A 55,049-nucleotide genomic window follows, 5' to 3' on the forward strand; every position below is an offset into this window, starting at 1 on the left:
CACGTCGGCGTCCGAGCGGAACGCCGCCACGTTCACGTCGCCCAGTTCCCGGACGCGGCCGACGTCGTCCTCGTCGACGAGCACCCAGTCCGCGCCGGCCTCGATGGCCGTCGTGACCCGTCGCTTGCGCGCCTCCCAGTCACCGACGTCCCCGTCGGCTTTGACCCAGACCGTGCGTGTCATTGTCGAAACCTCACGGCGCGCCGGCTTGAAAACTGCGAAAGGGTCGTGCGTTGCGGGCGTCGGCCCGGCAGACGACAAAGCACTTATCGGTGAGATAGTATCGTCTGACATACACTCCCGCATGACGCAACCAAGCCAGCGCCTCTCGGACGCGGGGTCCCGGTACGCCGCGGCGCGCGAGTCCCTCCGCGAACGCGCCCGGCCCCACCTCGGGATCGACCCGCGGGCGCTCGGCGCGTTCCGGATCGCGGTGGCGTTGGTGCTCCTCGCGGACCTGCTGATCTACCGGCTTCCGGCGGTGCGGACGTTCTACACGGACGACGGCGTCCTCCCGCGATCGACGCTCGCCGAGGTCTACCCGCTGTTGGAGCGCGCGTCCCTCTACGCGATGTCCGGATCGGCGCGAGTACAGACGGGGCTGCTCGCGGTCGCCGCCGTCGCCGCCGTCTGCCTGTTAGTCGGCTATCGCACGCGGGCGGCCGCGGGCCTCTCGGCCCTCCTGTTCGCGTCGCTGTACGCGCGGAACCCGTACGTGCTCAACGGCGGGAACACGGTGCTGGTCGCGTTCCTGTTCTTGAGCCTCTTCCTCCCGCTCGACGCCCGCTGGTCGCTCGGTGCCGGCCGCCGGAGCGGCGGCGAAGACGAGGAACGGCGAACCGACGCCGACGGAGGCGCGAGCGCCGGGGGAGGAGACGCCGGTGACCCGCGGATCTGTTCGCTCGGCACGGCCGTCACCCTCCTGACGCTCGTGTCGATATACGCGGCGAACGCGGTCTCGAAGTACCGGAGCGACTCGTGGATGTCGGGGACCGCCGTCCCGCGGATCTTCCAGTTGGGCGAGTTCACCGTCGGGCTGGGGCCGCTCGTCTCGGAGTACACCGCGGCCCTCACCGCGACCAACTGGCTCTGGATCGCGCTCCTCTCCGTCTCCCCCCTGCTGGTCGTCGCGACCGAGCGGCACAGGACCGCGCTCGCCCTTGCGTTCATCTCCGCGCACCTCGGCATGGCCGCGACGATGCGGCTCGCGGTGTTCCCGTTCGTCATGAGTTCGATCCTGCTCCTGTTCCTCCCGCCCGGCGCGTGGGACCGCGTCGAGGCCGTCGCGTCGAGGCTCTCCGAGGCCACCGGGCTCGCGGAGACCGATCGGCCGCACCGGAGCGACGGCGGGACCGACGCACGGACCCCGTCTCCGACCCCGTCACGGACCCGCCGCGGGATCAGGGCGGGAGCCGCCGCGCTGCTCGTCGGCTTCTTCCTCGCGCTCGTGTGGTGGCAGGCCGCGGGGGTCGGGCTCGTCGACCTCCCCGCACAGGAGTCGACCGGACAGCTGTCGGAGGTGAGCTGGTCGTTCTTCGCGCCGAACCCCCCGGACGCCTCGGGCTGGTACGTCGTCGCGGGCACGCTCGAATCCGGCGACACGATCGACCTGCGCGACGGCGGCGCGGTCTCGTACGACCGGCCGCCGGACGCGGCGGAGACGTATCCGTCCACTCTCTGGCATCAGTTCGGCTTCAGAATGAAGAACGCCGCCGAGTCGCAGTATCGACCGGTGGCGTCGTACGCCTGCGAACGGTCGGACCGCGACTTGGAGTCCGTGACCGTCTTCCACGTCGAGCAGCCCGTCGACGCGACCGGCCCGGTCGGGGAACCGGACGCGGAGGAGCGAGTGCGCGTCGCCTGCTGACGCGGATCCCGAGCGCGATTGACCCGTTACGCCTCGACGAATCCGCCCGCCCGGAGCGCCTCCTCGACGGCCGCGTCGTCGTGGACGACCGCGGAGACGGCGCGCGCGATTCCCTCGGGGTCGTCGTGCTGGAAGATCGACCGCCCCATCGACACGCCCGCCGCGTCGCCGTCCATGGCGCCGCGAACCATCTCGACGGTCTCGCGGTCGGTCCCCTTCGAGCCGCCGGCGATGACGACCGGGAGCCGGGTCGACTCAGTCACGCGTTCGAAGGAGTCGCCGTCGCCGGAGTACCCAGTCTTCACCACGTCGGCGCCGAGCTCCTCGGCGAGCCGGACCGCGTGGCCGAGTGCCTCGGGGTCGGACTCGTCGACCCCCGGGCCGCGCGCGTACGCCATCGCGAGGACCGGGAGCCCGAGGCGCTCGGCGTCGGCCGTCAGCTCCGCCAGCTCCTCGATCTGGTCCGGCTCGTGGTCGGAGCCGACGTTGATGTGGAAGGAGACGGCGTCGGCGCCGGCGCGGACCGCGTCCTCGGCGGTGCCGGTGACGCGCTTGTCGCTCTCGTCGGGGCCGATCGTCGTCGACCCGTTGAGGTGGACGATGTAGCCGGCGTCGTTCTTGTTCTCGTGGACGCGGGGCGCGATCCCGCGCTGGGTGAGCACCGCGTCCGCGCCGCCGCTCGTGACGCCGTCGATCGTCGACTCGATGTCGACGAGCCCCTCGACGGCGCCCATCGTGATCCCGTGGTCCATCGGGACGATGAGGTATCGGTCGTTCGTGGAGATGCGGTCGAGTCGTGCCGAGAGTCCTGCTGTCATTGTGAGGTGGGTCGTTGTGTGAGAGTGTGGCAATCGGAGGTAAGTCGGTTTCGTTCGGGGACGTATTGGTTCGTTTCGGAGCGAGCGGCTCAGGCCGACTCGACCGGTTCGGTCCGCGAGCGGTAGCCGCGCTCCGCTCCGTCCTTCAGTTCGCGGGAGAGCGCTTCGAGGCGGTCGGCCACCTCCTCGGTCGACAGGTCGTTCTCGACCCCGTCGGCGACGACGTCGACGAGCGCCGACCCGACGATGATCCCGTCGGCACCGCCCGCGACGATGCGCTCGGCGTGCTCGCCCGACGAGATGCCGAACCCGACCGCCTTCGGCACGTCGTACTCGCGGAGCCGATCGAGGCTCTCCGTGGTCTGGTCGGAGACGTCGTCGCGGGCGCCGGTCGTCCCCAGCCGCGCCTGGACGTACACGTAGCCGGAGACGTTCTCCATCATGCGGTCCAGTCGGTCGCCGCGCGTGGTCGGCGCGACGATGAAGACGAGGTCGAGCCCGAACTCGTCGCAGGCCTCGCGCAGCGGGTCGGCCTCCTCCGCCGGCAGGTCGGGGACGACGAGCCCCTGGATGCCCGCGGCCGCCGCCCGCTCGACGAACGGGCGCGGGCCGGTCTCGTCGCCGTACTGATAGATCAGGTTGTAATACGTCATACACACTAAGGCGGCGTCGACGTCCACCTCCTCGGCGAACGCGAAGAACCGCTCGGGCGTCATCCCCGCGTCGAGCGAGCGGACGAGGGCCTCCTGAATCGTCGACCCCTCGGCGATGGGCTCGGAGAAGGGGAGGCCGAGCTCGATCACGTCGGCGCCGCCGCGGTCGAGCGCCTCGACGTACGCCATCGACGACTCGTAGTCGGGGTCGCCGACGACAAGGTACGGGACGTAGGCGGGGCCGTCCGCGAACGCGGCCGCGATGGCCTCGGAGTTGCCCGTTACCGGCTCCGCGCTCCGGTCCGCCATTCAGATCCCCCCCGTGAACATCGACATGTCGGGCGCGTTCGGGAGGTCGCGCTGATCGGTCTCCTCGATGGCGGCGTCGAGGTCCTTGTCGCCGCGCCCGGAGACGTTCACGACCACGCGCTCGCCGAGCTCCTCGTGGTGCTCTTCGAGGTAACCGAACGCGTGCGCGGTCTCCAGCGCGGGGATGATCCCCTCGGTGTTCGAGAGCCGGTGGAACCCCTCTAAGGCGTCGTCGTCGTCGACCGCGACCGGCTCCACGCGCCCCTCGTCGACGAGGTACGCGAGTTCCGGGCCGACGCCTGCGTAGTCGAGCCCGGAGGAGACGGAGTGGCTCTCCATGATCTGCCCGTCGGAGTCCTGGAGGAGCTTCGTCCGGGCGCCGTGGAGCACCCCCTCCTCGCCGGCGTACAGCGACGCAGAGTTCGGGGCGACGCCCGCCTCCTCGTCGACTTCGAGCGTGGACCCGCCGGCCTCGACCGCGCGCAGCGCGACCGACTCGTCGTCGACGAAGTCGGCGAACGCGCCCATCGTGTTCGACCCGCCGCCGGCGCAGGCGACCACGTCGGTCGGGAGCCCGCCGGTCTTCTCGATCGCCTGCTCGCGGGCCTCCTCGCTTATGACCGCCTGGAAGTCGCGGACCATCACCGGGAACGGGTGCGGGCCGACGATCGAGCCGATCACGTAGTGGGTGTCCTCGACCGTCTCAGCCCAGTCGCGCATCGTCTCGGAGATGGCCTCCTTGAGCGTGCCGCGGCCCGTCGTCACCGGCTTCACCTCCGAGCCGTTGAGCTTCATCCGGAACACGTTGGGGCGCTGGCGGTTGATGTCGCGCTCGCCCATGTAGATCGTACAGGGCATGTCGAGGTGCGCCGCCGCCATCGCGGTCGCGGTGCCGTGCTGGCCGGCCCCGGTCTCCGCGATGATGCGCTCTTTGCCCATGTACTTCGCGAGGAGGACCTGCCCGAGGGCGTTGTTCAGCTTGTGCGCGCCGCCGTGGAGGAGGTCCTCGCGCTTGAGGTACACCTCCGTGTTGTAGCGCTCCGAGAGCCGATCGGCGCGTTGGAGCGGGGTCGGTCGCCCGCCGAAGTCCGCGAGGCGCTCGCGGAACTCGTCCATGAACCCGTCCTCGTTGTCGAGGACGTAGCGCTCGTAGGCGTCGGTCAGCTCCTCGATCGCGGGCATCAGCGCCTCGGGGACGTACTGGCCGCCGTAGCGGCCGAACTTCCCGTCGTCACGGCCGCGCTCGCGGCCCGGCCGTCGCGAAAGCTCTCCAACCTCGCTCGTCGATGATTCGGTCTCGCTCATGTGGGTGTCTCCGTGGTGTCAGTCGTGTCGTCGAGTCTCGGGTCCGCGTCTTCGTCCTCGTCCGCCTCCGCCCGCACCAGTTCGCGCGTGTTCGCCGCCACGTCGCCGTCCATGATCGCGCTGCCGACGAGCAGGGCGTCGGCGCCCGCCGCGCGCATCCGGCGGACGTCCGCGGGCGAGCCGATCCCGCTTTCCGCGATCAGCGTGACGTCGTCCGGGACGTGGGGCGCCACGGACTCGAAGGTTCCGAGGTCGACGACGAGTTCCGCGAGGTCGCGGTTGTTCACGCCGATCGTCGTCGCGCCCGCGTCGAGCGCGCGCTCTAACTCTTCCCGGTCGTGGACCTCGACGAGGACCTGAAAGCCGCGGTCGCGGGCGGCCGCGAGCAGGTCCGGGAGATCGTCGCCGACGAACCGCGCGATCAGGAGGACGACGTCGCTCTCGACGGCGTCCAACTGCGCCTCCTCGACGACGAAGTCCTTCCGGAGGACCGGCACGTCGACGGCGTCGCGCACGCGTTCGAGCGTGTCGACGCTCCCGCCGAAGTGCTCCGGCTCGGTGAGCACGCTCAGCGCGGCCGCCCCGCCGGCGACCATCCCCTCCGCGAGCGCGACGGGGTCGTCCTCACGGCTCCCCTCTGTCGTCGGGCTCGTCGGCTTCACCTCGGCGATCACCGGGACGCGCCCGTCGGCCTCGGCCCGCTCGAACGCCGCCGAGAGGTCGCGGGGCGAGACCGAGACGGCCTCTCCGGCCCCCGCGGCCGCGTCAGCGCGGTCCCGTGCGGCGGACAGGATCGACCTGACCGCCGGCGCCAGCTCGTCTGGATCGTCCATTACTATACACTAATGTACGTATCTGTTCATAAGGCTTGCGGGGGACCGGACCGATCCGCTCGGCTCCCGGCCGGCGGCGCGAACCGGTCTCGCGGGAGGCATTTTAAGTAAGCGACCCTCCCAATGAAGGGTATGAGTGTATCGGGCACGTCCGGCGTTTTCGCCCGCGAGTTCGACGTCATCGACCGGACAGTCCAGATAGGTTTCGCCGGCGGTCGCGTCATCTCGGTGTCGTTCCCCGCCGAACCGCCGGGGGATGCCGACGGCGACCACGACCTGTTGGACCGGATCGACGCGTACCTCGGCGGCGAGCGCGACGAGTTCGCCGAGGTGGCGCTCGGCCTCACCGTGCCGACCGACCAGCGGGAGGTGTTGGAGTCGCTCCGGAGCGTGCCGTACGGCGAGGAGGTCTCCGTGAGCCGGCTCGCGCGGCTCGGCGGGTTCGATCCCGACGACCCGGACGACTTAGAGACCGTGACCGGCGCGCTCGACGATAACCCGATCCCCATCTTCCTGCCGGACCACCGTGTGAGCGGCGGGCCGTACGCGACGCCGGGCGACGTCCGGAGCGCGTTCCGGCGCGTGGAAGGGTTATAAATCGGGTCGGTCCCGAACCGAACGTGGCGCTCAGATATCGAAGTCGGGCGTGTCGAACGCCCCCTCGTCGGCGGTGACGTCGTACCCCTCGATCCCGGTGAGCGCCAGGTCCAGCGTCGCCTCCTGGTCCCACCGGCCCGTGTTGATGACGAGGTCGTAGATAGAGCGGTCGGACAGATCGATGCCGTAGTAGGACTTGTACCGCTGTTCCTCGATGACCTCGCGGACCTGCATCTCCGAGGTCATCTCCTCGCGGGCGGCCGTGCGGTCCGCGCGGACCTCGTCGGGGGCATCGAGCCAGATCCGGATGTCGGCGCGGTTACCGGCGATCCAGCCCGCGAGCCGCGACTCCAGCACGAACGCCTTGTTCGCGGCGCCCCACTTCTCGGCGATCCGGCGGAGCCGGCGGTCGAGCGCGCGGTCGATCTCCTCGGACTCGCCGGTCTCCGCGATCAGCTGCGAGAGGCTCATGTCGCGCTCGGCGGCGATCTCGCGGAACAGCTCACCCCCGGAGACGTAGCCGCAGTCGAGCGCCTCGGCGACGCCCTCGACGAGCGTCGTGGCCCCGCAGCCCGGCGGGCCGGAGACGGTGACGAACAGGTTCCGGTCGATCCGTCTGTCGGGCTCCGGCGAGGTGCCGCTCATGCGTGTCTCGCCACGGAGGGCCGCCGGATAAACGGGTCGGTCGCGGGAAGTTCCGCGGGACCGACGGACAAGGGGTCGGTCGCGGGAAGTTCCGCGGGACCGACGGACAAGGGGTCGGTTGCGCGAAGGTCCGCGGAACCGACGCAACGGATTTCCCTCCCCGAGCCCTCGTGAACGTCGTGAGCGAGACCACGGACCGGAGCGACGAGGCGGCCGCGCGGGCCCTCCTCCGAGACGCGGTCGAATGCGGCGCGATCCCGGACCCCGAGTTCGACCCGGAGACCGTGCCGATCGCGGACGCTGACGTCCTCGCGCGGCTCTCGCCGCCGGTCCGGCGCTGGTGGGTCGAGCGCTTCGGCGAGTACGTCGGCGAGAACGGCGGCTTCTTCACGCCCCCGCAGCGCGAGGCGATCCCCCACGTCAACGACGGCGAGAACTGTCTCGTGGCCGCGCCGACGGGCAGCGGCAAGACGCTCGCCTCCTTCCTCGCGGTCCTCGACGACCTCTTCGCCCGCGACCGCGCCGGCAACTTGGAGAACTCCGTCTACTGCCTCTACGTGTCGCCGCTGAAGTCGCTCGCGAACGACATCGAGCGCAACCTGGAGGCGCCCTTGGCCGGGATCGGCGACGCGGTCGCCGCGGCGGAGGGAGGCGACGGCGACTCGACGAGCGACGCCGACGCGGCCGGCGAGTCCGACAACGACGAAGACCCCTACGACCCCGGCGTCAGGCAGGCGATCCGCCACGGCGACACCTCGAAGGCGGACCGGCAGGCGATGCTCTCGGAGACGCCGCACGTGCTCAACACCACGCCGGAGACGCTGGCGATCCTGCTCAACTCGCCGAAGTTCAAGGAGAAGCTCCGCACCGTCGAGTACGTGATCGTCGACGAGATCCACTCGCTGGCCGCGAACAAGCGCGGCACGCACCTCTCCGTGTCGCTGGAGCGGCTGACCGAGCTGGCGCGGAACGGTGAGCGGGACGGAGAGACCGAGATCACCCGCATCGGCTGCTCGGCCACCGTCGAACCGCTCGACGGGATCGCCTCGTTCCTCGTCGGGCGCGAGCGCGTCGACGGCGAGGTCGGCGACGTCGACGGGTTCGAGACGCGCCCCTGCGAGGTGGTCGACGCCCGGTTCGCCCGCGAGTTCGACCTCGAACTCCGGACGCCCGCCGCCGACCTGATCCACACGCCGCGGTCGGCGGTGACCGATCGGTTCTACGAGTCGCTCCGCGAGCTGATCGAGTCCCACGAGAACACGCTGGTGTTCACGAACTCCCGGTCGGGCGCGGAGCGCACGCTTCAGGAGCTCCGCCAGCGGTTCGACTACGACGAGTCGGACTCCGGCTGTCACCACGGGAGCCTCGGCGAGGCCCAGCGCACGCGCGTCGAGGAGGGGCTGAAGTCGGGCGAGCTCGACGTGGTCACCACCTCGACGAGCCTGGAGCTCGGCATCGACATGCCGCACCTCGACCTCGTGGTTCAGGTCGGTTCGCCGAAGTCGGTCGCCGCCTTGCTCCAGCGCGTCGGGCGCGCGGGCCACAGCCCGGGCGAGACCGTCGAAGGGCGGGTGTTTGCGCTCGACCGCGACGAGCTGATCGAGTGCGCGACGCTGCTCGCGCGCGCCGAGGACGGGTTCGTCGACCGCGTGTTCCCGCCCGAGGGCGCCTACGACGTCGCCGCCCAGCACGTCTACGGGATGGCGATAAACCGGGTCCGGCCCGACCGCGAGGTCCGGGAGGTGCTGCGTCGGGCGCACCCGTACCGCGGCTTCGACGACGCGGCCTACGAGCGGCTGTTCCGGTACCTCACCGGCGACTACGACGGCCTCGAAGAGAAGAACGTCTACCCGAAGGTGTGGCGCGACGCCAACGACCCGCCGGACGGCGAGCACCACTACCCCGACTACCCGGTCGGCGAGACGCTCGTCGGGAAGCGCGGGCGGCTCGCGCGGGTCATCTACATGACGAACGTGGGGACGATCCCCGACTCGTTCACCTGCGACGTGTTCACGCGCGACGACGAGTGGGTCGGCACGCTCGACGAGTCGTACCTCGACACGCTGGAGTCGGGCGACGTGTTCGCCTTAGGCGGCGAGCGGTTCGCGTTCCGCTACCGACGCGGCTCGAAGGTGTACGTCGACCGCACGAGCGAGCGCCCGACCGTCCCCTCGTGGTTCGCCGAGCGCCTCCCGCTGTCCGCGGACCTCGCCCGCGAGGTGTTGGCGTTCCAAGCTGAACTCCTCGACCGGCTGGCCGGCGACGACCCGAGCGCCGGCCCGGCAGCGGTCCGCGCGTGGCTCCGCGAGTTCCCCCTCGACGGGAACGCGGTCCGCGCGCTCGCGCGGATGTACGACGAGCAGGTCCGGTACGCGGGCCCGGAGAGCGTATCGACGCCCGACCGCATCGTCGTCGAGGAGGAACTCGACCGCAACGAGTACAAGCGCCGCTTCTACGTCCACTCCGTCTACGGCCGCCGGTTCAACGACGGCCTCTCCCGGCTTGTCGCGGCTGCGGTCGCGAACCGGACAGACGCCAACGTCGCGGTCGCGGTCGCGGACCGCGGGTTCTCGCTCGCGCTCCCCTTGAACCGCAAGGTCGACGTGGCACAGATCCTCGCCGACCTCGACTCGGAGACCGTCCGCGAGGACCTCCGAGACGCCGTCCAGGGGACGGATCTCCTCCAGCGCTACTTCCGGATCAACGCCGGGCGGGCGCTCCTCATCCTGAAGCGGTACAAGGGGTACGAGAAGTCGGCCGCCGAACAGCAGGTGTCCGCCGAGATGCTGCTGTCGTTCGCGGCCGACCTGGAGGAGTTCGCGGTGTTAGAGGAGACGTATCGAGAGCTGCTGGAAGACCGGCTGGACGTCGACGGGATCCGCGAGGCGGTCGGACGGATCGCGAGCGGCGACCTCTCCGTGAAACACCGCGTCGTCGACTCGCCGAGCCCGCTCGCGTTCGGGCTGGCGACGCTCGTCGACTCCGACACCGTCATCGCCGACGACGAGTCGGCCGTCCTTCGGGAGTTCCACGCCCGCGTGATGGAGGAGATCGGCGAGGCGCCGCGGAGCGCCGGGAGCGACGAGGCCGCTGACCGCGACGCCGGAGACCACGATGCCGAACCGGCCGCGGACCGCTGACCGCGACGTCGGAGACCGCGACGCCGAACCGGCCGCGGACCGCTGACCGGACTGAGACGGCGTATCACGGCCGAATCGGCTCGGTCGGGAGCGGATCGGGGAGCCCGTCCAAGATCAGCGTCGTGTAGTGGAGAAAGACTACCAGCGCCGCGATCGACAGCAACAGGAAGAACAGCAGGACCAACCGCTCGTCGCTGCGGACGACCACGGCGGTGTCCGCGAGGAACTCCGTCCGCGGGCGACGCCCGGTCATTGTCCACAGTTGCGCACGCGTTCGCTTAAAAGTAGCCGGCAGAGCGGCGGGCCGGTGGAGCGACCGAGTCGGTGAAGGGAGCCGAGTTAGCGTGGTCGTCCGACTCGGTCGCGGCCGCTCAGTCGTCCGAGGGCGACACGGCGGATCGGCCGAGCGGCTCGCCGTCGACGGGCTCGTCGGGGTTCGCGTCGATAGCGGCGTCGCTGAGCCCGAACTGGGCGTCGACGTCGGCGTCCTCGCGCACGTGGACGGTGCCGCGGTGGACCGCGATGGCATCCGCGAGGTGAAGTCGCACGGCGTTGAGCAGCACCTCGGCTTCGAGGGGTTGCCCGCGGCGCTTGATCTCGTCGACGTCGGCGCCCGGCGGCACGTCGAAGGCGCGCTGAGCGATGACCGGGCCCTGGTCGAGGTCGGTCGTGACGTAGTGGGCGGTGACGCCCGCGATGCGGACGCCCGCGTCCTTCGCCTGCCGGTACGCCTCCGCGCCGGGGAACGCCGGCAGCAGCGAGGGGTGGACGTTGATGATCCGGCCCTCGTACCGGAAGACGACCTCCGGCGAGAGGATGCGCATGTAGCGGGCCAACGCGATGAGGTCAACGTCGTACTCCGCGAGCAGGTCGAGGAGGCGGCCCTCGTCGGTGTTGCCGTTGCCGTCGCCCACGTCGTAGAACGGCTTGTCGTACCGCTCCGCGAGCGAGCGGAGGTCGCCGCGGTTGCCGATGACGACGGGGATCTCCGCCTCCGCGCCCTCGTCGGCCAGCTCGCCGTTGGCCTCGGCCTCCAGCAGGGCCTCGGGCGCGTGCGTCTCCTTCGTGACGAGCAGCGCGACGCGGCGGGCGTCGCGGTCGCTCGGGAAGCGGACCTGGATGTCGACGTCGAGCTCGCGACCAAGTTCAGCGAGCGCGCGGCGGAGCTCGCCCCGGGACGTCTCCATCTCCGACGCGTCGACGCGGGTCGTCATCCGGAAGACGCCTTCGCGGACCGCCTGATCGAGGTCCTCGATGTTGATTCCCCGCTCGAACAGCAGGGAGGTGACCCGCGCGATGAGTCCGGTCTTGTCTCCTCCGACGACCGTGATCTCGGTCAGTTCGCGGGTCATGCGACGATCACCTCCGCGGGTTCGAACGGCTGCATACACCCCCCTCAACAGGCGGAGGGGTTTGCCCCTTTCGTTCCGTGCGGTCCCTGCCTCCCGCACGAACGACCAAAATATATCCACGTATGTGTGTATAAACGTCGTTCCAAAACGGTTTTTACACACGACTCCGCACCAACGGGTATGACCGCGTACACGGCGACGGTGACGGTCCGGCTGAAGCGGGGCGTCCTCGACCCGGAGGCCGAGACGACCCAGCAGGCGCTCGAACGGCTCGGGTTCGAGCTGTCCGACCTCCGCTCGGCGGACCGGTTCGAGGTCGACCTCGACGCCGCCGACGCCGACGAGGCCGCCGATCGCGCCGACGAGATGGCCGAGCGGCTGCTCGCGAACCCCACAATCCACGACTACGACGTCGCGGTCGCGGAGCGATGACGGTCGTCGATTCGGCCGTTGCGGCCGCCCGCACGAGGTGGGCGGCGTGACGGTCGCCGTCGTTCAGTTCGGCGGCTCGAACTGCGACCGCGACGCCGTCCGCGCGCTGGACCACCTCGACGTCGACGCTGAGCGCGTCTGGCACGAGGACGGCCTCCCGGCCGACCCCGACGGGATCGTCCTCCCTGGCGGGTTCTCCTACGGCGACTACCTCCGCGCCGGCGCGATGGCGGCTCGCGCGCCGATTATGGAAGACGTCCGCGCGGCGGCCGACGACGGCGTTCCCGTGGTCGGGATCTGTAACGGCGCGCAGATTGGATCGGAGTCCGGGCTGACGCCGGGCGCGTTCACCACGAACGCCTCCGCGCGCTTCCAGTGCGAGCCGGTCCACCTGCGCGTCGAGCGCGCGGACACGCCGTGGACCGCCGCCTACGACGAGGGCGACGTGATCGAGGTCCCCATCGCCCACGGCGAGGGGCGCTTCGAGATAAGCGAGGACGCCCACGCCGACCTCGTCGCGGACGACCGCGTGCTCTTCCGCTACTGCGACGCCGACGGCAACGTCACCGACGCGGCCAACCCGAACGGCTCCACCGACAACGTCGCGGGCGTCCTCGGTGAGCGCGAGACGGTCGCGGTGCTGATGCCCCACCCCGAGCGCGCCACGCTCCCGGACCTCGGCCGCAGCACCGACGGCGCGGGAATCCTCGAAGCGTTCGCCTGACCCGCCCCTCGCTCACCCGGCCCGCGCGGCTTCTCCGGTCGACTCCGTCTCCGCCCGTGACCCCGCATCGGTTCCGCCGGTGCCCTCGCGCTCCAGTTCGCGCTCCAGCGCCCGCTCGAACTCCGCCTCCGTGAGCTCGCCCTCGGCGTACCGTCGCTTGAGGCGCTCGACCGGCGCCTCGTCGGGTTCGCTCGGGTCCGAGCCGTCGTCGGACTCGCTCGCGAGGAGCTTGGCGCCGAGGACGCCCGCGACGAGCAGCGCCGCGACGGCGAACAGCGCGACGAGGGGAAAGACGAACATCGCGCCGCCCGTCCCACCCCCCATCATCCCGCCTGCCATTCCCGACCCGGCCATGCCGCCCATCAGCGGGGTGACGGCGACGCTGTCGAAGGCTATCATGTGTGGTAGTTACATTTCTGTATTTAAATACGCCGCGGCCGTTCGCAGGCCGTGAGACGCCGCTCCGCCGTCGTCGAACGCGTCGGTCGTCCGCAGACCGGCGCCGGCGAACGGCGGGAGCGAGCGTCGCTTCTCCCCGCACGACTTTTGCGCCCGGCCGCCGAACCGGCGGGCGTGAAGGCACGCCACATCGACCACGTCAACCTCCGGATCCCCGCGGACGGCGCCGACGACGCCCGCGAGTTCTACGGCGAGCGGCTCGGCTTCGGCATCGAGGACGCGCTGTACGCGGCCGACGAGAAGCCGTTCTTCGACGTGCGGCTCTCGGCGACCGCCGTGATCCACCTCTGGCCGACCGACGAGTTCGAGCGGCCGACGAAGACGAACTACGACCACGTCGCGGTCGTCGTCGAGGAGTCGGTCGACGAGATCGAGGCCGAACTGGCGGAGGCCGGCGTCGAGGTCGAGAAGACGCTCGACTCGCCGCTCGGCGCGACCGGCGAGGCGGGCGCGGTGTACGTCCGCGACCCGTTCGGGTATCGGGTGGAGCTGAAGGCGCGGGTGTGACGGTGTGACCGCGGGACGGGTCACTCAGCGCCGCCCCGAACCAGTTCGCACTACCGAGCAACCCTCGCCCCGACGCGGTCGTTTAAGAGCCCCGAGCGACAGGGTCGAGTATGAGCGAACAGCAGCCAAGATCCGACGACGACGAGCGGCGTCGTCGCCGGGAGGACACGGACCGATTCGCCGGCGGGAAAGACGAGGAGCTGCGGAGCCGCGACGTGACGGAGGGACCGGACAAGGCGCCGCACCGCGCGATGTTCCGCGCGATGGGGTTCGACGACGAGGACCTCTCCTCGCCCATCATCGGCGTGCCGAACCCGGCGGCCGACATCACGCCGTGTAACGTCCACCTCGACGACGTGGCGGACGCCGCGCTCGACGGCATCGACGCCGCCGGCGGGATGCCCATCGAGTTCGGGACGATCACCATCTCCGACGCCATCTCGATGGGGACGGAGGGGATGAAGGCGAGCCTCATCTCGCGGGAGGTGATCGCCGACTCCGTCGAGCTCGTCTCCTTCGGCGAGCGGATGGACGCGCTGGTGACCGTCGCCGGCTGCGACAAGAACCTCCCCGGGATGATGATGGCCGCGATCCGGACGGACCTCCCGAGCGTCTTCCTCTACGGCGGCTCGATCATGCCCGGGCAACACGACGGGCGCGACGTGACTATCGTCCAGGTGTTCGAGGGCGTCGGGACGTACGCGCAGGGCGACATGGAGGCCGACGAGCTCGACGACTTGGAGCGCAACGCCTGCCCCGGCGCGGGGTCGTGCGGCGGGATGTTCACGGCGAACACGATGGCGTCGCTCTCGGAGGCGCTCGGGTTAGCGCCGCTCGGATCCGCCTCGCCGCCCGCCGAGGACGAGGCGCGCTACGCGGTCGCGGAGCGCGCGGGCGAGCTCGCGATGGACTGCATCGAGAACGACCGCCGCCCCTCCGACATCCTCTCGCGGGAGTCGTTCGAGAACGCGATCGCGGTCCAGACCGCGATGGGCGGCTCGACGAACGCGGTGCTCCACCTGCTCGCGCTCGCGGGCGAGGCCGACGTCGACCTCTCGATCGAGGACTTCGACGAGATCTCGCGGCGGACGCCGAAGATCGCGGACCTCCAGCCCGGCGGGAGCCGCGTGATGAACGACCTCCACGAGGTCGGCGGCGTGCCGGTCGTGCTCCGGCGCCTGCTGGAGGCCGACCTGCTCCACGGCGACGCGATGACCGTGACCGGCCGGACGCTCGCCGAGGAGATCGCGGAGCTGGAAGAACAGGGCGACCTGCCGGCCGACGACGAGATTGAGGCGGACTTCCTCTACTCCGTCGACGAGCCGAAGGAGGAGGAGGGCGCCATCAAGATCCTCGACGGGAACCTCGCGCCGGACGGCTCGGTGCTGAAGGTGACCGGCGACGACGAGTTCTACCACGAGGGCCCCGCCCGCGTGTTCGAGAACGAGGAGGACGCGATGGAGTACGTCCAGTCGGGCGGCATCGAGTCCGGCGACGTGATCGTCATCCGCAACGAGGGGCCCCGCGGCGGGCCCGGGATGCGCGAGATGCTCGGCGTCACCGCCGCGGTCGTCGGCGCGGGCCACGAGGACGACGTGGCGCTGCTCACCGACGGCCGCTTCTCGGGCGCCACCCGCGGCCCGATGATCGGCCACGTCGCGCCCGAGGCCGCCGTCGGCGGGCCGATCGGCCTCATCGAGGACGGCGACCACGTCACGGTCGACATCCCCGAGCGCGACCTGACGGTAGACCTCTCCGACGAGGAGCTCGACGAGCGCCGCGAGGCGTGGGACGCGCCCGAACCGCCGTACGAGGGCGGCATCCTCGCGAAGTACGGCCGCGACTTCGCCTCCGCCGCCGACGGCGCGGTGACGAACCCGCGGCTCACGCGAGACTTATAAACGAGACGAGCGGCCGTTTTTCGGATTTAAAATGTGCCGTGGCGCGCGCCTCCGAGCGCCCGACAGGGCGCGAGGAGCGCGTGCGAGGGATGCCGCGAGCGACCGAAGGGAGCGAGCGGCGAGGCTGGGGAGGCGTGAGGTGCGGTCGCTGTGCGGGGCGGGACTCAAAGGGGCAGTCGCGAGGACGGCGCAGGCGACGTAAGCACCGGAAGGAGCGAGTGAAACGAGCGACTGAGGAGCGCAGCGAGCGTGCGCCGTCCTCGCGACTGGGGCTTTGGAGGTATTCACCGTCGATCTGCGATCAGACATTTATAACTGAGCAGCTGGGGCTTTGGAGGTGTTCTCCGTAGCGTAGTCGATCAGTTATCGCGGAGACCGTCGGTAGATTCCGAATTCTATATCGAGAATTACTTGATCTACGCCTCACTCACCCCACCGTCGGTCTGTGCGGTCCGGACCGACTCGGCGCGCCAGACGTTGCTCCGGCGGCCCGCGCGCGACAGCTCCATCTTCACGACCGAGCCCACCGGCAGGTCCGCGACGCGCTCGCGGGCGTCCTCGTCGGCGTACTCGACGACGTGGTACGTCTCGTTGCGCGGATGGGCACGTACTGTGGTACATTCGTGATCGTTCTGTGCGGAAATGACGGTGTACGCGTTCGATTGTGACATCTTATCCCGTTATTGCTGGACACCCTACTTCAAATCTCCGTATATTCACTACGGTCGTGACCGAAGTCGTAATACCAATATAAGGTCTTGAAGTTCTGAAACGATCATGTGGTTCGGCGTGTTCGATCGACGGGCACGGACGCTCACTCCCCACAGAGGCTCTGAAACTCCGCCGTCGGATCACCATACCTATTTCCGGCGACGGCGAAGGTAGCTCATGGACCGAGGCGAGGGGCCGGAAGGCGAGCCGACCGTCGACGGCGTGACGAGCGCGGACGGCGTCACGGACGTAGACGCCGGCGGCGTGGCGCTGTTCGTCGACGGCCCGAACGTGTTGCGCGAGGAGTTCGACGTTGACCTTGACGACGTGCGACTGGCGGCCGAGGCGGAGGGGCCGCTCGTCATCACCCGCCTCTACCTCGACGAGCACGCGACGCCGGGGCTGATTCAGGCCGCGGAGGCCCGCGGCTTCGAGGTCGTGATCACGAGCGGCGACGTGGACGTGAAGCTCGCGGTCGACGCCGCGCGGTTCGCGGCCGAAGGCCGGATGGACACCCTCGCGATCGCCTCCCGCGACACGGATTTCAAGCCGGTCGTCGAGACCGCGAACGGCTACGGGATCCGGACGCTCGCCATCGCGCCCGGCGAGTTCGGCCGCTCGGACGCGCTCCGGAACGCCGCGAACGGCTCCGTGACGCTCGACGGCGATACGAAGAGCGAGTCCGTGAGCGACGAGGACGAGACGACTGCCGAAACCTCTTCGACGCAGTAGCACTGGGAGTCGAGTTCGATTCGATACGTCGCGGATCGACGACGACCGGCTCCGAAGTCTCAGTCGTTTATTTATAAACGAATCACTGTCTTCTGTAGGAGAACACCTCCAAAGCCCCAGCCGGGAGGCGGGCGCACGCTCGCTGCGCTCCTCGCTCAGTCACTACGTTCCTTCGCTGCGGTGCTTGCGTCGCCTGCGCCCGCCTCCCGGCTGCCCCTTTGAGTCCCGCCCCTCCGGAAGACGTTCCTGCTCGCTTCGCTGCGCGGGCTGCGACTTCCGTGCTCCCGCTCGCTTCGCTCGCGGGAACGCACAGCACCGCACCTCACACCTCCCCAGCCTCGTCGCTCCCTTCGGTCGCGACTCCCTCGCACGCGCTCCTCGCGGCCGCCGATGGCGGCCGCTCGGAGGCGCGCGCCGACCGCACCACGTTTATAAGTGAACTCTGCTGCGGTGAGCGACTATTTAAATATCCCGTCGTTGCTACCGCACCGGTTCATCGCCGTCTCTTCCGCTGAAATCGCCCCAAAAGCAGCGCGCCGACGCCCCCCGCGAGTCCCGCGCCGCCCACGAGGACGACGCCGGTCGCGACCCCGCCGTACCGCGCGGCCGCCGCGTCGATCCCCACCCGGACCCAGCCGAGGTTCGGCACCGCGAACAGCGCCTTGCCGGCGATCCACTCGTCGGGGACGACCGGCGCGATGCCCGCGCTCTGGTCGTACAGCTCGTTCGCGTCGCCGTACGTGACGTACCCGTCGTACGGCGCGGGACAGGTCGAAAGCTCCGCGCAGTCGCCGGAAAGCAGCGCCGGGTCGGCCCGCTCCGTCCAGTCCTCGCCGGCGTCGACGGGGAACGCCAGTCGGTGGAACACCGGTCTCCCCCCGGCGCCCGGAACCGTGTAGACGACCACGTCCCCCGTCCCGCCGAGGCGCGTCGGCGCGTCCGGGTCGGCGGCGGTCGAGAGGTCGCCCCACGGCGCCCGGTCGGTCGCCGTGACGACGACGAGATCGCCGCGCTCGACGCCCGGCGCCATGCTGCCGCTCTCGACAGCGACGAACGGCGGCCACGTCCCGACGAGCGACCCGAGCAGGACCGCGATCAGGAGGACCGCGACCGCGGGCGCGACGAGGCCGGTGCGATCGGGGCGACGGCTGCTCACGCCCGATACGGGGACCGGCGACCGCTTGAGGCTGTCGGCCGAGTCGCTCCGGCGGAGTCGTTGACGACCGCCGGATCCGACGTCGGGGCTCCCGTTCCCCGATGCCACAAAGGCTTAGGCGCGTCCGGGCGAGGTGCGAATATGACCGATCGCCTCCCTCCGCTCCACGACGCCCACGACGCGCGCGGCGCCAAGTTCACCGACTTCGGCGGCTGGCAGATGCCGGTCGAGTTCGACTCGATCCGGACCGAACACGCCGCGGTCCGCGAGTCCGTCGGCGTCTTCGACGTCTCGCACATGGGCGAGATAGAGGTGGCCGGCCCCGATGCGACCGAACTGATGAACCGGCTCACGACCAACGACGTGCGCGCGCTCGACCCCGGCGACTCCCAGTACGCCGCGATCACGAACGAGGAGGGCGTGATGCTCGACGACACGGTCGTCTACCGGCTCCCCGACGGCACTGCGGCCGGCGAGGCGGCCGCGTCGCTCGCGGCCCTCGAGGACGCCCACGACGGCGACTTGGACGCGCCGAGCGGCGACCCCGCCTACCTCTTCGTGCCGAACGCGGGCCACGACGGGCAGATGTTCGACCGCTGGACCGCGCACCGCGACGAGTGGGAGCTGGACGCGACCGTCGCGAACGCCACCGACGACTGGGCGATGCTCGCGGTCCAAGGCCCCGACGCGGCCGACGCCCTCGACGAGGCCACCCCCCGGGACCGCGTCGTCGACCTCTCGAAGTTCGAGGCGACGGCGGCGGCCGTGGCGGAGACGGAGAGCTGGGTCGCGCGCACCGGTTACACCGGTGAGGACGGCTTCGAGGTGATGTGTCCCGCTGGCGCCGCCGAGGCCGTCTGGACGGCGTTCGTCGACGCGCCGCGCGAGGCGCAGCCGTGCGGGCTCGGCGCGCGCGACACACTCCGCACCGAGATGGGCTTTCTCCTGTCCGGACAGGACTTCGACCCCGAGAACGAACCCAGAACGCCGTACGAGGCGCGGATCGGCTTCGTCGTGAAGCTCGACACGGAGTTCGTCGGCCGCGACTCCTTGGAGACCCAGAAGGAGCAGGGCGTCGACGAGAAGTTCGTCGGCGTCCGCCTCCGCGAGCGCGGCGTGCCCCGCGGCGGCTACGCGGTCACCGACGGCGACCTCACCCGCGTCGGGAAGCTCACCTCCGGGACGATGAGCCCGACGCTCGACGAGCCGATCGGACTCGGCTACCTCCACGAGTCGTACGCCGACGCCGGCGCCGAGGTGAGCGTCGTCGTGCGCGGCGACGAGAAGCGCGCCGAGGTCGTGATCCCGCCGTTCCTCGATCGGTGAGGGTTGTCAGCAAGGACCGAGCAATCCTCATGAGACCGGCCCGAGAAGCGCCGGTATGGCACCGACCGATCCCGCGAGCGACGCGACCGGCGCCCCGGAGTCCGACCTCACTGTCGCGCAAGCGACCGATCCCCGCCCGATCGAGGACGTCGCGGCCGATCTGGGCCTCTCCCCCGACGACGTCGAGCGCCGCGGCGAGGGCGTCGCGAAGCTCACGCACGCGGCGGTGCGCGAGGCCGTCGGCGGCGCGGCGGACGCCGCAAACGGGACGAGCGCGGCCGGCGGACCGGCCGAGCGAGGGGAAACGGCCGGCTCCGACGGGACGACCGTCCTCGTGACCGGCATGTCGCCCACCCCGAAGGGGGAGGGGAAGACGGTCACGACCGTGGGGCTCGGTCAGGGGCTCGCAGAGCTGGGCGAGCGGACCGCGGTCGCGGTCCGCGAGCCGTCGCTCGGCCCCGTCTTCGGGATCAAGGGCGGCGCGGCCGGCGGCGGGTACTCGCAGGTGTTGCCGATGGAGGCGATCAACCTCCATTTCACCGGCGACATCCACGCGCTGACGGCGGCGCACAACCTCCTCGCGGCCGCGCTCGACAACCACCTCCATCAGGGGAACGACGCGGACGTCGACGCGCGGCGGGTCCACTGGCCGCGCGCGCTCGACGTTAACGACCGCGCACTCCGCGAGACGGTCGTCGGCCTCGGCGGCACCGCGAGCGGCGTCCCCCGCGAGGACGAGTTCGTGATCACCGCCGCCTCGGAGCTGATGGCCGTCCTCGGGCTCGCGTCCGACTTAGAGGATTTGAAAGCGCGGATCGGTCGCATCGTCCTCGCCGTCGACGCTGACGGCGAGCCGGTGACGCCGGACGACTTGGGCGTGACCGGCGCCGCGGCCGCGCTGCTGCGCGACGCGTTCCGCCCGAACCTCGTCCAGACGGTCGAGGGCGTCCCCGCGTTCGTTCACGGCGGCCCGTTCGCGAACATCGCGCACGGGACGAACACGCTCGTCGCGGACCGGGTCGGGAGCGCGCTCGCCGACTACCTCGTCACCGAGGCGGGCTTCGGCGCCGACCTCGGCGCGGAGAAGTTCGGCAACATAGTCGCGCGAGAGGGGATGGTCCCCGACGTCGCGGTCGTGGTCGCCACCGTCCGCGGCGCGAAGCGGCACGGGCTGGAGATGTGGCCGACCGACTTCGACGCCCTCGCGGAGCCGGACCCAGACGCGGTTCGGGCCGGCGTCGACAACGTCGCGAAACACGTCTCGATCGCCGAGTCGTTCGGCGTCCCGACGGTCGCCGCGATCAACGTGTTCGGCGACGACACGGAGGCGGAACTGGCGGCGCTGGAGGAGGCGATCGCGGACCGCGGGATCCCCGTCGTGCGCTCGACCGCTTACCGCGACGGCGGCGCGGGCGCGACTGACTTAGCCGAACTCGTCCGCGAGCGCGCCGGGACGGGCTCGTTCTCGCCGCTGTACGACGTCGACGCGCCGATTCGAGAAAAGATCGAGACTGTCGCCCGAGAGGTGTACGGGGCCGCGGACGTCGAGTACGTCGACGGCGCGGCCGACGACGTCGAGCGCGTCGAGGGGTGGGGGTACGGCGACCTGCCCGTCTGCCTCTCGAAGACCCCGTACTCGCTGTCCGGCGACGCCGCGCGGACCGGGGTCCCGGAGGGGTGGACGCTGACGATCCGCGAAGTGACTCCCTCGGCGGGCGCCGGTTTCGTCGTCGCGAAGACCGCCGACGTGATGACGATGCCGGGACTCCCCGCCGAGCCCGCGGCGGAGGACATCGATGTCGACGCCGACGGCGAGGTGACCGGCCTGTTCTGATCGGGTGGAACTGCGTCGGTTAGGGTGACCGCGGACCTACTCCCCGACCGATTCTTTCCGCTTCTCGACGACCTCGACGTCCGAAATTCGCGTGTCGGGATATCCGCCGTCCGCGTCCTTCTCGGCGGCCTTCACCATGTCCCAGACGGTGTTGAGGCCGGTCGTGACGCCCTCTAGCGCCTCCATCTCGCAGCCCGTCTTCCCGGTGGTCTCGACCGCGACCGTCAGCTCGATCCGGTCCTCGCCGACCGCGAACTCGGTGTCGACGTTCGTGATGGGGATCTGGTGACACATCGGGATCGTCTCCCAGGTGTGTTTGACCGCCTGAACCGCGCCGATCCGGGCGGTCGCGAGCACGTCCCCCTTCTCGACCGCGTCGGCTTCGACCGCGTCGATCGTCTCCGGGGTCAACCGGATCTCCCCGCGGGCGACCGCGCGGCGACTGCTGTCAGGCTTCGCGCCGACGTCGACCATCTGGACGTCGCCCGCGTCGTCGGTGTGGGTCAGCGCGTCCGCGCCGGCGGGCTCCGCGCCCGCTCCGTCGGCCCCCCTGTCGGCGCTGCCTTCCTCCTCACTCATTACGCATCGCCTCCGGCAGCCGGTCGGGTAAGTCCGTCGCCACTAAGCCGGCGCCGTTCGCTTCCGCGGCGGCATCTCCCGCTCGCCCGACGACGTAGGCGCCGACCGCGGCCGCGTGAAACGGCTCTGTCACGGCCGCCAGCGCGCCGACCGTCCCCGCCAACACGTCCCCCGTCCCGCCGACGGTCATCCCGGGGTTGCCGGTGCGGTTCAGCCGCACGTCGTCGCCGTCGGCGATCACATCAACCGCGCCCTTCACGAGCAGCGTGTGGCCCACCTCGGCAGCGAACTCGCGGACCAGCTCGGCGCGCTCGGCTGGGTCGCCCGCCGTCTCGCCACCCATCCCGACGAGCTCGCCCTGATGCGGCGTACAGATCAGGTCGGCGTCCGTGTCGACGTCGGGGACGACCCGGAGCGCGTCCGCGTCGACGACCGCGCGCCCCTCGTAGGCCGTCAGGAACTCGCGGACGAACTCGCGCGTCCCGTCGCCGTCGCCCAGACCGGGCCCGAGGACGACGATGTCGTTGTCGGCCGCGAGCGACGCGACCCGCTCGGCGTGGGCGGGCCCGACGCGGTCGCCGGGCAGCCCGCGGACGATGAGGTTCGGCGAGAATCCCTGGACCGCGCTCGCGACGGACTCCGGGCACGCCACGCGGACGAGGTCGGCCCCGGCGCGGAGCGCGGCGAGCGCGGACAGCGTCGGCGCCCCGGTGTAGGGCCCCCCGCCGACCACCAGCACCTCGCCGTTGTCTCCCTTGTGCGAGTCCGGGTCGCGGTCGAGTCCGAGCAGGTCGCCGGGGCCGGTGAACCGCTCCGCGGCGGCCGGGATCCCGATGTCGGCGACCGTCACCTCGGCGTCGAGCGCGGCCAGTCCCGGCTTCTCGTCGTGGAACGTCACCACGCGGTCGGCGTTGACCGCGATAGCCTCCGCGCCGCCAGTCGGGTCCCCCGTGTCGGCGTCGATCCCCGAGGGGACGTCGACCGCGATCACCGTCGCGTCGCTCGCGTTGATCGCCTCGGCCGCCGTCCGCTCCGGTTCGCGGAGTCCGCCCGCGATTCCGGAGCCGAGCATGGCGTCGACGACGACGTCCGGATCGTCGCCGTCGGGCCCGCCTAAACCGAACTCGCGCGAGTCCGTGACGGTCTCGCTCGGGATTTCGGCGCTTTCGAGCGCCGTCCAGTTCTCTCGCGCGATGTCGGTCCGGATCGTCTCGGGATGCCCGAGCAGGTGAACCGCGACGTCGTACCCGTCGAGGAACCGCGCCGCGACGAGCGCGTCGCCGCCGTTGTTCCCGCGGCCGCAGACCAAGGCGACGGTCGCGCCGGGATCCGCAGCGGCTCGCACCTCGCGGGCGACCGCGTTGCCGGACGACTCCATCAGCTGTTTGCGGGGCACCCCGAGCGCGGCCGCGTTGGCGTCGACGGCCGCCATCCGGTCGGTCGTGATCATGACCGGCGGTTCGGGCGCCGACGGATTAAGCGGGCGGGGTCGGGGCGCGCCGCCCGCTGGCGGCCCCGGAGCGCGGTCTCGAGAAATGAAAATGTTGAAGCGGTCAGGTAGTGAAGTCCGCGAATGACCGTGGTACTCGCAGTAGCCGTCGGCGCGGACGTCGACCCGAGCCCCGCCCCGACCGGCGCAGTCCCCGCCGACGGATCCCTCCGCGGCGGCTCCGGCCGCGGGCAGCCCTCAAACCGCCAGACGCGACCATGAACATCGGCTTCTTCACCGACAGCTACTTCCCCGGCATCGACGGCGTCACCTACACCATTCAGGCGTGGCGCGACCGCCTCGAGTCCCGGGGCCACGACGTGTACGTCGTGTATCCGGAGAGCAGCCACGAGCCCGACGAACGCGAGATACCGGTCCCCTCGCTGCCGAACCCCTTCTACCGACAGTACCGGATCCCGACCTACCGCCGCCTGTCGACGCTCCCCGATCTCGACGTGGTCCACTGTCACGGCCCGGCGTCGACCGGCCTGATGGGCCTTCGGTACGCGAAGCGGTACGGTGCGACCTCGGTGTACACCCACCACACCCCCGTCGAGGACTACTTCGTTCAGGGGCTCAAGTCGGAGCGGCTCGCCGCGCTCGCCGGGCGGGCGTACGTGGCCTACGAGAACCGATTTTTGAACGCGTTCGACTGCGTCACGGCCTCGACCTCGCGGATCCGCCGCGACGTGGAGCCGTACCGACTCCCGGTCGGGATCGAGATGGACCGGTTCCGGCCGCGCGAGGGCGCCCGGGTGGCCGCGCTCGCGACCGACGGCGGCCCGACCGCGGCCGACGCGCCAGTAGTCGGGTACAGCGGCCGGATGACCCACAAGAAGAACGTCGACGAGACGCTCCGGCTCGCCGAGCGGCTGCCCGAGGTCCGGTTCGAACTCGTCGGCGAGGGGCCCGTCCGCGCGGAGCTTGAGGCGGACGCGCCCGCGAACGTCCGGTTCCACGACTTCCTCCCCCGCGACGACCTCCCCGACTTCTACGCCGCGATCGACGTCTTCGTCACGGCCTCGACCTGCGACACGCTCGGCCTCTCGACGCTGGAGGCGAACGCCTGCGGCACCCCGGTGGCCGCCGCGGACGTCGCGCCGTTCGACGAGACGATCGGTCCCGAGAACGGGGCCCGCTTCGCGCTCGGCGACCTCGACGACATGGAGCGCGCGGTCCGCGACTGCCTCGACGGCGACAGGGACACCCGCGCGGCAGTCCAGCAGTTCTCGGTGGAACAGACGATAGACGAGCTCGAATCGATATACGGGGTGGCCGCGTAGATGGGCGCGGACAACGTCGACGCGTTCCAGCGGTTCATCTTCTCGGTTCCGCGGCTCCGGGTACAGGCTGCCGCGCTCGTCCTCCTCAGCGCCGTGTACGGAATCGCGACCGTCGCGGGGTTCTGGCTGTTCACGCCCTTCTCGCCGGACCCGTCTCGGATCGTGCCCGTCGCGGTCCTCATCTTCCTGATCCCGTTCGTCGTCGCCGCGGAGCTGTTCCCCCGCGTCCTCGACGGCTACCCGCGGCCGTGGAGCTACTTCCTCGCGCTCACCTCGCAGTTCGTCCTGTTCGTGTACGCGCTGGTGCTCTCCGGCGCGAACAACGTCGGGAACGCCTGGAGCATCATCTGGCTGAGCTTCATCACGCTGTACCTGGTCAACATCCTAGTGCTCGTCGTCTCGACGGGCATCGACCGCTCAGACCGGATCCTGCTCGTCTCGCTGGTCGAACCGGGACTGCTCATCGCGGCGTTCTACGCGCTGGGCGGCAGCGACCTCGGCTTCTCGACGTACCGCCACGTGTTCGCGTTCGCGTCGCTGCTCATCGCGGCCGGCTTCCTCGTCTTAGTCCTCCTCGTCGTCGACTACCTGATCAAGAGCAACACCGATGTCTCGGCGTTCGAGCTCACCTCCGGGCTCCTCCGGAACGACCGGGAGTCCCTCGACCTCGGCGTCGAGGCCCGCCCGTCCGTCGAGACGTTCGCCGTCGACAACGGCAGCCGCCTCACGGTCGCGGCCCCGTGGGTTCATCCCGGCCCGCTCGGCGGGTTCGGCGGCGGTCAGCTGAGCGGGAACCTGATCGACGCGCTGAACGGGGGTCGAGGGGACGGCTCGGGGCGCGATCCATCCGGGGCCGCGGCCGCCGCCGCCGACGGCGATGCCGAGGCCGCTGCGACCGACGGCGGGACCGGCGCGGCCTCGAACGGCGACGCCGGCTTCTTTTTCCACGTCCCGTGTACGCACAAGGAGGACCTCTCGAACCCGGCGGACGCGGAACGGATCCTCGACGCGGTCGCGGAGCCGGACGGGACCGAGCGCGCGTCGCGGCTCGTCACGGAGTCCTACGGCGAACGCGAGGGGTACGCGGACGTCCGGTTCCACGGCCGTCGGATCGGCGATCAGGAGGTGATCGTCCTCCACGGCGAGGGGATCGACGACTACGACACCGGCGTGTTCATGCGCGACGTCGACCACGACGAGGTGCTGCTGATCGACCAGCACAGACACGACATCCAGCAGGGGCCGGACGTCGAGATCCAGTACGGCTCCGCCGAGGCGGACCGCCTGAAGCGCGCGTTCGACGAATTCCGCGATCGGCTCGCCGACACCGAGCTCGCGGACGACTACGCCGCCGGCTTCTCTGTGACGCGGACCGGCCAAGACGCGCTGGCGATGGTCGAGTCCGTCGGCGACCAGGAGGTGCTCTGGATCGGCGTCGACACGAACGGGCTCACCCCGGACGTGCGGGCGACCGCGGACGCGTACCGCGAGGAGTTCGACGCGGTGATCCCCTTCTCGACGGACACCCACGCGTCGATCCACGAACTGGCGAACATGCGGGAATCCGACACCGACGCCATCGAGCGCGCGGTCGACCGCGCCGTCGACGACGTGGCGCCCGCGACGGTCGGGTTCGAGAGCCGGCGGACGGAGCCGGTGAAGCTCCTGAAGAACGACTACAACGGGCTGGTGTTCAGCGTCAACATCCTCATCCGGCTGACGCTCATCTCGCTGGTGACGCTGTACGTGCTGCTCGTGTTGTGGCTGTTCTTCTAAGAGGAGGCCATCGCGGGCGGGGTCGCCCCCGAGCGAGCGGTCCCCGTCGTTTTTGTGCGCTCCCGTCGACGCGTCCCCATGGTCTCGCGAGCCCTCCTCCTCGGAACCGGCCGGTCCCCGAAACGTGCGCTCGGCGCGGCCGCGGCCGCGTTCGTCGCCGCGTCGCTCCTCGTCGCCCTCCCGTGGGAGCCGATACGAACCGCCGGGCGGTACCCGATCTGGGCCGCCCTCGTCGGGATCGGCCTCGCGGGCGCCGGGTACGCCGGTCGGCACCGCGGCGGCCTCGTCGCGGGGTGGGGAGCGACGTTCCTCGCGACGATCTGGATCTACGTGGTCCCGCCGCTCGCGGCGGTCGTTCGCGGCGATACGCTCGACGCCGGCGGCTACGCGGTCCCGCGTCCGTCGATCGTCGCGCTGAGTCCGCGCGCCGAACTGCTGACCGGAATTCGGATCGGGCCGGTCGTCGCCCTCCTGGTCGCGCTCACGCTCGGGAGCGCGGCGTTCGCGCTGGGGGCGGGACTGCGTCGGCGCTCGGTGCGGTGACTCGACGGCTGACTCCTCGCCCCGCTCGGACGCTTCCGCTCTCCAGACGCTATTTAAATCCTCAGTAGTCGCCGATTTTTCGCTTTGAATCGCTCAGTACGGAGGCGGCGGTGAGCGATAGCGGGAGTGGGTGTAGTACGTCGTGAGTGTGGTCGTTTATAAGTCAGATCGCGGGGTTGCTGTCGGCTGTTTATAAGTGACTGACGCCACCGCGGCGAGTGTCTCCAAAGCCCCAGCCGTGAGGGCGTTGTACGCTCGCTGTCGTTCGAAAGGCGCGAAGCGCCTTTCGTGATGACGAGAGAGCTTTGCTCTCTCGAACCACGCTCCTCGGTCGCTCACTCCGTTCGCTCCCTGCGGTGCTTACGTCGCCTACGACGCCCTCACGGCTGCCCCTTTGAGTCCCGCCCCACACAGCGACCGCACCTCACGCCTCCCCAGCCTCGCCGCTCGCTCCGCTCGCGGCGTCCCTCGCGGGCTGGCTCGCGGCCTCCGCCTTCGCTCCGGCCGCTCGCAGGCGCGCCACCGCACCCCTTTTATAAGCATTCGTCGCCGTCGCTCACGGCTGTTTATATACTACATCGCGGCCGCCGATCTGCGATACTCACTCCCGCACTCGATCGAGAACCATCGTCGAACGGCCAGCCAATTTAAACGAGAACGTGTCTACATGAGAGGGGTTCCGACGGAGCCGCCCTACTCGAACGCCTTCACGCCCAGCGCGGAGGCCGACGCGCCGCCGATCACCATCGGGAGCCAGTAGACCGCGCCGCGGAAGACTAAGACTGCGGCGGTGATCGCGGACGCGGCGACCCCGGTCGTGGGGACGAGCAGGCCGACGAGCGCGGCCTCGATGCCGCCGAGGCCGCCGGGGAGCGGCGTCGCGCCCGCGACGTACGACAGCGGGACGACGAAGACCGGGATCAGCGGCGAGATCGGGTGGCCGACAGCGGCGAAGGCGGCCGTGAGCGCGGCGGCCTGGAAGAGCCAGCCGAGGAGCGAGAGCGCGACGATCCCGAGGAGCCGCGGGCGGTCGGTGCCGACGCGCTCGATATCGGCGAAGAAGTTCCCTAAGCGGTCCGCGAGGCCGGCCTCGATCGTCTCCGCGTCGAACCGGTCGAACCGGCCGAGGAACGGCCCGACCGCGCCCGGGACGCGGTCGACGACCGCAACGCGGTAGCGCCAGACGAACGCGATCGCCGAGACGATGGCGGCGATCAGCGCGACCGCGCTCGCGACGGCGAAGCCGACGCGGTCGCCGACCGCGGTGGTGGCCGCGTACGACCCCACGCCGAGGAAGACGAGCGACACCGAGGGGACGACGTTGAGCACGTCGACGCTCGCGATGCCGACGAGGCCAGTCTCGTATCTGGCCTCGCCGACCTTCGAGATGAGCGCCGCGGCGACCGGCTCGCCGCCCGCCTGCCCGAACGGGGTGACGTTGTTCGCGAAGGCGGCGCCGCTGTAGACCAAAAAGGCGGTCCGGACCGACAGCTCCACGTCGAGCGCGCCCAGCACGGTGCGGAGCATGAGGCTCCACGCCGCGAGCCAACAGAGCCCGAGGACGGCGGTCACGGCGACGAGGGCCGGGTCCGCGGCGGCGAGCGCGTCGACGACGCGGTCGACCCCGACGGCGACGAACAGCACCGCGAAGAGGAGGACGGCGCCGGCCGACCCGAGGATCAGCGCGCGCCGTTGTGGGCCTTCCATAGAACAGGTGGCGCCGTAGCGAACTTGAAACGTCTGCTTCGCGCTCGTCGGGGCGACAGGCCTTCCCGCGTCGCGGTTCCGCCGTCGGGGCTCGCTTCCGGACCGAGAATGAGAATACATACGTACCGGCGGGCCGACGGCCCACCTAATGGAAGATCAGCGGTTCCTCGAGTCGGACTGGGACTACTGCCTGGTGCTCGACGCGTGCCGGTACGACGTGTTCGCGGACGTGTACGACGAGTACCTCGACGGGACGCTCGAGAAGCGGAAGAGCATCGGCTCGTCGACGCCGGAGTGGGCCTACCGTACGTTCACCGGCGACCACGACATCGCGTACTTCTCCGGGAACCCGTTCATCAACGACCTGGGGATCCCGCTGAACGAGCTGAAGTGGGGCGCCAGCTGCGACTACGAGTGGACCGCCTCCGAGCACATCAGCGACATCCACGACGTGTGGAAGACCGACTGGGACGACGACCTCGGCACCGTCCCGCCGGAGGGGCTCGCGGACGCGTTCCACCGCAATCAGGACGCGGTCGAGCGCGCCGACCGCACCGTCCTCCACTACATGCAGCCGCACGCGCCATACCTCTCCCGCGGAAAAGGGCAGAAGCTCAAGCAGATCCAGAAGGGGATCAAACAACAGGAGGAAGAGGAGGAGGCCGAGGGGGGAAGCGACGACGACGGCGGCCTGCTCTCCTCGCTCAGCGACTCGGTCCGGCCGAAGATCGAGAGCCGGCTCGACGACAGCGAGTTCGCCCAGAAGGCCGGCCTGTGGCTCGAACTCGATCCGAAGGACCTCGTGAAGGACGGGACGCGCGTGACCGCGCTGTCGATGTACGAGGAGAACCTCCGGATCGCCTTAGAGAGCGTCTCGGAGCTGGTCGAGGAGCTCGACGGCGACGTGGTCGTCACCGCCGACCACGGCGAGGCGTTCGGCGAGGAGGGCGTCTGGGAACACCACATCGAGACGTACATCCCCGCGCTGATGGAGGTCCCGTGGCTGGAAGTCGAGTAGGCGTTCGACCCGCGGCCGCGGCGCCGGCGAGCGCGCCCCTCCGCCGATGAAGGTCAGCCACTACTTCGAGTTCGAGGAGCACGTCACCGGCGGGATGGCGGCCTCGGTCGACCACCAGCGAAAGATGTTCGACCGGGCCGGCATCGAGTACACCACCGAGCCGACGCTGGACGCCGACGTGCTTCACCTCAACCTGATGGGGCCGCGCTCGGTCTGGTACGCGCGCCGCGCCCGGAAGGCCGGAATACCCGTCGTCGCGCACACCCACGTCACCGCCGAGGACTTCGGCGACAGCTTCCGGTTCACGAACGCGCTCGCGCGGCCGCTCAGGCCGTACCTCCGGCGCGCCTACGGGCTCGCCGACCGGCTCGTCTGCCCCTCCGAGTACAACCGCGACGTGATCGAGGGGTACACCGACGCGCCGACCACGGTGATCTCGAACGGCGTCGACCGCGGGAAGCTCGACGGATTCGAATCGCTGGAAGGCGAGTACCGCGAGCGTTACGATCTGGACCCGCCGACAGTGTTCATGGTCGGCCACGTCATCAAGCGGAAGGGGTTGGAGACGTTCGTCGAGACGGCCCACCGCACCCCCGACGTCGACTTCGCGTGGTTCGGCCACATCGACCGTTCCCTGAAGGGTCGCGAGACGAAGCGGCTCATCGACGAGGCGCCCAGCAACTGTACGTTTACGGGGTTCGTCGACGACATCCGCGGCGCGTACGCCGCGGGCGACGTCTTCTGTTTCCCGACCCACGAGGAGAACGAGGGAATTGCACTCTTAGAGGCGATGGCGGCCGGGAAACCCCTCGTCGTGCGCGACATCGAGACGTTCTCGTGGCTCGAAGACGGCGAGGAGTGTCTAAAGGTGGGCAGCGAGGGCGACGAGGGGAGCGCACCCGGCGGAGCCGACGACGCCCGCGGCGACAACGTCGAGGGGTTCGTCGACGCGATCGACGAGCTCCGCGACGCCGACCGACGGGCCGAACTCGGCGCGACCGCCGCCGAGCGCAGCGCGGAGTTCTCGCTCGACGCGATCGCCGATCGGTACCGCTCGTTGTACGCGAATCTGGTGTAGACCGCCCCGAACGCCGGATCGTCGGCTTCTCACGGAAACTTGCGAAAACCGCAGTTGGTATGTCCGCCCGTCGACTCCGTAGAGGCAAATGACTCGAGTGAGCGTTATCGGCTGCGGTAACATGGGGGGTGCCCTGCTCCGGGGGCTCGCCCGCACGGAGGGGTACCACCTGACGGCGATCGACCTCGACCCCGAGGCGCTCGCCGCGATCGAAGACGCCGCCGACGAGACGACCGACGACGTGGCGGCAGCGCGCGACGCCGACATCGTCGTCCTTGCGGTGAAGCCGGACGTGGCCCCCGCCGTCCTCAACGACCTCGACCTCCGCGCGGACCAGCAGATCGTGACGCTGGCCGCGGGGCTCCCCCGCGAGTTCGTCGCCGAGCGCACGGACGCGCCGGTCGTCCGGATCATGCCCAACCTCGCGGCGGAAACGGGCGACATGGCCGCGGCCGCGACGAACGAGGGCCTCACCGACGAGGTCCGCGCGATGCTCGACGCCGTCGGCGAGTTCGTCGAGGTCGACGAGTCGCTGATGCACGTCTCGACCGCGGTCAACGGCAGCGGTCCCGCCTTCGCCTTCTACCTGATCGACGCGATGAAACAGGGCGGGATCGACAGCGGGCTCGACCCCGAGCAGGCGGAGACGCTGGCCGCCCAGACGTTCAAGGGCGCCGCGGAGACGGTGTTGCGCGACGACCGGAGCGTCGACGAGCTCATCGATGCGGTCTGCTCGCCGAACGGCACGACGATAGAGGGGATGGACGTGCTGTGGGACAGCGAGGCCGACGCGGCGGTCGAGGACGCCGTCGCGGCCGCGGAGCGCCGGTCCCGCGAGCTCGCCGAGGAATTCGACGATGCCTGAGGACGCGGGCGTCGAGCGCGTCGGCGCGACCGACGGCGATCGGGTCGAAGCCGCCCGACGGGAGGCGGCCGCGGCCGACCGCGTGATCGTCAAGGCGGGGACGAACTCCCTGACCGACGAGGACTCCCGGCTCGACCGGGTGAAGCTCGACAAGCTCGTCGCGGACGTGATGGACCTCCGCGAACGCGGCACGGAGGTCGTGCTGGTCTCTTCCGGGGCGGTCGGCGCCGGCACGGGCCGGCTCGACGAGGGGCCGGAGTCGCGAGACGGCGTCGACTCGATCGCGGAGAGTCAGGCGCTCTCGACGGTCGGACAGGGCCTGTTGATGCGACATTACACGCAGAGCTTCGAGCGGTTCGACCAGGACGTCGCGCAGATCCTCGTGACGGGCACGGACCTCGACGCGCCCGAGCGCTTCGACAACTTCACCAACACCGTCGAGACGCTGCTGTCGTGGGGGGTCGTCCCGGTCGTCAACGAGAACGACGCGGTGGCGACCGACGAGCTGCGGATCGGCGACAACGACATGTTGTCCGCGTCGATCGCGATGGGGCTCGACGCCGACCTCCTCGTGACGCTCACCGACGTCGACGGTGTCTACACCGGGAATCCGAAGCGCGAGGACGGCGCGGAGCTGATCGAGGCGGTCGACGACGGCTACGAGCGGCTCCGCGAGATCGTCGGCGACGGCACCGAGACCGACTTCGGCGGGATCCGCACGAAAGTCGAGGGCGCCCACGACGTGAGCCGTAACGGCATCCCCGCGATCATCGCGGGGTCGGCCGAGCGCGACGTGTTAGCGCGGATCGCAGCGGGTAAGCCGACGGGCACGCTATTCGTGCCGAAGACGGGTGACGACCATGAGTGAGAGCCACACCACGGATGTCGAGGCCGACACCGACGAGCTGGCCCGCCGGGCCGAGAGCGCCGCGTTGCGCCTCGCGAACGCGGACGAGGCGACCCGGAACGAGGCGCTCCGGTCGATCGCCGACGCGATCCGCGAGCGGGAGGCCGAGATCCTCGAAGCGAACGCGGTCGACGTCGAGGAGGCGGAGGCGATGCTCGCGGACGGCGAGTACACGCAGGCGCTGGTCGACCGGCTGAAGCTGGACGAGACGAAGGTCGAGGAGATCGCGTCGATGGTCGAGTCGGTCGCCGCACAGGACGACCCGCTCGGCGAGACGCTCGCGGCGCGCGAGCTCGACGAGAACCTGGAGCTGTACCGGGTCGCGGTGCCGATCGGCGTCGTCGCGACGGTGTTCGAGTCGCGGCCCGACGCCTTGGTCCAGATCGCGGCGCTCGCGTTGAAATCCGGGAATGCGGTCGTCCTCAAGGGCGGCAGTGAGGCCAGCGAGTCGAACCGCGTGCTGTACGAGGCGATCGTCGAGGCGACCGCCGACCTGCCCGACGGCTGGGCCGCCCTCATCGAGGCGCACGAAGAGGTCGACCGCCTGCTCGAGCTCGACGACCGCGTCGACCTCGTGATGCCGCGCGGCTCCTCGGAGTTCGTCTCCTACATTCAAGAGAACACCCAGATCCCCGTTTTAGGCCACACTGAGGGGATCTGTCACGTCTACGTCGACGCGGACGCCGACCTGGAGATGGCCGCGGACGTCGCCTTCGACGCGAAGGTCCAGTACCCGGCGGTGTGTAACGCGGTCGAGACCCTGTTGGTCCACGAGTCGGTCGCCGACGAGTTCCTCCCGGGCCTCGTCGCGCGCTACGAGGAAAGCGGCGTCGAACTGCGCGGCGACGAGCGAACCCGCGAGGTCGTCGACGTCGACCCCGCGACCGAGGAGGACTGGGACACGGAGTACGGCGACCTCGAACTGTCGATCAAGGTGGTTGACGACGCGTACGACGCGATCGACCACGTCAACGAGCACGGCTCGAAACACACGGAGTCGGTCATCACCGAAGACTCGGAGACCGCGGAGGCGTTCATGACCGGCGTCGACGCCGCGAGCGTCTTCCACAACGCCTCGACGCGGTTCGCGGACGGCTACCGCTACGGGCTCGGCGCCGAGGTCGGCATCTCCACCGGGAAGATCCACGCCCGCGGCCCGGTCGGTCTGGAGGGGCTGACGACGTACAAGTACTACCTCGAAGGCGACGGCCACCTCGTCGCGAGCTACAGCGGCGAGGACGCGCTCCCCTTCACACACCGCGAGCTCGACGGCGCCGAGTGGACGCCCGGCGGGCGGTGACCGCGGTCGAGCCCCCGAGAGCGGCCCTTCTACCCTTGTAACAGGTTCATGACCTCGTCGGCGACGTCGGGCTCGACGGCGACGACGTAGCGCTCGCCCGGGGTCAGCGACGTGTCGGAGCGGGCGATCCGGTGGCCGTCGGCGTCGGAGACGACGACTGCGCCCGCCGGGAAGCGGACCTCGGTGAGCGACTTCCCGGCCGCCGGGGCCCCCTCCGCGACCCGAATGAGCATGATGTCGAGGTTTCCCGTCACGTCGGCCAGCGTCTGGACGTCGCTGCCGAGGACCTCGTTCGCCGCCACCCGGGCGCCGGCCCGCTCGGGGAACAGCACCGCGTCGACGAAGCGCGTGTACGCCTCGCCGGCGGTGCGGTCGATTCGGGCGACCGTCCGGATCCCCGGGGACAGCTCCGAGGCCGCCAGACAGACCGCGAGGTTCAGCCCCGTCTCGCCGGTGAGCGCGGCGATCGCGTCGGCGTCCTCGATGCCCGCCTGTTCGATGATGTCGGGGTTCGTCGCGTCGCCGCGAATCACCGTCGCGATCCACTCGTCGGCGATCTCGGAGACGACCGCCTCGTCGCGTTCGACGATCGTCACCTCGTGGCCGCGGTCCGCGAGGATCTCCGCCGTCTGGAAGCCGACGCGTCCGCCGCCCGCGATCACGATGTCGAGTGAGCTTGGCATGGGTTCAGTCCTCCGTCTCCGTGGTCATCTCGGCCTCGGCGGCCGCCGGCCCGGAGTCCGGCTCCGCGCGCAGCCTGTTGAGGGTGAGGTACGCGGCCCCGCCGAGCAGGATCCACCCGGCGCTGAGCCCCAACGCCAGCGGGTCCGTCCGCAGCAGGTACTCCACGAGCACGCCCGTCAGGACCAGGTTGAGCGCGATTCCGATCAGCGGCGGGGCCGGGTAGAACGGCATCTCGTAGGGGCGGTGCATGTTCGGGCGCTCCCGGCGGAGCCTGATCGCCGCGACGTTGACGATGACGAACGACAGTAGGAAAAACAGGCTCGACATGTTGCCGGCGCTCTGGGTCGGCAGCGCGACCGACCCGAGCATCACCACCGCGCTGGCGAGGATCGCCACGAACGGCGTCCCGTACCGGTGGTGGATCTGGCCGAAGGAGGGGAGCAGCTGCCCCTCGCGCCCCATCGAGAACGCGACCCGGGAGGAGGCGATCACGACCGCGTTCAGCGCCGTCAGCGTCGAGAACACCGCGCCGAAGACGACGAGCGCGCCGCCGTTCTGAATGATCGGCAGTCCGGTCGGCATGAACGAGGTCGCCGCCTCGGCGATCCCCGCCTCCCCCGCCTCGGCGAGTCCGCTCGCGCCGAGCGTCCCGACGGCGACGGCGACGACCGCCAGGTAGACGACCACGGTGACCGCGAGGCTCGCGAAGATCGCCTTCGGAATGTTCTCGCGGGGATTCTTCACCTCTTCGGTGACCGTGGTGATGAGGTCGTACCCCTCGAAGGCGATGAAGGTGAGCCCCATCGCCGGCAGCACGGCGGCCGCGCCGCTCCCTTCGGGGAACAGCGGCTGGAACTCGGCGCCCGAGAACATCGGCGACGCTAGCCCGAAGGCGACGAACACCAGCAGGATCGCCACCTTGATGATCGTGAACACCGTCTCGGCGCTCCCGCTGGCGGCGGTCGAGACGGCGTTGAGCGCGACGAGCCCGAACACCGCGGCGAACGCCAGCAGGAACCCCGTCGGGACCGCCGCGTCGACGACCGGCAGGGCGAGGGCGCCGACCTCCTCTGGCGGTCGGACGACCCCGTACACGTGAAGCAGTTCGAGGAAGTTCGGGGCGAACCCGAGCGCGTACAGCGCCCCCGCGATCATGTAGGCGAACCAGAGCATCCACCCCATGATGAACGACGAGAGGTCGTCGAAGATCTCGCGGACGAAGGCGTACCCGCCGCCGCTCTTCGGGATCGAGCTGGCGAGCTCGGCGTACGAAAGTCCGGTGAAGGCGGTGACGACGCCGTTCAACGCGAAGACGACGATCGCCGCCGGGCCCGCGATCTCGGCGGCCAATCCGGTCAACACGAAGATGCCGGCGCCGATCATCGCTCCCATTCCGATCATCGTCGCGTCGAGCAGCCCCAGTTCGGCCTCGGGGGACCGGGTCTGTTCCCCACTCATCGCTCGGAAGCCCCGCGTCCGAGTTCGTCCATCGTACGCTCGGATCCGGACGGTCTCGACCACTTCATATCCGGTGAGAGTTTCCCCGACCTGGGAATCGTGTCGTGGGCTGAAAACGGTTTATCCGCGGCGCCCGTGTCCGGCGTTCCGGACGTGTAGGAACGTCGGCCGGATTGAAGACGCTGCGGGCCGAGATCCGGCACATGACCCGAACGAAGCGGTTCGTCATCGCCGGCGGGGGCCGGGTCGGGCTGCGGACCGCGGAGAACCTCACGGAGCAGGGACACGAAGTGCTGCTGATCGAGGTCGACGGGGACCGCGTCGAGGAGCTGGCCGACGCGTACCTCGGACCGGTGATCCACGGCGACGCCACGGACCAGTCAATTCTCAGGCAGGCGGACCTCGGCGACGCCGACGCGATCGCGGCGCTCACCGACGAGACGGAGACGAACACGGAGATCTGCCTGACGGCCCACTACCTCGAGCCGTCGATCCGGACGCTCGCCCGATCGGAGACGGCCACGGAGCCGGACCACGACGAGGTCGTCGACGCCACCCTCCTCCCGCAGTCGCTCGGCGGCGACCACGCGGCCGACATGCTCACGGGCGAGGGGATTCGGACGCTCGTGTACCCCACCGCCGACCTCGACATCATCGAGGTGACGGTCGCCGAGTCGGCCCCGGTGGCGGGGAGACGACTCGACGAGGTCGCCCTCCCCGCCGGGAGCCTCCTCATCTCCACCGCGGACCGGGACGGTCTCGCCGGCCCCGAAACGATGCTGGAGGCCTCCGAACGGTACATCCTCGCGGTGGAGTCCGACGTCGTCGACGAGGTCGTCAACCTCTTTCGCGGCTGACCGCGTCGCCCCCGACCGGACGCAGTGGCCGGGTTTCGCGAGGATACTCGGTGACCGCCTATCGTTTCGATTCGGCCTGTATTTAGTATAGCGACATATGATTTATTTGTTCGGGGTCGAACAGATTTTTGTCGTTTCAGGAGCAACGGATATCGGCATTGGGCCACCAATTCGGACGCACTCCGGAATAATTACCCCCGCCGCATCCGCATCGACGCCCATGGTCGACTCCGACTGGGGCGACTGGCTGCCGCGCGCGATCGCGGACGCCGACCCCGACACGGTGGCGCTGTGGTATCTGGGCTGTAACGGCTTCGCGATCAAGGGAAGCGAGGGGACCGTTATCTGGATCGACCCGTACGTCGGCACGGGCGACCCGCCGCGGACGATCCGCATGATACCGATACCCTTCGATCCCGAAGACGTCGAGGCGGCTGACGCGGTCTTGGCCACCCACGAGCACACGGATCACGTCCACGGCCCCTCGCAGGCACCGATCTTAGCGAACACCGACGCCGACCTCGTCGCGCCCGACGACTCGCTCGCGGTCGCGCGCGAGGAGGAGGCGTGGACCGAGGAGTACGCGGTGAGCGAGGCCGCCTTCACCGAGGTTCGGGAGGGCGACGAGCTGCGGATCGGGGAGTTCACCGTCCACGTCGTCGAGACGCACGACGCCGACGCTACCCACCCGGTCGGCTACGTGATCGAACACGACGCCGGCACGGTGTTCCACGCCGGCGACAGCAAGCCCTCGCCGTCCTTTACGGGGCTCGCGGAGCGGTTCGACATCGACCTCGGTATCCTCGCGTTCGGTTCCGAGGGGACGATTCCGGACAAGGAGACGGGCGAGCCGGTCCAGACGAAGTGGTACAGCGACGAGAACGAGATCGCGACGGCCGCGAACGACCTCGACCTCGACCGGTTGGTCCCCACCCACTGGGACATGTGGAAGGGGCTGACCGCCGACCCGACGGCGCTCCACGACCACGTCCGGAGCTACGAGTCGCCGGAGCGGTTAGAGATAGTCGAGATCGGCGATCGGATCGACCTGTAAACGGGAGCCGAACGGCCGCTTTCCCGGCGTTTCGGTTATCAACCACGAAACCCGGCCCGTGGAATTTAAGCCCCTGCTCCGGGACGTGCGGATATGAGCGAACGGACGGCAGAGGCGGCCACGACCGTCGACGAGGACGGGATCCGCGTCGAGAAATCCTTCACGGACGACGCGTTCCCCGTGCCCGCGGTGATGTACACCCTCTCTTCGCACCGCGAGGACCCCGTACGGGTGCGTATCGTCGACCGGATCCCGGAGTCGTTCCCGATGGACCGGGTGGGGTTCCACCCGGAGTACGAGAGCGAGAACTGGACGGCGTACAAGGACCACCGCGTGGAGTTCGAACGGGTGATAGACCCCGACGAGACCGTCGAGACGGTGTTCGGGATCCGAGACGACGACCCCGACCTCGACGGGTTCCTCGGGACGCCGGTGATCGAACACGTCCCGGTCGGCGAGGAGATCGAGGACGTCCTCGGCGCCGGCGACACGGACGCGGTGCGAGAGGTGCTCTCCGGCGACCGCGCGACCCTCCCCGGAATGGCGGAGGACGACGAGCTGTTGCTGGAGGATCCCGCGAGAGAGCCCGACGAGGCGTCCGAAACCGAGGAGGCCGACGCGGAGTCCGTTGAGGGCGAGGACGAAGCGACAGAGGACGATGCGGAACCGGACGCCGACGCCGAGGAGCCGGAGTTCGACGAGGACGACGAACCGGAACTCGACGAGGAAGCCGACGCCCCCGAACCTCGCGCGGTCGACGAGGGCACGGCCGCCGTGACCGCTCACGAGGGTGACCCGATCGGTGCCGCGACGGAGGCTGAATCCGAACCGGCAGACGACGAGGAGCCCGACGAAACGCCTGAAATCGACGAGACGGAAGCGGACGAGCGTGACGAGCCCGCGACGCTGCCCGGCGAGGGCGGCCTCGCGGCGGCCCTCGCGGCCGAGATCCGCTCCGGCGCGGCCGACGAGGAGGACATCGAGACCATCGAGGGGGCGTTCGAGGGCGGCGTCCCGCGCAGCGTCGACGTGCGGATCGCCCGCCTCCAGTCGAGCGTGGCCGACATCGAGGCGTACGCCGACGCGCTCGCGGAGTTCATCGACGGCGAGGGGACGGCGCGCGAGATCCTCGACGGGATCGACGAGCGCGTCGACGCCGTCGAGTCCGAGGTCGACGCCCTCGACGACCGGCTCGACGCGGCCGACGAGGAGCGAGAGACGATTGCGTCGGACATCGACCGCGTCGACTCCGCGGTCGACTCTACCTCCGACGCGGTGGATGCGGTCGACGAGCGGGTGGACGCGGTCGAAGACGACGTTGAGGCGGTCGAAGGCGACGTGCGCGGCGTGGAAGCGGACGTGCGGGCTGTCGAAGACGAGGTCGCGACCGTTGACGAGAGCGTCGAGTCGGTCCGGGACGCCGTCTCGACGGTCGAGACCGACGTGGACGACCTCGCCGCCGACGTCGACCGGGTCGAAACGGAGGCCGAAACCGTCGCGGAGACGGTCGACGACCTGGGCGACGACGTCGAGACGCTGTACGAGGAGGTCGACAGGGCTGCCGAGCGGGCCGAGATCGCCGAGGATCTGGCCGAAGACGCCGAGGAGCGCGCCGCTGACGCCGCGGAGCGCGTCGACGACGTGGAGTCTGGGCTCGACCGCTTCGACGAGGAGTTCGACGACCTGTGGGACGACCTCGCGGAGGTCGACGCGCGGCTCACCGACATCGAGGACCGTCTCGGGGAGGACCTCGACGACGTGGCGGCCGAGTTAGACGAGATCAACGAGCACCTCGAAGAGCTGGACGAGTTCCGCTCGCGTCTCAACGAGGCCTTCGGGCCCTAACTCACCTGTTCTCGACGTGGCGCCGTCGGCGCGGAACGACGCCGTCGGCCTCCGTCACCCCGGTTCAAAAACGCAACCCGTTTTACGCGCGCGGTCGCAGATCGGTCAATGACAGATCCGGTTCCGGTCGCCGTCCCCCGCAAGGGACGCCCGCTCGAAGCCGTCTTAGAGCGGATTGCGGCCGTCTCGGCCGACGACCGTCTCGACCGGCTCGCGGACAGCGTGAGCAACACGCTCCGATACGAGAAGGCCGTCACGAAGGGGTCGGTCGACGCCGACGCCGGCCCCTACGATCGGCTCGCGGAGTACTCGGACCCGACGACGACGGCAGAGCCGGAGTTCACGCTGATGCGCGACGATCGGAACGGGAAGCCCCGCCGGATCGTCTTCGACGCCGCAACGGTCGATCTGGGCGACGTGACGGTCAAGCTCGTCGGTCGCGAGGAGCCGTTCCGCGCGCTTCGAACCCACGAGTTCGCGCTCGGATTCGACTCCGCGGACCTCGTCTTAGAGGAGGTGGTCGGGATTCGCGACGCCGGGCTCGGCAACATCTCGGACATCAACGACCGCATCGACCCGGTCGACACCGACGTGCGCGTCGTGACCGGGCTCGGCGACACGGTGTCCCACACCCTGATGGGACGCGAGGACCGGCAGGCGCCGAACACGACGTTCGACCGGGCGTATCTCGACGACTACGAGGGGCCACTGTGTATCTCGCCGCGGTACGAGCGCCTCGTCACCGCGGTGTTGGGCACCGACGCGCTCAACGGCGTCGAGTTCGTCTATCCCGAGGCGGACGAGGAGGAAGAGGCCGCGATCGCCCGGGTCGGACTCGGCGTGTACCTCACTGTCACCGGGTCGACGGCGCGCGAACACGGGCTCAGCGTCGGTGAACACCTCTTCCCCAGCGAGACGGTTCTGATGCGTAACGCGGCCGAAACGGACGATTCGGTCTCCAGCGTCCTGCGGGCGCTCGAACACGAGGCGGCCGACTCGGAGATCCGGGTCTGAGTCCACGTATCGTATAGCGGTATGGAATATACGCGTGCGGACGAAGATGGATTCGGTCCCGACGCGTGGGATCGATTCGTCGCGAGTTTCGCAAATTAACCATCTGCGATCCACGCGACCCTCCCGAACTACTGCCGACGACGCAACGCGGGCCGTGCCCGAATACTCGGGACCATTACCGAGCCGGCCGAGAGGGATTCGAGAGCGGCGAACTTCGGGGGCGTTTGGGTGCGGCATGCTACTCGAAGAGATATCCGAATATCTGGACTCCGAAGCCGCGATGTGTGATACTAGAATTTAGGATATTACTTACGTAGCAGCGAATATAGGGTACTACTCGCCGAGATAAGGTCACTTATCCGCAAATCTGGGATAGATTGAAGTCGCGGCCGTGAGAACCGTCGTCCGAGAACGATGGGAGGCGATCGACAGTCGGTGAAGACGTACGTGCCGACAGAACAGAAGGAGCTGTGGCGCGACCACGCCGACGAACTCGACATGTCGCTGAGCGAGTTCGTCAGGACGATGGTACAGGCCGGACGCAAGGGGTTCGCGCCGGTCGACTCCGGCGAGCGCGAGGAACCCGATTCCGAGGGCGCTGACCCCGGGGGTCATGACCTCGAAAGGGGCGTCCGGGCGGCTCTCGAATCAGGCCCCTGCTCGTGGGACGAACTCGTCGAGGCGGTGGTCGGCGACGTCGAGGACGAGCTGGAGGCGACGCTCGACGACCTCCAAGAACGAAACCGAGTTCGGTACAGCGGCCGCGACGGGGGGTACGTGTTGACCGATGAGTAGCACCCGCGCGGCCCCCGATCCCGACGATCCGATCGGGTACTTCCTCGAGGACCTCACCTACCACGGGAAGACCGATCGAACCAGACAGGCGTACGAGCGCGTCCTGCGGCGGTTCGAGGAGTTCCTCGACGACACGGACCCGGAGTCGGCGAGCCACCGCGACTGTATGTCGTTCGTCCACTCGCTTCGGGGCGACGTCGCCGACAGCACCGTCGCGACGTACGCGGCCTATCTCCATCGGTTTTACGGGTACATGACAGAGGTCGGCGCCTTCGACGGCAATCCGATGACGCTGGTGATGGAGGAGATGGACGAGACCGTGGACAAGGACCCGGCGCGTCGCGACGTCTCGATCCCGGCGATGCGGTCGTTCGTCGCCGGGATCCGCCATCCGCTTCACCGCGCGCTCGTGGTCACCCTCCTGAAGACCGGAATGCGGGTCGGCGAGCTCTGTAACCTCGATCTACGGGACCTGTCGGTCACCGATCCGGACCTCGAAGCGGCGTACTCGCTCGGGGGCCGGCCGGCGCTGTCCGAGCGGCCGGACTCGATATTCGTGACCGCCGAGGCGACCGTCGGCGAGGAGCTGAACGGCGAGGTGCGGACGGCCGCGAACAAGCGCAAGCGCGGGACGGTGATCCCGGTCGACGACGAGCTGCGCCGGACGCTGAAGGCGTGGCTCGCCGTTCGGCCGGATTCGCCGTCGCCCGCGGAGCCGTTGTTCGTCGGGACTGCGGAAGGGTGGGGCGAGCGGATCCGACCGGAGGCGGTCAGACACGTCGTCGAACGGTACGCCCGCGAAGAGGGGTGGTACCGGACCGGCGGTGGTGCGGACGAGAACGTCACGCCCCACTACTTCCGGCACTTCTTCACGACGCACCTCCGCGACAGGACCGGCGACCGCGGCGTGGTGAAGTACCTGCGCGGCGACGTCGCCGACGACGTGATCGACACGTACACGCACAACTGGGGAGACCAGGTGCGAGAGGTCTACGAGACGAACGTGTACCGGCTCCTGGTTTGAGAGGTCTGACGGCAGATCGTCTCGTATTCCGTCGGCCTCGGTCGGTCGACACGCGTTCAGTGTGAAACTCATAAATCACATACCGCGATATATAATTTGGTGTGAGGCACCTCCGCCGGAATCGTACGCGTGAGCGGGAGATCACGGCTATTGGCGGTCGAGCGGCCGGTTCGCGGGGCAGGTCCGGCTTCGACTACACCTTCGAGGAGGAGTCGAGCAGTTCGGAGACGGACTGATCGGCCGTCTCGGGGGTCTCGAGGGTGACTCGCCTGGCCTCGTACGTCTCCATGATCGCGCCCGGCCCGCCGACAGTGAACTCCTCGGTTCCGTCGTCGAGCACCAACGTGTTCTCGATGGGGATGTTATTCGTCGTCGGTTCGACGAGCCCTTGCCGCACCCCGGTTACCCGCCCGCGCCGCGTCTCGAACGGCTCGGAGGACCGGGCGGGACGAACGGACACCTCCGCGATCAGTTCGCGGTCGCGGCGGCGGTGGAGCGTCGCGTCCAACACCGCGTGTCTGAATCTATCGTACGTCTCCGGAGGCTCGCTCGGCCCGTCGACGTAGACCTCCGTCGCGAGGGGCCAGTAGTTTCCGAGAAAGGATCCGACCAGCGCTGGCGAGAGCCGGTCCTCGGTGAAGCCGATGGCCTGCTGGTCGGTAGGGGGCCCGACGACCACCTCGGGCGGGGAGAACAGGCCGTGGGTTCGGTCGACGCTGAGGATCATCGGCCCGGTGTGGTCCCAGACGCGCACCGCGCTGCCCAGCCCCTCGAAGCGGCCTCTCTCGACCGCGTCGGTCCCGTCGTCGTTGACCAGTACGAGAGTGAGTACGCCGCGGTCGACCGCGGACCTGAGGTCGGCGGCGAGGTCCGAGACGATGGAGGCGTGGACCGAGAGGCTCACCTCGTTTTCCGCTTCCCGGAGCAGCCGCGAGATACGCTTTCGGACGGTCGCCGTCGATTTGATAACCTCGTAGCGCCGGTCGACCTCCGGGTCGGGCTCGTAGAGCGCGTCGAGGTTCCCTTCGAGCGTCGAGAGCGTGTCGGAGAGTCGGTCGACGACGGTCGACGGGTCCAGCGCCCGGACGGTCGTCGGCGTCTCGTGGTCGTGTATCTCGACGAGCCCGCGGTCTTCGAACTCCCCCAACACGTTGTAGACGTACCGCTTGGACACGTCGGCCCCTTCGGCGATCGCACTCGCCTTCGCCTCGCCGAGGGTCAGGATAGTCGTGTACGTGTCGATCTCCTTGTCGGAGAATCCGAACGACTTCAGTTGGTCCCGGAGATCGGGATCGGTTCCGCTCATGACGCCGGCTTTCGACAGGGCGGGTAAAGAAGTGCCCGTACGGGCCGAGAGCGCTACCCCGTCGGTCAGTCCTCCTTCGCGTACGGCTCGCCGACGGCCGCCGGGACCCGCGTGTACCCGACCACGACGAGGACGACGAGGACGGCGACGTACGGGAACAGCCCCGTGATGCTCCCGGGAAGCGAGATGCCGACGGTCTGAAGCTGGATCTGGAGCATGTCCATCGCACCGAACAGCAGGGACGCTCCGTACGTACCGAGCGGATTGTAGTTGCCGAAGAGGTACGCGACGATCGCGATCCAGCCGCGACCGTCGACCATCGTCACGCCGGTTCCGGTGAACCCGCTCCCGATGCCGATCGACAGCACCGCACCGCCGAGCCCGGCCATGAGGCCCGAGAAGACGAGCGTCGCGTAGCGGACGCGGTTCACGTCGACCCCGGCCGTGTCGAGCGCTTCCGGGTTCTCCCCGGCCGCCTGTACCCAATAGCCGTATCGGGTCCGGAACAGCACGACCCACGCGCCGACCGCGAGGAGGACCGTGAACATGACCAGCGGCGACGCGTCGAAGAACAGCCGCCCCGCGATCGGCACCTCGGAGAGAACGGGGACGACCACGTTGTCGATGTTCGGGAGCGACGGGCTCGAAACGCCGCCCCAGACGACCGTAGAGATGAACGGACCGAAGCCCAGTCCGATGAACCACACCGCGAGCCCAGCGACAATCTGATCGGCCTCGTAGCGGATCAGGAGGACCGCGAACAGCGCCGCCAGCAGGCCGCAGACGAGAGTCGCGACCAACACGCCGAACCAGAGGTCCGCTTGCCCGACGCCGTCGCCGCCGGACGCGGTCCAAGCCGTGACGGCTCCGAACAGCGCGCCGAAGATCATGAACCCTTCCAGCCCGATGTTGAACACGCCGCTCTTCTCGGCGTAGAGCCCGCCGATGGCGGCCAGCGCGATCGGCGTCGCGGCCTGAAGCGCCCGTTCCATCGCGCCGACCGTCACGAGGTCGGAGCCGGGGATGTCGGCGACGAGAAACACGAGCAGAGCGGCCGCGAGCAGCGCGAGGCTGCCGACGAACGCCGAGCGGCCGCCGATCGCGTCCCGGACGGCGCTCATCTGGCGTCACCTCCGAGGCCCGTGTACCGACCGGCGGCGCGGAACAGCTCCGGCGCCGCGACGAACAGGACGATCAGCCCGATCACGCCGTCGACCAGCTCGCTGGGGACGTCGAGCGTGAAACCGATGTACTGTCCGCCCGCGTCGAGCCCGCCGAAGAGGAGCCCGGCGGGGATCACCCCGAGCGGATTGTTCGCGGCCAAGAGGCTCACGGCGATGGCGTCGAAGCCGAACGTCGGGAACGTGTTCGGGTCGCTGTAGTACCCGAGGATCATCACGGCGAACAGCGCCCCGGCGAGCCCGGCGATCATCCCGGAGAGCGTCATCGTCCGGACGATCATTCGGTTCGGATCGACGCCGGAGTACTTCGCGGCGGGCTCCTGATAGCCGCTGGTGACGAGGTCGTAGCCAGACCCCGTCTGTGTCATGTACACGTACACGACGGCGACGGTCACCAGTGCGATCCCGAACCCGATGACCGAAAACGACGGGCTCCCGAAGGCGAACCCCGGGAGGTCGACGTAGTCGGGGAACGACTCCGTGTTCGGCGCCGCCGCCCCCGGCGGACGCAGATACGCGTCCAACAGGAAGTAGACGACGCCGGAGGCGATGAAGTTCAACATGATCGTCGTGATGACCTCGTTCGCGCCGGCGTACGCCTTCATCAGTCCGGGCAGCGCGCCGTACGCCCCGCCGGCGGCGACGGCTGCTCCGCCGGCGACGACCATCAGGACGACGCCGACGACGGTGTTCGCGGGGAGCAGCGGCGTCAGAAACAGGATCGCGAGGGTGGCGGCGAATCCGCCGACCACGAACTGCCCCTGAACGCCGATGTTCAACACGCCGGCGCGGAACGCGACGGCGACGGCGACGCCCGCCAAGATGAGCATCGTCGACTGCCGGAGTGTGAAGGCGACGTTCGAGAGCTCGCCGACCGCCCCGTACACGAGCGAGTAGACGAACTCGACGGCGTCGTAGCCCGACAGGGCCACGATGCCCGCGCCGATGACGAGCGCAAGGGTCGTCGAGACGATCGCGATGACGATCCGCTCCAGCACGGACGCCCGGAGCATCCGGTCGACGATCCGGTCGAGCGCGGCTCGGACGTGCGAAGCGCCGGCGTCGCTCACGCGTCACCCCCCGCGTCGAGCGCGACCGTGTCAGGGTCGTCGAGCGACTGTCCGGCCATCATCAGTCCGAGCTCCTCCTCGGTCACGTCGCCGGGGTCGACCACGTCGACGAACTCCCCCTCGTACATGACTGCCGTCCGGTCGGAGAGCCGTTTGACTTCGTCGAGCTTCGAGGAGACCAGAACCACGGCGACGCCCTCGTCGCGCATCTCGCGGAGCCGCTCGTGAATGAACTCGATCGACCCGATGTCGACGCCGCGAGTCGGATGCGCCGCGACGAGCAGCGACGGGTTCCGTTCGAGCTCGCGACCCACGACGAACTTCTGTTGGTTGCCGCCGGACAGCGACTCAGCCGTGGCGTCCGCGTCGGCCGGCCGGACGTCGTACTCCTCGACGATGGCGTCCGCGTGGTCGGTGATCGCCCGCCAGTCGAGGAAGGCGCCGTCCGCGAACGGTTCGACGGTCTGGTTGCCGAGCAGCGCGTTCTTGACGAGGCTGTACTCCTGGACGAGCCCCTCCCGCGTCCGGTCTCCGGGAACGTACGCGATCCCGGACTCGATGCGCTCCCGCCGACTCAGCTCCGTGATGTCGTCGCCGAACAGCGCCACGACTCCGCGTTCGGCGCCCCGCATACCGGTTATCGTTTCGATCAGCTCCCGCTGTCCGTTTCCCTCGACGCCGGCGACGCCGAGAATCTCTCCCTCCCTGACGGCGAAGCTCACGTCGTCGACCTGGCGGATGCCCCGCTCGTCGTCCGCGCAGACGCCGTCGACGGAGAGCGCGACGTCACCGGGGGACCGCTCCCGGGGCTCGGCGTCGAAGAGCACTTCCCGACCCACCATCATCCGGGCGAGCTCGTTCCGCGACGTTTCGTCGGCGTCGACCGTGCCGACCGCGCTGCCGTCCCTGAGGACCGTTATCTCGTCGGCCGCCGTCATCGCCTCGTCGAGCTTGTGCGTGATGAAGACGAGCGACCGCCCGTCGTCGGTGAGCGCGTCCATGACGTCGAACAGGCCCTCGACCTCCTGTGGAGTCAACACCGCCGTCGGCTCGTCGAAGATGAGCGTCTCGGCGCCCCGGTAGAGGCTCTTTACGATCTCGACGTGTTGCTGGACGCCGAGGCCGAGGTCCTCGACGTCCGCGTCGAGGTGTTCGTCGACGGAGAACCCGTAGGCGTCGCAGATCTCCCGGACGCGCTCGCGAGCCTCGCGATCGTCGACAAGTCCGTTTTTCGACGGCTCGTGGCCTAAGACGATGTTCTGGAGGACCGTCATGGTGTCCACCAGTTGGAAGTGCTGGTGGATCATCCCGACCCCTGCGTCGATCGCGTCGCGCGGCGACTCGAACGTCCGCGGTTCACCGTCGACGGTCACCGTCCCCTCGTCGGGGTCGTAGAGCCCGTACAACACCTTCATCAGGGTCGTCTTCCCGGCGCCGTTTTCGCCGACCACGGCGTGAACGGACCCCCTCCGCAGGGAGAAGTCGACGCCGTCGTTCGCGACGACGTCGCCGAACCGTTTCGTGATGTCCGTGAGTTCGACGGCGGGCGCGTTGTCTGTGGATTCTGGCATAGTGGAAAAATACTCGCGGGCACCGCCCGCTGTCAGCAACCGCCGGCGCTACAGGGGACCGTGACCTCCCCGTCGATGATCGCCTGCCTGCTCTCCTCGAGGTTCTCGGCCGCGACGTCCGGGAGGCTGTCGCCGATGGCCTGCCCGAACACGACCTCGACGCCCCCGGACTCGAGGCCGAGGACGTTCGACCCCTGAACACTGGACCAGTCGTCCTCGACGACCGCTTCGGCGACCTCGTAGGTCCCCTCGTTGATGTACTTCACCGCCGACGCCATGATGACGTCTTGGTAGTCGGGGAGGGTCACGGACTGGTCGGCGTCGACACCGATTGCGAACCGGTCGGCCTCCTGTGCGGCCTGAAACACGCCCTGACCGGCCGCCGCGGCGGCGTGATACACGATGTCGGCGCCCGCGTCGTACTGCGAGGTGGCGATGTTGTTCGCGGTCTGTGTGTCGGTGTAGTTCCCGATGTAGCCGACGTTGACCTCGATCTCCTCGTCGATCCACTCCACGCCGGCGCGGTAGGCCCGCTCGAACGCGTTGATGAGCGAGCCGTCGACGCCGCCGACGAACCCGACGACGCTCTCGTCGGGGTCGAGCGAGTTGCCCTCGTGGGAGAGCTCGCGCGTGGTCATCGTCCCCGCCAACACGCCCGCCTGGAAGGACATCTCGTGGTTCGCCCAGGTGTAGCCCGCCACGTTGGGCTGGTCGACCGACGCGTTGATCAGCATCCAGTTCTGGTCCGGGTACTCCTCGGCGTTCGTCTGGAGCGCCTGCGTGTGGTTGTAGCTGACCAGAACGATGAGGTCGTAGTCGGGGTCGCCGCTCTCGGCGAGCTGCGACTGGACCGTCTGGTAGTTCGACTGGTTGGTCTCTTCGACCTGCTGGATCTCGATGTCGTACTCCTCGGCCGCGTTCTGGAGCCCGTCGAGCGCGAGGTCGTTGAACGCCTGATCGCCGAACCCCGCCGGGCTGGAGACGATAGCGACGTTCGTCGTGTCGCTGCCGCCGTCGGAGCCGTCCGAGCCGTCCGAGCCGTCGGAACCGTCCGAGCCGTCCGACCCATCTGACCCGTCCGAACCGTTCGAACCGTCGTCGGTGAGACACCCCGCGAGTCCGGCGATCCCTACCGCTCCGGCCCCCACCTTTAAAATATCGCGGCGCTGCGAGCCGCGATCGGACGCGGTTGTCTCTAGGCTGTGCGTCGAGCCGTCCCCGTGGTTATCGCTGTCAGTCATTACTTTCGCCTCAAACTAACCGGCCCCTGAGTAACATAAATAATTAACCACTATACTCATCGGCACTACCATTAATAAAAAAGCGTGAGAAAGCTCTTTATCGCGGTTCGGATCGGAACGCGATCGGAGCGGGGCGTGCGAAGGCGATCAGCGAGACCCGAGCGGGAACTACCGCACCGCGTCACCGACGGGCCGTACGCGGTCGAGGGCGAGTTCGCGGCCGCACTGCGCGCGCGACGACGGAGGGACGCTCGGACGGCGGCTGAACCGCCGGACGCGCGGCGAGCCGGGGGTCGCGCCGCTCGCGGGAAAGGCGAAACGGCGAGAGAGGAAGAGCGGTGCGCTCGTGCTCACTCCTCGTCGAGCAGGCTCTCGACGAGGTCCTCGGGGTCGAACAGCGTGATGTCGTCGTACCCCTGTCCGGTGCCGAGGAAGAGGATGGGCTTCCCGGTGACGTACGCGACGGAGATAGCGGCGCCGCCGGAGGAGTCGGCGTCCGCCTTCGTCAGGATCGCGCCGTCGATCGCGGCGGCGTCGTCGAACTCCTTCGCGCGGTTGACCGCGTCCTGGCCCGCGACCGCCTCGTCGACGAACAGCGTCATGTCCGGGTCGACGACGCGGTCGATCTTCTCTAACTGGGCCATCAGATCGTCGCTCGTGTGAAGCCGGCCCGCCGTGTCGCCGAGGACGACGTCGATGTCGTTCGCCTCCGCGTACTCGACGCCGTCGTAGATGACGGCCGCCGGGTCGCCGCCCTGGTCGTGGCTGATCAGGTCGCGCCCGAGCCGGTCGGCGTGCTCGCGGATCTGCTCGTTGGCGCCCGCGCGGTAGGTGTCGCCGTTCGCGAGGACGGTGGAGTAGCCGCGGTCGGCGAGCCACTCGGAGAGCTTCGCGATGCTCGTCGTCTTCCCGACGCCGTTGACGCCCGTGAAGACGATGGTGACCGGCTTGTCGGCCTCGGCGATCCGCTGTTCGAAGTCGAACTGGCCGACGGCGATAACGTCGAGTAGCGCGTCGTGAAGCGCCGACTCGACGAGCTCGCCGGTCGTCTCGACCTGCTTGCGGGACTCGCCGAGCATGCTCTCGCGGACGCTGTCGAGGATCTGCTCGGCGACGCTCATCTCCACGTCGCTCTCGAGGAGGGCCATCTCGAGGTTCCACAGCGGCTCCTCGAGGTCCTCTTCCTCGATGATGATCCGGCCGGTCGCGAACGCCTTCGCGCGCTGGAAGGTGCTCGGCTCGTCGTCGTCAGACGACGAGTCGCCGTCCGCGGTCGGCTCGTCGGAGGCGGTTTCGGCCGCGGCGGCGTCGTCACCGACGGCTTCGGCAGCGGAGTCGCCCGCGTCGCTCTCGGCGGCCGCCTCGTCGTCGGGCGCCGCCTCCTCCTCGACCTCGGTCGACTCCTCGACGTCCTCGCGGAAGCCGGAGAGCTTGTCTTTCAGTCCGTCGAACACGGTCGAGTCCTCGTCTTACTCCCCGTCGTCTTCCTCGGCCTGCTGCATCTGCTGCATCTGCTGTTGCTGCATCTGCTGTTGCATCTGCTGGGCCTGCTGTTCGAGCTCGTCGCTCTCGGACTCCAGCTCCTCGACCTCTTCCTCCGTCTCCGCGATGCGGTCGTCGAGCGCCTCCTGCTTGCGCCGGAGGACGTCGATGGCGTCGTCCTGCTCCTGCTCCGCGGAGTAGTTGCCGCCGAGCGAGACGATGACCTCGTCGATGTCCTGGACCTCCGCGCGGAGGTAGGCGCCGCCGCCGAGCGGGACCTGAACGGTCGCGCCCGTGTCGAGCGTCTCGATGGCCTCGACCGCGTCGTCGATGTCGGCCTTCTCCTCGCGGTAGTCCGCGATCTCGGCTTCGAGGGCCTCGATCTCCTCGTCGAGTTCCTGCAGTTCCTGCGAGAGCTGCTGGAGCTGCTGTTGCCCGCCGCCCATCATTCCTCGGACACCTCCTCGATGTCGATCTGGGTGCGCTTGCGGTTGTGCTGGCTCCCGACCGTGGTGTAGATCCGCTCGCGGGCGAGATCCTCGTTTTCCGCCTCAACGTCCTTCGTGAACGGCTGGTCGCCGTCTCGGCTCTGGAACCGTCCACTCACCGTGTAGGTACTCATGTCTCCCGATCCGGCAGGGACAGGGAAGTATCTTCCTAAAAAAGGACAGGCGGCGAGGCGGCCGGAGGCGAAACGAATCGGCCTCGAACGACGGCGGAGCGGTCTCGGAGCGCGGCGTTTCACCCCGAGAGGTCCGCGCGGCGGAACCGAACGACGGCGAGGGCGACGAGGACGGTCGTCGCCGCGAGCAGGACCGCCGCGCCTGTCAGGTCGTACTCGCCAAGCACGAGGACCGCGGAGGGGTCGTAGTGCGCCGTCGGGCTGAGATCGCCCGCCTCGGCGTAGTCGGTGCTCGCGACGACGGACTCGAACATGAACAGCGCGAACAGCGCGCCGAGCGCGACCCGCTGGGCGATCCCCGGGCGCGAGACGAGCGTCGACACGGCGATCCCGACCGCGACGCAGGTCAGGTGGTACGGCACCGCTAAGGCGTGGACCGCGACGAGCCGCTCGACCGCGATCGTCTCTCCCACCGCGAGGACGCCGACGTAGGCGACGACAGGGAGCACGACGTTCAACAGGACGACGAGCGGGACCAGCCCGAGGAACCGCCCGATCACCACGTCGCGGCGCGCGACCGGCGCCGACAGCGTGAGGTCCATCCGACCGGAGGCCACGTCGCCGGCGATCGTCCCCCCGGCGAGGTACGCGAGATAGAGGCCGACCAAGAGCAGCCACGCGAACTGGTAGAACTCCACCGCGAGGAATCCCTCGATAGAGGAGATGGCGATGATCCCGAACGCCTCTTGGAACGCGGGCGGGAACGCCTCGACGTACGCGTCGAGGTCGATCCCAGCGGTCGACAACGAGGGGAAGAAGGCTAAGAAGAGCAACAGGAACGCGGAGAGCAGCCCCGTCACAACGAGCGAGCCGCGAGCGCGACCGGCGGCGGCGTACCGGGCGATGGCGAGCCACGGCGTCCGGCGCTCGCTCATCGGCCCTCACCTCCGGAGTCAGCCGCCCCACTTCCCGCCGCGTCGGGACCTGAAGTCCCGCCGCTCCCGCTCCCCGTCGGGCCCGGCACGTCGCCGTCGTAGAACGTCATGAACGCCTCTTCGAGCGGCGCGTCGACGACATCGAGGTCGAGCACGGTGTAGCCGGAGAGCAGGTCGATCAGCGCGTCGTACTCCCCCGTCCACGTAAACGAGACGGTCTCGCCGACGCGGAGGTTCAAGATTCCGCGGACCTCGAAGTCGGCGCGGTCGACCTCCTCCGCGACGCGGACGCGGACCTGCTTCCCGCCGCGCGACCGGAGGTCCGAGACGGACTCGACCGCGACGAGGTGCCCCTCTCGGAGAACGCCCACGCGGTCGCAGAGCGCGGCTACCTCGCCGAGGACGTGCGACGAGAGGAGGACGCTCGCCCCGTCGTCGACGCGCTCCCGCACAAGCGCGGCGAACTCCTCCTGTAACAGCGGGTCGAGCCCGGAGGTCGGCTCGTCGAGCAGCAGCAGGTCCGGGTCGTGCATGAACGCGGCCACCAGCGCCACCTTCTGCCGGTTCCCCCGCGAGAGGTCGGCGATCCGCCGCGACTCGTCGAGGCCGAACCGGTCGACGAGCTCGTCGCGGCTCGACTCGCCGCGGAGCGCCGCCTGGTGGTCGAGGAAGGCCTTCGCGGTGCGGTCGCGGTCGAGTCCGGGGTCGCCGGGGAGGTACCCGATCCGCTCGCGAGCGCGGCGGGACTCGACTTGGTCCGTCGCGTCGCGGCCGAGCAGCGTCGCGCCGCCGCTCGTCGGCGAGAGGAAGCCTAAGAGGGTGCGGATCGCTGTGGTCTTCCCCGCCCCATTCGGGCCGAGGAAGCCGAACACCTCGCCGTCCTCGACGGCGAAGGAGACGTCCTCGATCCCCCGGACGTCGCCGTAGTACTTGGAGAGGTTTCGACACTCGATAGCGGGCATACCGTCCCCAACTCCGCTGCGGCTTGTAAATGTGTGAGTGCGATACGAACCGAGGGGAGAAGGACGGGGGAGCGGCTCAGTCGATGAAGCCGAGCGTCTCCTCGATCCGGCCGAGCTCCGGGCCGGTCGTGTCCTCGCCGACGACGTACCCCTCGTCGGTGGCGACGAGGCCGGAGCCGACGAGCGGCGCGCCGTAGTTGACGGTGCCGAGGTCGGCGCGGACGTCGAGCGCCTCCTCGACCGCCTGAAGCTCCGACTCTGTCGACTGCGGGTGACAGAGCACTCCTGTGTTGTTGGCGACCGCCGCCGTGCCCACCGTTCTGACGTCACCGAGGTCGCCCCGGGTCACGGGGACGTCGAGGGCCTCTTTGATCGTCTGAATCGCCTCGCGCGAGAGGTCCGGGTGGACGTACGCGCCGTAGTCGTTTGCGAGGACGACGTTGCCGGCGGCGTTGATCTCGCCCGGGAGCTCGCGGACCGGGGCGCCGGCTGCGTCGGCGATTCGATCCTTCTCGCGCTCGGTCGCGCGCGAGGAGACGAGCACGCCGTGCTCGTTGCCCGTCGCGAGCGCGCCGACCGTGTTGGACCGCCCGACCGTCGTCGGCAGCGGCTCCGCGCCGAGTTCCGCGCCGAGGTCCTCGGCGAGTTCCTCGTCGACGTCCGGCCGGACTAACAGGATATCGCCGACGGCGCGGGCGAACACGCCCACGTACGACGAGCCGGTGAAGGTCGCCCGTAACACGTTACTCTGCGTGCTCGGCCTCGACGACCGGCTCGCCGTCCTCGACGAACCGAGCCGCGCGGACCCGCACCGTGCTGGGCGGGTTCTGACGCCCGTTCTCCCAGACGGCCTCGTTGACGGAGCCGTCGATGATCACGTCGCCCTCGTCGACGGAGAAGTGCTTGGCGAGGTGCTGTCGCGTGATCTTCATGGCGTAGTCGGCGCGCTGCTGGACGGGCTTCTCCTTGGCGTCGCGGAGCGGGACGGTGACGACGCGCTCCTCGAAGTCGTTCGTCGACATTTACTCGTCCAGGTCGTTCCGGCGCCAGTTGCGCCGCTTGGGGTTTCGCGTCACGTTCATGTCCGTCTTCATCATGACCCACGCGGGGACGCGGGTGTTCTGGCGCTCCGCCTTCGCCAGACGCTTCTTTTGAGCCTTCGACTTGTCTCCCATAGTGGCGCACACTTTCCGCGGGTCGCATAAAACCCCTTCCATACGGGCCGCCTCCGTCCCGCCGAAACCCGACCGAGACCACCGTCGCGACCGCTACAGTTCCCGCTCGGCGATCCCGGTATAAATCCGGTAACAGCGGTCGAGGACGTCGAGGCTCGCGCTCTCGGTGTCCGTGTGCGCCTCGCCGGGCTCGGAGGCGCCGCAGACCAGGCACTCCGTGCCGGCCTGCGCGAGCCACCCCGCGTCGGTCGCGTGCGGCTTGGTGACGTGTTCGGGCGCGTCGAGGCCGAGGTCGTCGTGGATCGCGCGGGCGACGTCGAGCGCGGCGTCGGCGAACCCGGCGTCGCCGCAGGCCATCGGCGGGAGGTCCTGGTCGACGACGAGCTCGACGCCCGGCGTCGCGTCGGCGACGCCCGCGAGGTCGGCGCGGCCGCCGGGGACCGTCCGCTCGTCGACCGTCGCCTCGCAGCGCTCCGGGATCACGTTCCACGTCTCGCCGCCGTCGACGATCGTGACCGCGAGCGACCCCGACACGTCGTTGCCGAGGACCGTCGCATCGGGCACGTCGAGGTCGCGGACCGCGTCGATGGCGTCGCAGGCGCGGTAGATCGCGTTCACGCCAGCCTCCGGCTCCGAGGCGTGCGCGGCCTCCCCGCGGGCGACGAGCCGCGACCCGCGGCGCCCGCGGTGCGCGACGACGACGTCCGTGACGCCCGGCTTCGAGTAGTTCGTCGAGCCCTCCGCGACGACCGCCCGGTCCGGCGCGAACCCCGCGTCGATCGCGTGGCGCGCCCCCTCGCCGCCGACCTCCTCGCCCACGAACGAGGCGAATATCAGCTCGCGGCCCGCGGGCGGCGTCGCGTCGCGGAAGGCGCACATCGCGGCCGCGACCGACCCCTTCATGTCGGCGGTCCCGCGGCCGTAAAT

General features: G+C 69.5%; 55 protein-coding genes (2 of these 55 only partly in view). 25 read left to right on the plus strand and 30 right to left on the minus strand.

Going from position 1 to position 55,049, the window contains the following annotated elements; translation table 11 throughout:
* Positions 1–183 carry the start of a 3-dehydroquinate synthase II gene (locus tag B378_RS0107800; RefSeq protein ID WP_017343248.1) on the minus strand. The gene continues 990 nt to the left of window position 1, outside the view, so only the first 183 of its 1,173 coding nucleotides appear in the window; it begins with the start codon at positions 181–183; the stop codon falls past the left edge of the window.
* A gap of 121 nt (positions 184–304) precedes the next feature.
* Between B378_RS0107800 and B378_RS0107805 the strand changes: the two genes are divergently transcribed.
* On the plus strand, positions 305–1,867 hold the full coding sequence (locus B378_RS0107805) for an HTTM domain-containing protein (protein ID WP_017343249.1): 1,563 nt from the start codon (positions 305–307) through the stop codon (positions 1,865–1,867).
* A gap of 26 nt (positions 1,868–1,893) precedes the next feature.
* On the opposite strand, the gene B378_RS0107810 is transcribed toward B378_RS0107805, so the two are convergent.
* From B378_RS0107810 to trpC, 4 genes are all read right to left on the minus strand, one after another.
* Positions 1,894–2,685, minus strand: a complete 792-nt coding sequence (locus B378_RS0107810) for a 2-amino-3,7-dideoxy-D-threo-hept-6-ulosonate synthase (RefSeq protein ID WP_004595802.1) — start codon at positions 2,683–2,685, stop codon at positions 1,894–1,896.
* 89 nt (positions 2,686–2,774) lie between these two features.
* Positions 2,775–3,647 (minus strand): tryptophan synthase subunit alpha, encoded by an 873-nt coding sequence (gene trpA, locus B378_RS0107815; RefSeq protein WP_017343250.1) that lies wholly within the window; start codon positions 3,645–3,647, stop codon positions 2,775–2,777.
* Positions 3,648–4,952 (minus strand): tryptophan synthase subunit beta, encoded by a 1,305-nt coding sequence (trpB, locus tag B378_RS0107820; protein ID WP_017343251.1) that lies wholly within the window; start codon positions 4,950–4,952, stop codon positions 3,648–3,650. It abuts the gene before it with no gap.
* On the minus strand, positions 4,949–5,785 hold the full coding sequence (trpC, locus tag B378_RS0107825) for an indole-3-glycerol phosphate synthase (RefSeq protein ID WP_017343252.1): 837 nt from the start codon (positions 5,783–5,785) through the stop codon (positions 4,949–4,951). Before trpC ends, trpB begins: the two co-directional genes overlap by 4 nt.
* Before the next feature lie 132 nt (positions 5,786–5,917).
* On the opposite strand from trpC, the gene B378_RS0107830 reads away from it, so the two are divergent.
* A complete protein-coding gene (locus tag B378_RS0107830; protein WP_017343253.1) occupies positions 5,918–6,382 on the plus strand; it encodes an MGMT family protein in 465 nt (154 codons plus the stop codon).
* Between the two features lie 30 nt (positions 6,383–6,412).
* Here the strand turns inward: B378_RS0107830 and cmk are convergent, their stop codons facing one another.
* Positions 6,413–7,027, minus strand: a complete 615-nt coding sequence (gene cmk / locus B378_RS0107835) for a (d)CMP kinase (RefSeq protein WP_017343254.1) — start codon at positions 7,025–7,027, stop codon at positions 6,413–6,415.
* A gap of 170 nt (positions 7,028–7,197) precedes the next feature.
* Between cmk and B378_RS0107840 the strand changes: the two genes are divergently transcribed.
* Positions 7,198–10,167 carry an ATP-dependent helicase gene (locus B378_RS0107840; protein ID WP_026046216.1) on the plus strand — a complete coding sequence of 990 codons (2,970 nt, stop codon included), beginning with the start codon at positions 7,198–7,200 and terminating at the stop codon, positions 10,165–10,167.
* A gap of 64 nt (positions 10,168–10,231) precedes the next feature.
* On the opposite strand, the gene B378_RS0107845 is transcribed toward B378_RS0107840, so the two are convergent.
* Both B378_RS0107845 and B378_RS0107850 read right to left on the minus strand, forming a co-directional pair.
* On the minus strand, positions 10,232–10,420 hold the full coding sequence (locus B378_RS0107845; protein ID WP_017343256.1) for a hypothetical protein: 189 nt from the start codon (positions 10,418–10,420) through the stop codon (positions 10,232–10,234).
* 118 nt (positions 10,421–10,538) lie between these two features.
* Positions 10,539–11,519 (minus strand): formyltransferase family protein, encoded by a 981-nt coding sequence (locus tag B378_RS0107850; RefSeq protein WP_017343257.1) that lies wholly within the window; start codon positions 11,517–11,519, stop codon positions 10,539–10,541.
* A gap of 180 nt (positions 11,520–11,699) precedes the next feature.
* On the opposite strand from B378_RS0107850, the gene purS reads away from it, so the two are divergent.
* On the plus strand, positions 11,700–11,951 hold the full coding sequence (purS, locus tag B378_RS0107855) for a phosphoribosylformylglycinamidine synthase subunit PurS (protein WP_004595793.1): 252 nt from the start codon (positions 11,700–11,702) through the stop codon (positions 11,949–11,951).
* Between the two features lie 46 nt (positions 11,952–11,997).
* The gene (purQ, locus tag B378_RS0107860; protein WP_026046217.1) at positions 11,998–12,675 is read left to right on the plus strand and encodes a phosphoribosylformylglycinamidine synthase I; all 678 of its coding nucleotides are present in this window, start codon (positions 11,998–12,000) and stop codon (positions 12,673–12,675) included.
* Between the two features lie 12 nt (positions 12,676–12,687).
* Here purQ and B378_RS0107865 read toward each other — a convergent pair whose 3' ends face one another.
* Entirely contained in the window at positions 12,688–13,074 is a 387-nt protein-coding gene (locus tag B378_RS0107865) for an SHOCT domain-containing protein (protein WP_017343259.1), read from the minus strand.
* A 174-nt stretch (positions 13,075–13,248) separates the two neighbouring features.
* Between B378_RS0107865 and B378_RS0107870 the strand changes: the two genes are divergently transcribed.
* Positions 13,249–13,641 (plus strand): VOC family protein, encoded by a 393-nt coding sequence (locus tag B378_RS0107870; RefSeq protein ID WP_026046218.1) that lies wholly within the window; start codon positions 13,249–13,251, stop codon positions 13,639–13,641.
* A gap of 110 nt (positions 13,642–13,751) precedes the next feature.
* A complete protein-coding gene (gene ilvD / locus B378_RS0107875; protein ID WP_017343261.1) occupies positions 13,752–15,542 on the plus strand; it encodes a dihydroxy-acid dehydratase in 1,791 nt (596 codons plus the stop codon).
* A 416-nt stretch (positions 15,543–15,958) separates the two neighbouring features.
* Here the strand turns inward: ilvD and B378_RS0107880 are convergent, their stop codons facing one another.
* Positions 15,959–16,213, minus strand: a complete 255-nt coding sequence (locus tag B378_RS0107880; protein WP_017343262.1) for a hypothetical protein — start codon at positions 16,211–16,213, stop codon at positions 15,959–15,961.
* Between the two features lie 217 nt (positions 16,214–16,430).
* Between B378_RS0107880 and B378_RS0107885 the strand changes: the two genes are divergently transcribed.
* Positions 16,431–16,985, plus strand: coding sequence for an NYN domain-containing protein (locus tag B378_RS0107885; protein ID WP_017343263.1), 555 nt, complete (start codon positions 16,431–16,433; stop codon positions 16,983–16,985).
* A gap of 493 nt (positions 16,986–17,478) precedes the next feature.
* Here B378_RS0107885 and B378_RS0107890 read toward each other — a convergent pair whose 3' ends face one another.
* Positions 17,479–18,141 (minus strand): S26 family signal peptidase, encoded by a 663-nt coding sequence (locus B378_RS0107890; RefSeq protein ID WP_026046219.1) that lies wholly within the window; start codon positions 18,139–18,141, stop codon positions 17,479–17,481.
* A 141-nt stretch (positions 18,142–18,282) separates the two neighbouring features.
* Between B378_RS0107890 and B378_RS0107895 the strand changes: the two genes are divergently transcribed.
* Together B378_RS0107895 and B378_RS0107900 are read left to right on the plus strand one after the other, a co-directional pair.
* Positions 18,283–19,467: a glycine cleavage system aminomethyltransferase GcvT gene (locus tag B378_RS0107895; protein ID WP_017343265.1), complete on the plus strand. Its 1,185-nt coding sequence runs from the start codon at positions 18,283–18,285 to the stop codon at positions 19,465–19,467.
* A gap of 55 nt (positions 19,468–19,522) precedes the next feature.
* Positions 19,523–21,301 carry a formate--tetrahydrofolate ligase gene (locus B378_RS0107900; protein WP_017343266.1) on the plus strand — a complete coding sequence of 593 codons (1,779 nt, stop codon included), beginning with the start codon at positions 19,523–19,525 and terminating at the stop codon, positions 21,299–21,301.
* A 36-nt stretch (positions 21,302–21,337) separates the two neighbouring features.
* Here B378_RS0107900 and moaC read toward each other — a convergent pair whose 3' ends face one another.
* A complete protein-coding gene (moaC, locus tag B378_RS0107905) occupies positions 21,338–21,880 on the minus strand; it encodes a cyclic pyranopterin monophosphate synthase MoaC (RefSeq protein WP_017343267.1) in 543 nt (180 codons plus the stop codon).
* The gene (locus tag B378_RS0107910) at positions 21,873–23,330 is read right to left on the minus strand and encodes a bifunctional ADP-dependent NAD(P)H-hydrate dehydratase/NAD(P)H-hydrate epimerase (protein ID WP_017343268.1); all 1,458 of its coding nucleotides are present in this window, start codon (positions 23,328–23,330) and stop codon (positions 21,873–21,875) included. The genes moaC and B378_RS0107910 overlap by 8 nt, the downstream gene beginning before the upstream one ends.
* 123 nt (positions 23,331–23,453) lie before the next feature.
* Between B378_RS0107910 and B378_RS16750 the strand changes: the two genes are divergently transcribed.
* From B378_RS16750 to B378_RS0107925, 4 genes are all read left to right on the plus strand, one after another.
* Entirely contained in the window at positions 23,454–23,591 is a 138-nt protein-coding gene (locus B378_RS16750) for a hypothetical protein (protein WP_155118195.1), read from the plus strand.
* The gene (locus tag B378_RS0107915; protein WP_017343269.1) at positions 23,588–24,652 is read left to right on the plus strand and encodes a glycosyltransferase; all 1,065 of its coding nucleotides are present in this window, start codon (positions 23,588–23,590) and stop codon (positions 24,650–24,652) included. Before B378_RS16750 ends, B378_RS0107915 begins: the two co-directional genes overlap by 4 nt.
* Positions 24,653–26,428, plus strand: coding sequence for a DUF2070 family protein (locus B378_RS0107920; RefSeq protein WP_017343270.1), 1,776 nt, complete (start codon positions 24,653–24,655; stop codon positions 26,426–26,428).
* Between the two features lie 78 nt (positions 26,429–26,506).
* Positions 26,507–26,971 (plus strand): hypothetical protein, encoded by a 465-nt coding sequence (locus B378_RS0107925; protein WP_017343271.1) that lies wholly within the window; start codon positions 26,507–26,509, stop codon positions 26,969–26,971.
* A 693-nt stretch (positions 26,972–27,664) separates the two neighbouring features.
* Here B378_RS0107925 and B378_RS0107930 read toward each other — a convergent pair.
* Entirely contained in the window at positions 27,665–28,678 is a 1,014-nt protein-coding gene (locus tag B378_RS0107930; protein ID WP_017343272.1) for a lysylphosphatidylglycerol synthase transmembrane domain-containing protein, read from the minus strand.
* 148 nt (positions 28,679–28,826) lie between these two features.
* Here B378_RS0107930 and B378_RS0107935 point away from each other — a divergent pair, with 148 nt between their 5' ends.
* The 5 genes from B378_RS0107935 (at position 28,827) to B378_RS0107955 (ending at position 33,846) form a co-directional block, all read left to right on the plus strand.
* Complete coding sequence (locus B378_RS0107935) at positions 28,827–29,696, plus strand: hypothetical protein (RefSeq protein WP_017343273.1); 870 nt, start codon at positions 28,827–28,829, stop codon at positions 29,694–29,696.
* Between the two features lie 46 nt (positions 29,697–29,742).
* The gene (locus tag B378_RS0107940) at positions 29,743–30,774 is read left to right on the plus strand and encodes a glycosyltransferase family 4 protein (RefSeq protein ID WP_017343274.1); all 1,032 of its coding nucleotides are present in this window, start codon (positions 29,743–29,745) and stop codon (positions 30,772–30,774) included.
* Between the two features lie 88 nt (positions 30,775–30,862).
* On the plus strand, positions 30,863–31,639 hold the full coding sequence (gene proC / locus B378_RS0107945) for a pyrroline-5-carboxylate reductase (RefSeq protein ID WP_082224252.1): 777 nt from the start codon (positions 30,863–30,865) through the stop codon (positions 31,637–31,639).
* Complete coding sequence (gene proB, locus B378_RS0107950) at positions 31,632–32,507, plus strand: glutamate 5-kinase (protein WP_017343276.1); 876 nt, start codon at positions 31,632–31,634, stop codon at positions 32,505–32,507. The genes proC and proB overlap by 8 nt, the downstream gene beginning before the upstream one ends.
* Positions 32,500–33,846: a glutamate-5-semialdehyde dehydrogenase gene (locus B378_RS0107955; RefSeq protein ID WP_017343277.1), complete on the plus strand. Its 1,347-nt coding sequence runs from the start codon at positions 32,500–32,502 to the stop codon at positions 33,844–33,846. The genes proB and B378_RS0107955 overlap by 8 nt, the downstream gene beginning before the upstream one ends.
* Before the next feature lie 29 nt (positions 33,847–33,875).
* Here B378_RS0107955 and B378_RS0107960 read toward each other — a convergent pair whose 3' ends face one another.
* Both B378_RS0107960 and B378_RS0107965 read right to left on the minus strand, forming a co-directional pair.
* Positions 33,876–34,529, minus strand: a complete 654-nt coding sequence (locus B378_RS0107960) for a TrkA family potassium uptake protein (RefSeq protein WP_017343278.1) — start codon at positions 34,527–34,529, stop codon at positions 33,876–33,878.
* A gap of 4 nt (positions 34,530–34,533) precedes the next feature.
* The gene (locus B378_RS0107965) at positions 34,534–35,988 is read right to left on the minus strand and encodes an APC family permease (protein WP_026046221.1); all 1,455 of its coding nucleotides are present in this window, start codon (positions 35,986–35,988) and stop codon (positions 34,534–34,536) included.
* A gap of 203 nt (positions 35,989–36,191) precedes the next feature.
* Between B378_RS0107965 and B378_RS0107970 the strand changes: the two genes are divergently transcribed.
* The 6 genes from B378_RS0107970 to B378_RS0107995 all read left to right on the plus strand — a co-directional run bounded on the left by B378_RS0107970 (position 36,192) and on the right by B378_RS0107995 (position 42,577).
* Entirely contained in the window at positions 36,192–36,845 is a 654-nt protein-coding gene (locus B378_RS0107970) for a TrkA family potassium uptake protein (RefSeq protein ID WP_017343280.1), read from the plus strand.
* Positions 36,846–37,065: 220 nt separating this feature from the next.
* A complete protein-coding gene (locus tag B378_RS0107975) occupies positions 37,066–37,899 on the plus strand; it encodes an MBL fold metallo-hydrolase (protein WP_017343281.1) in 834 nt (277 codons plus the stop codon).
* Positions 37,900–37,992: 93 nt separating this feature from the next.
* On the plus strand, positions 37,993–39,744 hold the full coding sequence (locus B378_RS0107980) for an alanine-zipper protein (RefSeq protein ID WP_017343282.1): 1,752 nt from the start codon (positions 37,993–37,995) through the stop codon (positions 39,742–39,744).
* 108 nt (positions 39,745–39,852) lie between these two features.
* Positions 39,853–40,758 carry a hypothetical protein gene (locus B378_RS0107985; protein WP_017343283.1) on the plus strand — a complete coding sequence of 302 codons (906 nt, stop codon included), beginning with the start codon at positions 39,853–39,855 and terminating at the stop codon, positions 40,756–40,758.
* 414 nt (positions 40,759–41,172) lie between these two features.
* Complete coding sequence (locus tag B378_RS0107990; RefSeq protein WP_017343284.1) at positions 41,173–41,553, plus strand: DUF5805 domain-containing protein; 381 nt, start codon at positions 41,173–41,175, stop codon at positions 41,551–41,553.
* Positions 41,546–42,577, plus strand: coding sequence for a tyrosine-type recombinase/integrase (locus B378_RS0107995; protein WP_017343285.1), 1,032 nt, complete (start codon positions 41,546–41,548; stop codon positions 42,575–42,577). Before B378_RS0107990 ends, B378_RS0107995 begins: the two co-directional genes overlap by 8 nt.
* 193 nt (positions 42,578–42,770) lie before the next feature.
* Here the strand turns inward: B378_RS0107995 and B378_RS0108000 are convergent, their stop codons facing one another.
* From B378_RS0108000 to B378_RS0108065, 14 genes are all read right to left on the minus strand, one after another.
* A complete protein-coding gene (locus tag B378_RS0108000; protein ID WP_017343286.1) occupies positions 42,771–43,883 on the minus strand; it encodes a TrmB family transcriptional regulator sugar-binding domain-containing protein in 1,113 nt (370 codons plus the stop codon).
* 65 nt (positions 43,884–43,948) lie between these two features.
* Complete coding sequence (locus tag B378_RS0108005; protein ID WP_017343287.1) at positions 43,949–45,004, minus strand: ABC transporter permease; 1,056 nt, start codon at positions 45,002–45,004, stop codon at positions 43,949–43,951.
* On the minus strand, positions 45,001–46,134 hold the full coding sequence (locus tag B378_RS0108010) for an ABC transporter permease (protein WP_017343288.1): 1,134 nt from the start codon (positions 46,132–46,134) through the stop codon (positions 45,001–45,003). Before B378_RS0108010 ends, B378_RS0108005 begins: the two co-directional genes overlap by 4 nt.
* Complete coding sequence (locus tag B378_RS0108015) at positions 46,131–47,705, minus strand: ABC transporter ATP-binding protein (RefSeq protein ID WP_017343289.1); 1,575 nt, start codon at positions 47,703–47,705, stop codon at positions 46,131–46,133. The genes B378_RS0108010 and B378_RS0108015 overlap by 4 nt, the downstream gene beginning before the upstream one ends.
* A 32-nt stretch (positions 47,706–47,737) precedes the next feature.
* The gene (locus B378_RS0108020) at positions 47,738–48,946 is read right to left on the minus strand and encodes a BMP family protein (RefSeq protein WP_026046222.1); all 1,209 of its coding nucleotides are present in this window, start codon (positions 48,944–48,946) and stop codon (positions 47,738–47,740) included.
* A gap of 350 nt (positions 48,947–49,296) precedes the next feature.
* Positions 49,297–50,400, minus strand: a complete 1,104-nt coding sequence (ftsY, locus tag B378_RS0108025; RefSeq protein ID WP_017343291.1) for a signal recognition particle-docking protein FtsY — start codon at positions 50,398–50,400, stop codon at positions 49,297–49,299.
* Positions 50,401–50,415: 15 nt separating this feature from the next.
* Positions 50,416–50,874 (minus strand): prefoldin subunit alpha, encoded by a 459-nt coding sequence (gene pfdA, locus B378_RS0108030; protein ID WP_017343292.1) that lies wholly within the window; start codon positions 50,872–50,874, stop codon positions 50,416–50,418.
* Complete coding sequence (rpl18a, locus tag B378_RS0108035) at positions 50,874–51,050, minus strand: 50S ribosomal protein L18Ae (protein ID WP_017343293.1); 177 nt, start codon at positions 51,048–51,050, stop codon at positions 50,874–50,876. Before rpl18a ends, pfdA begins: the two co-directional genes overlap by 1 nt.
* Positions 51,051–51,169: 119 nt before the next feature.
* A complete protein-coding gene (locus B378_RS0108040; protein ID WP_017343294.1) occupies positions 51,170–51,985 on the minus strand; it encodes an ABC transporter permease subunit in 816 nt (271 codons plus the stop codon).
* Positions 51,982–52,947, minus strand: coding sequence for an ABC transporter ATP-binding protein (locus tag B378_RS0108045; protein WP_017343295.1), 966 nt, complete (start codon positions 52,945–52,947; stop codon positions 51,982–51,984). Before B378_RS0108045 ends, B378_RS0108040 begins: the two co-directional genes overlap by 4 nt.
* A gap of 76 nt (positions 52,948–53,023) precedes the next feature.
* Positions 53,024–53,689 carry a translation initiation factor IF-6 gene (locus tag B378_RS0108050; RefSeq protein ID WP_017343296.1) on the minus strand — a complete coding sequence of 222 codons (666 nt, stop codon included), beginning with the start codon at positions 53,687–53,689 and terminating at the stop codon, positions 53,024–53,026.
* 1 nt (position 53,690) lies between these two features.
* Positions 53,691–53,969, minus strand: a complete 279-nt coding sequence (locus tag B378_RS0108055; protein WP_004595726.1) for a 50S ribosomal protein L31e — start codon at positions 53,967–53,969, stop codon at positions 53,691–53,693.
* Positions 53,970–54,122, minus strand: coding sequence for a 50S ribosomal protein L39e (locus B378_RS0108060; protein ID WP_004050128.1), 153 nt, complete (start codon positions 54,120–54,122; stop codon positions 53,970–53,972). It abuts the gene before it with no gap.
* A 93-nt stretch (positions 54,123–54,215) separates the two neighbouring features.
* Positions 54,216–55,049 carry the 3' portion of a M20 family metallopeptidase gene (locus B378_RS0108065; protein ID WP_017343297.1) on the minus strand. Its footprint extends 285 nt past the window's final position, so 834 of the gene's 1,119 nt are visible here — the last part of the coding sequence; its start codon lies off the right edge, out of view; it ends in the stop codon at positions 54,216–54,218.

The organism is Halorubrum sp. T3 (assembly GCF_000296615.1).
Classification (GTDB): Archaea; Halobacteriota; Halobacteria; order Halobacteriales; family Haloferacaceae; genus Halorubrum; species Halorubrum ruber.

What these genes read in the sequence shown, in the direction of transcription:
- B378_RS0107805 (WP_017343249.1), top strand. Translation starts at nt 305, where the DNA reads ATGACGCAACCAAGCCAGCGCCTCTCGGACGCGGGGTCCCGGTACGCC.
- B378_RS0107810 (WP_004595802.1), bottom strand. Translation starts at nt 2,685, where the DNA reads ATGACAGCAGGACTCTCGGCACGACTCGACCGCATCTCCACGAACGAC.
- trpA (WP_017343250.1), bottom strand. Translation starts at nt 3,647, where the DNA reads ATGGCGGACCGGAGCGCGGAGCCGGTAACGGGCAACTCCGAGGCCATC.
- trpB (WP_017343251.1), bottom strand. Translation starts at nt 4,952, where the DNA reads ATGAGCGAGACCGAATCATCGACGAGCGAGGTTGGAGAGCTTTCGCGA.
- trpC (WP_017343252.1), bottom strand. Translation starts at nt 5,785, where the DNA reads ATGGACGATCCAGACGAGCTGGCGCCGGCGGTCAGGTCGATCCTGTCC.
- B378_RS0107830 (WP_017343253.1), top strand. Translation starts at nt 5,918, where the DNA reads ATGAGTGTATCGGGCACGTCCGGCGTTTTCGCCCGCGAGTTCGACGTC.
- cmk (WP_017343254.1), bottom strand. Translation starts at nt 7,027, where the DNA reads ATGAGCGGCACCTCGCCGGAGCCCGACAGACGGATCGACCGGAACCTG.
- B378_RS0107845 (WP_017343256.1), bottom strand. Translation starts at nt 10,420, where the DNA reads ATGACCGGGCGTCGCCCGCGGACGGAGTTCCTCGCGGACACCGCCGTG.
- B378_RS0107850 (WP_017343257.1), bottom strand. Translation starts at nt 11,519, where the DNA reads ATGACCCGCGAACTGACCGAGATCACGGTCGTCGGAGGAGACAAGACC.
- purS (WP_004595793.1), top strand. Translation starts at nt 11,700, where the DNA reads ATGACCGCGTACACGGCGACGGTGACGGTCCGGCTGAAGCGGGGCGTC.
- B378_RS0107865 (WP_017343259.1), bottom strand. Translation starts at nt 13,074, where the DNA reads ATGATAGCCTTCGACAGCGTCGCCGTCACCCCGCTGATGGGCGGCATG.
- ilvD (WP_017343261.1), top strand. Translation starts at nt 13,752, where the DNA reads ATGAGCGAACAGCAGCCAAGATCCGACGACGACGAGCGGCGTCGTCGC.
- B378_RS0107880 (WP_017343262.1), bottom strand. Translation starts at nt 16,213, where the DNA reads ATGTCACAATCGAACGCGTACACCGTCATTTCCGCACAGAACGATCAC.
- B378_RS0107885 (WP_017343263.1), top strand. Translation starts at nt 16,431, where the DNA reads ATGGACCGAGGCGAGGGGCCGGAAGGCGAGCCGACCGTCGACGGCGTG.
- B378_RS0107895 (WP_017343265.1), top strand. Translation starts at nt 18,283, where the DNA reads ATGACCGATCGCCTCCCTCCGCTCCACGACGCCCACGACGCGCGCGGC.
- B378_RS0107900 (WP_017343266.1), top strand. Translation starts at nt 19,523, where the DNA reads ATGGCACCGACCGATCCCGCGAGCGACGCGACCGGCGCCCCGGAGTCC.
- moaC (WP_017343267.1), bottom strand. Translation starts at nt 21,880, where the DNA reads ATGAGTGAGGAGGAAGGCAGCGCCGACAGGGGGGCCGACGGAGCGGGC.
- B378_RS0107910 (WP_017343268.1), bottom strand. Translation starts at nt 23,330, where the DNA reads ATGATCACGACCGACCGGATGGCGGCCGTCGACGCCAACGCGGCCGCG.
- B378_RS16750 (WP_155118195.1), top strand. Translation starts at nt 23,454, where the DNA reads ATGACCGTGGTACTCGCAGTAGCCGTCGGCGCGGACGTCGACCCGAGC.
- B378_RS0107915 (WP_017343269.1), top strand. Translation starts at nt 23,588, where the DNA reads ATGAACATCGGCTTCTTCACCGACAGCTACTTCCCCGGCATCGACGGC.
- B378_RS0107920 (WP_017343270.1), top strand. Translation starts at nt 24,653, where the DNA reads ATGGGCGCGGACAACGTCGACGCGTTCCAGCGGTTCATCTTCTCGGTT.
- B378_RS0107925 (WP_017343271.1), top strand. Translation starts at nt 26,507, where the DNA reads ATGGTCTCGCGAGCCCTCCTCCTCGGAACCGGCCGGTCCCCGAAACGT.
- B378_RS0107930 (WP_017343272.1), bottom strand. Translation starts at nt 28,678, where the DNA reads ATGGAAGGCCCACAACGGCGCGCGCTGATCCTCGGGTCGGCCGGCGCC.
- B378_RS0107935 (WP_017343273.1), top strand. Translation starts at nt 28,827, where the DNA reads ATGGAAGATCAGCGGTTCCTCGAGTCGGACTGGGACTACTGCCTGGTG.
- B378_RS0107940 (WP_017343274.1), top strand. Translation starts at nt 29,743, where the DNA reads ATGAAGGTCAGCCACTACTTCGAGTTCGAGGAGCACGTCACCGGCGGG.
- proC (WP_082224252.1), top strand. Translation starts at nt 30,863, where the DNA reads ATGACTCGAGTGAGCGTTATCGGCTGCGGTAACATGGGGGGTGCCCTG.
- proB (WP_017343276.1), top strand. Translation starts at nt 31,632, where the DNA reads ATGCCTGAGGACGCGGGCGTCGAGCGCGTCGGCGCGACCGACGGCGAT.
- B378_RS0107955 (WP_017343277.1), top strand. Translation starts at nt 32,500, where the DNA reads ATGAGTGAGAGCCACACCACGGATGTCGAGGCCGACACCGACGAGCTG.
- B378_RS0107960 (WP_017343278.1), bottom strand. Translation starts at nt 34,529, where the DNA reads ATGCCAAGCTCACTCGACATCGTGATCGCGGGCGGCGGACGCGTCGGC.
- B378_RS0107965 (WP_026046221.1), bottom strand. Translation starts at nt 35,988, where the DNA reads ATGAGTGGGGAACAGACCCGGTCCCCCGAGGCCGAACTGGGGCTGCTC.
- B378_RS0107970 (WP_017343280.1), top strand. Translation starts at nt 36,192, where the DNA reads ATGACCCGAACGAAGCGGTTCGTCATCGCCGGCGGGGGCCGGGTCGGG.
- B378_RS0107975 (WP_017343281.1), top strand. Translation starts at nt 37,066, where the DNA reads ATGGTCGACTCCGACTGGGGCGACTGGCTGCCGCGCGCGATCGCGGAC.
- B378_RS0107980 (WP_017343282.1), top strand. Translation starts at nt 37,993, where the DNA reads ATGAGCGAACGGACGGCAGAGGCGGCCACGACCGTCGACGAGGACGGG.
- B378_RS0107985 (WP_017343283.1), top strand. Translation starts at nt 39,853, where the DNA reads ATGACAGATCCGGTTCCGGTCGCCGTCCCCCGCAAGGGACGCCCGCTC.
- B378_RS0107990 (WP_017343284.1), top strand. Translation starts at nt 41,173, where the DNA reads ATGGGAGGCGATCGACAGTCGGTGAAGACGTACGTGCCGACAGAACAG.
- B378_RS0107995 (WP_017343285.1), top strand. Translation starts at nt 41,546, where the DNA reads ATGAGTAGCACCCGCGCGGCCCCCGATCCCGACGATCCGATCGGGTAC.
- B378_RS0108000 (WP_017343286.1), bottom strand. Translation starts at nt 43,883, where the DNA reads ATGAGCGGAACCGATCCCGATCTCCGGGACCAACTGAAGTCGTTCGGA.
- B378_RS0108005 (WP_017343287.1), bottom strand. Translation starts at nt 45,004, where the DNA reads ATGAGCGCCGTCCGGGACGCGATCGGCGGCCGCTCGGCGTTCGTCGGC.
- B378_RS0108015 (WP_017343289.1), bottom strand. Translation starts at nt 47,705, where the DNA reads ATGCCAGAATCCACAGACAACGCGCCCGCCGTCGAACTCACGGACATC.
- B378_RS0108020 (WP_026046222.1), bottom strand. Translation starts at nt 48,946, where the DNA reads ATGACTGACAGCGATAACCACGGGGACGGCTCGACGCACAGCCTAGAG.
- pfdA (WP_017343292.1), bottom strand. Translation starts at nt 50,874, where the DNA reads ATGGGCGGCGGGCAACAGCAGCTCCAGCAGCTCTCGCAGGAACTGCAG.
- rpl18a (WP_017343293.1), bottom strand. Translation starts at nt 51,050, where the DNA reads ATGAGTACCTACACGGTGAGTGGACGGTTCCAGAGCCGAGACGGCGAC.
- B378_RS0108040 (WP_017343294.1), bottom strand. Translation starts at nt 51,985, where the DNA reads ATGAGCGAGCGCCGGACGCCGTGGCTCGCCATCGCCCGGTACGCCGCC.
- B378_RS0108045 (WP_017343295.1), bottom strand. Translation starts at nt 52,947, where the DNA reads ATGCCCGCTATCGAGTGTCGAAACCTCTCCAAGTACTACGGCGACGTC.
- B378_RS0108055 (WP_004595726.1), bottom strand. Translation starts at nt 53,969, where the DNA reads ATGTCGACGAACGACTTCGAGGAGCGCGTCGTCACCGTCCCGCTCCGC.
- B378_RS0108060 (WP_004050128.1), bottom strand. Translation starts at nt 54,122, where the DNA reads ATGGGAGACAAGTCGAAGGCTCAAAAGAAGCGTCTGGCGAAGGCGGAG.